At 44.7% G+C, this 57,671-nt stretch carries 47 protein-coding genes (1 of these 47 only partly in view); 9 read left to right on the plus strand and 38 right to left on the minus strand.

All coding sequences use genetic code 11. From position 1 onward, the window contains the following. The 27 genes from V7R35_RS09325 to V7R35_RS09455 all read right to left on the minus strand — a co-directional run. Positions 1-2,882, minus strand: partial view of a YhdP family protein gene (locus V7R35_RS09325; RefSeq protein ID WP_334014475.1) — the 5' portion only. The gene continues 1,087 nt to the left of window position 1, outside the view; the window shows 2,882 of its 3,969 coding nt (coding positions 1-2,882); its start codon is at positions 2,880-2,882; its stop codon lies beyond the left edge, outside the window. Positions 2,883-2,908: 26 nt separating this feature from the next. Further along, positions 2,909-4,375: a ribonuclease G gene (gene rng, locus V7R35_RS09330; protein ID WP_334014476.1), complete on the minus strand. Its 1,467-nt coding sequence runs from the start codon at positions 4,373-4,375 to the stop codon at positions 2,909-2,911. Continuing rightward, positions 4,372-4,962, minus strand: coding sequence for a Maf family protein (locus V7R35_RS09335; protein ID WP_334014477.1), 591 nt, complete (start codon positions 4,960-4,962; stop codon positions 4,372-4,374). Before V7R35_RS09335 ends, rng begins: the two co-directional genes overlap by 4 nt. Before the next feature lie 33 nt (positions 4,963-4,995). Further along, complete coding sequence (gene mreD / locus V7R35_RS09340) at positions 4,996-5,472, minus strand: rod shape-determining protein MreD (protein ID WP_334014478.1); 477 nt, start codon at positions 5,470-5,472, stop codon at positions 4,996-4,998. Further along, a complete protein-coding gene (gene mreC / locus V7R35_RS09345; RefSeq protein ID WP_334014479.1) occupies positions 5,465-6,352 on the minus strand; it encodes a rod shape-determining protein MreC in 888 nt (295 codons plus the stop codon). The genes mreD and mreC overlap by 8 nt, the downstream gene beginning before the upstream one ends. Before the next feature lie 37 nt (positions 6,353-6,389). After that, entirely contained in the window at positions 6,390-7,433 is a 1,044-nt protein-coding gene (locus V7R35_RS09350; protein WP_014947909.1) for a rod shape-determining protein, read from the minus strand. A gap of 299 nt (positions 7,434-7,732) precedes the next feature. After that, a complete protein-coding gene (locus V7R35_RS09355; protein WP_334014481.1) occupies positions 7,733-11,467 on the minus strand; it encodes an H-type lectin domain-containing protein in 3,735 nt (1,244 codons plus the stop codon). Beyond that, positions 11,467-11,982, minus strand: a complete 516-nt coding sequence (locus V7R35_RS09360) for an agglutinin biogenesis protein MshP (protein ID WP_334014482.1) — start codon at positions 11,980-11,982, stop codon at positions 11,467-11,469. Before V7R35_RS09360 ends, V7R35_RS09355 begins: the two co-directional genes overlap by 1 nt. Beyond that, on the minus strand, positions 11,972-12,754 hold the full coding sequence (locus V7R35_RS09365) for a prepilin-type N-terminal cleavage/methylation domain-containing protein (protein ID WP_334014483.1): 783 nt from the start codon (positions 12,752-12,754) through the stop codon (positions 11,972-11,974). The genes V7R35_RS09360 and V7R35_RS09365 overlap by 11 nt, the downstream gene beginning before the upstream one ends. After that, positions 12,754-13,257: a type IV pilus modification PilV family protein gene (locus tag V7R35_RS09370; protein ID WP_334014484.1), complete on the minus strand. Its 504-nt coding sequence runs from the start codon at positions 13,255-13,257 to the stop codon at positions 12,754-12,756. Before V7R35_RS09370 ends, V7R35_RS09365 begins: the two co-directional genes overlap by 1 nt. Beyond that, complete coding sequence (locus tag V7R35_RS09375) at positions 13,247-13,708, minus strand: type II secretion system protein (protein WP_334014485.1); 462 nt, start codon at positions 13,706-13,708, stop codon at positions 13,247-13,249. The genes V7R35_RS09370 and V7R35_RS09375 overlap by 11 nt, the downstream gene beginning before the upstream one ends. Before the next feature lies 1 nt (position 13,709). Next, complete coding sequence (locus tag V7R35_RS09380; protein ID WP_334014486.1) at positions 13,710-14,210, minus strand: type II secretion system protein; 501 nt, start codon at positions 14,208-14,210, stop codon at positions 13,710-13,712. A gap of 24 nt (positions 14,211-14,234) precedes the next feature. Then, on the minus strand, positions 14,235-14,819 hold the full coding sequence (locus V7R35_RS09385; RefSeq protein WP_334014487.1) for a prepilin-type N-terminal cleavage/methylation domain-containing protein: 585 nt from the start codon (positions 14,817-14,819) through the stop codon (positions 14,235-14,237). A gap of 64 nt (positions 14,820-14,883) precedes the next feature. Then, on the minus strand, positions 14,884-15,372 hold the full coding sequence (locus V7R35_RS09390; protein ID WP_334014488.1) for a hypothetical protein: 489 nt from the start codon (positions 15,370-15,372) through the stop codon (positions 14,884-14,886). A 1-nt stretch (position 15,373) separates the two neighbouring features. After that, on the minus strand, positions 15,374-16,606 hold the full coding sequence (locus tag V7R35_RS09395) for a type II secretion system F family protein (protein WP_334014489.1): 1,233 nt from the start codon (positions 16,604-16,606) through the stop codon (positions 15,374-15,376). Next, a complete protein-coding gene (locus V7R35_RS09400) occupies positions 16,606-18,318 on the minus strand; it encodes a GspE/PulE family protein (RefSeq protein ID WP_334014490.1) in 1,713 nt (570 codons plus the stop codon). The genes V7R35_RS09395 and V7R35_RS09400 overlap by 1 nt, the downstream gene beginning before the upstream one ends. Next, positions 18,318-19,613, minus strand: coding sequence for a tetratricopeptide repeat protein (locus tag V7R35_RS09405; RefSeq protein ID WP_334014491.1), 1,296 nt, complete (start codon positions 19,611-19,613; stop codon positions 18,318-18,320). The genes V7R35_RS09400 and V7R35_RS09405 overlap by 1 nt, the downstream gene beginning before the upstream one ends. Further along, complete coding sequence (locus V7R35_RS09410) at positions 19,610-20,509, minus strand: ExeA family protein (RefSeq protein WP_334014492.1); 900 nt, start codon at positions 20,507-20,509, stop codon at positions 19,610-19,612. Before V7R35_RS09410 ends, V7R35_RS09405 begins: the two co-directional genes overlap by 4 nt. Before the next feature lie 2 nt (positions 20,510-20,511). Next, positions 20,512-22,260, minus strand: a complete 1,749-nt coding sequence (gene mshL / locus V7R35_RS09415) for a pilus (MSHA type) biogenesis protein MshL (RefSeq protein ID WP_334014494.1) — start codon at positions 22,258-22,260, stop codon at positions 20,512-20,514. Further along, positions 22,244-22,585, minus strand: a complete 342-nt coding sequence (locus tag V7R35_RS09420; RefSeq protein WP_334014495.1) for an agglutinin biogenesis protein MshK — start codon at positions 22,583-22,585, stop codon at positions 22,244-22,246. The genes mshL and V7R35_RS09420 overlap by 17 nt, the downstream gene beginning before the upstream one ends. Beyond that, positions 22,563-23,210 (minus strand): agglutinin biogenesis protein MshJ, encoded by a 648-nt coding sequence (locus V7R35_RS09425; RefSeq protein WP_334014496.1) that lies wholly within the window; start codon positions 23,208-23,210, stop codon positions 22,563-22,565. The genes V7R35_RS09420 and V7R35_RS09425 overlap by 23 nt, the downstream gene beginning before the upstream one ends. Continuing rightward, positions 23,185-23,811 (minus strand): PilN domain-containing protein, encoded by a 627-nt coding sequence (locus V7R35_RS09430; protein ID WP_334014497.1) that lies wholly within the window; start codon positions 23,809-23,811, stop codon positions 23,185-23,187. The genes V7R35_RS09425 and V7R35_RS09430 overlap by 26 nt, the downstream gene beginning before the upstream one ends. After that, the gene (locus tag V7R35_RS09435; protein ID WP_334014498.1) at positions 23,811-24,719 is read right to left on the minus strand and encodes an agglutinin biogenesis protein MshI; all 909 of its coding nucleotides are present in this window, start codon (positions 24,717-24,719) and stop codon (positions 23,811-23,813) included. The genes V7R35_RS09430 and V7R35_RS09435 overlap by 1 nt, the downstream gene beginning before the upstream one ends. A gap of 181 nt (positions 24,720-24,900) precedes the next feature. Next, entirely contained in the window at positions 24,901-25,404 is a 504-nt protein-coding gene (locus tag V7R35_RS09440) for a hypothetical protein (protein ID WP_334014499.1), read from the minus strand. A 144-nt stretch (positions 25,405-25,548) separates the two neighbouring features. After that, on the minus strand, positions 25,549-26,109 hold the full coding sequence (locus V7R35_RS09445) for a histidine phosphatase family protein (protein ID WP_334014500.1): 561 nt from the start codon (positions 26,107-26,109) through the stop codon (positions 25,549-25,551). A 33-nt stretch (positions 26,110-26,142) separates the two neighbouring features. Further along, on the minus strand, positions 26,143-27,678 hold the full coding sequence (gene glpD / locus V7R35_RS09450; RefSeq protein WP_334014501.1) for a glycerol-3-phosphate dehydrogenase: 1,536 nt from the start codon (positions 27,676-27,678) through the stop codon (positions 26,143-26,145). 243 nt (positions 27,679-27,921) lie between these two features. Further along, positions 27,922-28,680, minus strand: a complete 759-nt coding sequence (locus tag V7R35_RS09455; RefSeq protein WP_334014502.1) for a DeoR/GlpR family transcriptional regulator — start codon at positions 28,678-28,680, stop codon at positions 27,922-27,924. A gap of 165 nt (positions 28,681-28,845) precedes the next feature. Here V7R35_RS09455 and glpK point away from each other — a divergent pair, with 165 nt between their 5' ends. From glpK to V7R35_RS09485, 6 genes are all read left to right on the plus strand, one after another. Next, on the plus strand, positions 28,846-30,330 hold the full coding sequence (gene glpK, locus V7R35_RS09460) for a glycerol kinase GlpK (protein ID WP_334014503.1): 1,485 nt from the start codon (positions 28,846-28,848) through the stop codon (positions 30,328-30,330). 326 nt (positions 30,331-30,656) lie between these two features. Beyond that, complete coding sequence (locus tag V7R35_RS09465) at positions 30,657-33,455, plus strand: TonB-dependent receptor (protein ID WP_438823461.1); 2,799 nt, start codon at positions 30,657-30,659, stop codon at positions 33,453-33,455. 111 nt (positions 33,456-33,566) lie between these two features. Then, a complete protein-coding gene (locus V7R35_RS09470) occupies positions 33,567-35,099 on the plus strand; it encodes a tryptophan halogenase family protein (protein WP_334014504.1) in 1,533 nt (510 codons plus the stop codon). A gap of 13 nt (positions 35,100-35,112) precedes the next feature. Next, on the plus strand, positions 35,113-35,862 hold the full coding sequence (locus V7R35_RS09475; protein WP_334014505.1) for a SapC family protein: 750 nt from the start codon (positions 35,113-35,115) through the stop codon (positions 35,860-35,862). Between the two features lie 18 nt (positions 35,863-35,880). After that, a complete protein-coding gene (locus V7R35_RS09480; RefSeq protein ID WP_334014506.1) occupies positions 35,881-37,332 on the plus strand; it encodes an SLC5 family protein in 1,452 nt (483 codons plus the stop codon). 269 nt (positions 37,333-37,601) lie between these two features. Further along, positions 37,602-39,731, plus strand: a complete 2,130-nt coding sequence (locus V7R35_RS09485; protein ID WP_334014507.1) for an alpha-galactosidase — start codon at positions 37,602-37,604, stop codon at positions 39,729-39,731. 46 nt (positions 39,732-39,777) lie between these two features. Here V7R35_RS09485 and V7R35_RS09490 read toward each other — a convergent pair whose 3' ends face one another. The 9 genes from V7R35_RS09490 to V7R35_RS09530 all read right to left on the minus strand — a co-directional run bounded on the left by V7R35_RS09490 (position 39,778) and on the right by V7R35_RS09530 (position 49,655). Continuing rightward, positions 39,778-40,419, minus strand: a complete 642-nt coding sequence (locus V7R35_RS09490) for a hypothetical protein (RefSeq protein WP_334014508.1) — start codon at positions 40,417-40,419, stop codon at positions 39,778-39,780. 22 nt (positions 40,420-40,441) lie between these two features. Further along, the gene (locus V7R35_RS09495; protein ID WP_334014509.1) at positions 40,442-40,813 is read right to left on the minus strand and encodes a hypothetical protein; all 372 of its coding nucleotides are present in this window, start codon (positions 40,811-40,813) and stop codon (positions 40,442-40,444) included. Positions 40,814-40,916: 103 nt separating this feature from the next. Continuing rightward, complete coding sequence (locus V7R35_RS09500; RefSeq protein WP_334014512.1) at positions 40,917-42,197, minus strand: alpha/beta hydrolase family protein; 1,281 nt, start codon at positions 42,195-42,197, stop codon at positions 40,917-40,919. Between the two features lie 120 nt (positions 42,198-42,317). Beyond that, the gene (locus V7R35_RS09505) at positions 42,318-43,307 is read right to left on the minus strand and encodes a hypothetical protein (protein WP_334014513.1); all 990 of its coding nucleotides are present in this window, start codon (positions 43,305-43,307) and stop codon (positions 42,318-42,320) included. A 228-nt stretch (positions 43,308-43,535) separates the two neighbouring features. After that, entirely contained in the window at positions 43,536-44,117 is a 582-nt protein-coding gene (locus tag V7R35_RS09510; protein WP_334014514.1) for a single-stranded DNA-binding protein, read from the minus strand. Positions 44,118-44,321: 204 nt separating this feature from the next. After that, positions 44,322-45,884, minus strand: a complete 1,563-nt coding sequence (locus tag V7R35_RS09515) for a sodium/sugar symporter (protein ID WP_334014515.1) — start codon at positions 45,882-45,884, stop codon at positions 44,322-44,324. A gap of 361 nt (positions 45,885-46,245) precedes the next feature. Beyond that, the gene (galK, locus tag V7R35_RS09520; RefSeq protein WP_334014517.1) at positions 46,246-47,385 is read right to left on the minus strand and encodes a galactokinase; all 1,140 of its coding nucleotides are present in this window, start codon (positions 47,383-47,385) and stop codon (positions 46,246-46,248) included. Continuing rightward, positions 47,378-48,433, minus strand: a complete 1,056-nt coding sequence (locus tag V7R35_RS09525) for a UDP-glucose--hexose-1-phosphate uridylyltransferase (RefSeq protein ID WP_334014519.1) — start codon at positions 48,431-48,433, stop codon at positions 47,378-47,380. The genes galK and V7R35_RS09525 overlap by 8 nt, the downstream gene beginning before the upstream one ends. A 184-nt stretch (positions 48,434-48,617) precedes the next feature. Next, positions 48,618-49,655 (minus strand): aldose epimerase family protein, encoded by a 1,038-nt coding sequence (locus V7R35_RS09530; RefSeq protein WP_334014521.1) that lies wholly within the window; start codon positions 49,653-49,655, stop codon positions 48,618-48,620. A 351-nt stretch (positions 49,656-50,006) separates the two neighbouring features. On the opposite strand from V7R35_RS09530, the gene V7R35_RS09535 reads away from it, so the two are divergent. After that, entirely contained in the window at positions 50,007-51,008 is a 1,002-nt protein-coding gene (locus tag V7R35_RS09535; protein WP_334014523.1) for a LacI family DNA-binding transcriptional regulator, read from the plus strand. A gap of 363 nt (positions 51,009-51,371) precedes the next feature. Here V7R35_RS09535 and V7R35_RS09540 read toward each other — a convergent pair whose 3' ends face one another. After that, a complete protein-coding gene (locus tag V7R35_RS09540; RefSeq protein ID WP_334014524.1) occupies positions 51,372-52,232 on the minus strand; it encodes an alpha/beta hydrolase in 861 nt (286 codons plus the stop codon). A 177-nt stretch (positions 52,233-52,409) separates the two neighbouring features. Here V7R35_RS09540 and V7R35_RS09545 point away from each other — a divergent pair, with 177 nt between their 5' ends. Further along, a complete protein-coding gene (locus tag V7R35_RS09545) occupies positions 52,410-53,042 on the plus strand; it encodes a hypothetical protein (RefSeq protein ID WP_334014525.1) in 633 nt (210 codons plus the stop codon). A gap of 51 nt (positions 53,043-53,093) precedes the next feature. On the opposite strand, the gene V7R35_RS09550 is transcribed toward V7R35_RS09545, so the two are convergent. Continuing rightward, a complete protein-coding gene (locus V7R35_RS09550) occupies positions 53,094-54,431 on the minus strand; it encodes an MFS transporter (RefSeq protein ID WP_334014526.1) in 1,338 nt (445 codons plus the stop codon). A gap of 301 nt (positions 54,432-54,732) precedes the next feature. Between V7R35_RS09550 and uvrA the strand changes: the two genes are divergently transcribed. Continuing rightward, a complete protein-coding gene (uvrA, locus tag V7R35_RS09555; protein ID WP_334014527.1) occupies positions 54,733-57,555 on the plus strand; it encodes an excinuclease ABC subunit UvrA in 2,823 nt (940 codons plus the stop codon). Positions 57,556-57,671: the final 116 nt, after the last annotated feature.

Here is a 57,671-nt window from a genome sequence, read left to right on the forward strand (position 1 = left end):
GCAACATCTAAAATCCAATCTTTATCGCGCTCTGCAGCACTCATCTCAACATTTTCAATGGTGTGTCCTGCAAAGCTTAAAGTATCAGCGCGGGCGAAAATACGCGAAGGCGTGCTAAAAATACTTTTATTTTGCTGGGCATCGCTCTTGTCACTACTGATGGCAAAATTATTAGATGATTGCTTATCAAGCGCTTTCCCTGTCACTAGCATATCAACCGTACTAAACCATTCCTGCACGTCAGCATAAGGCAGGTTTGCTGCAATACTAAAACCAGTTCCTATATTAGTTAAGTCGCTCTCACCAAGTGCTAAATGTGCCCGCGAAAATTGCATTTCCTCGTGAGGTAACACGCCGGAAAAGCGAATATCATCGCCCAATGTTGCAAATACCGAAGACGCCTTAGCGTCGCCTTCACTGCTAATGCGAAGCGGCAAACTTGTCCCCGCTGGTGTGTCAAATGGTGCTGGCAACACGCTTTGTGTTGCCGTTAAGTCGGCGGTCAGTTTTGCCCTGTAAGCAAAATTGTCTTTAGACAGTGTCATTGACACATCGGTACGCCACGTCGTCTCACCATCAATATATTGAATTAAGTCGGTGTTTACGTAGTTGGCCAGCGGATGCACATGCCACTTGCCACCTAGTGCTACATCTAACGAATAATCTCCGTTCTGTCTGCCTCTAAACGACAGTGTAATAGGCTGCTGTAAAAACTGCGCTTGCAAAGAAGTCGCATCAATATTGCCATTCACAAACTTGATATCGCCAACCGCATCATCAAATTGCATGCGAGTGCGAGAAATATAAATTGGATTTTCGTTCAAATGTGCTGTGCCAGACGCTACCACTTCTTTCCCTTTAAGCGGGATATCAAGCTTTATGTCCGCAGAAAGCGGGCCGCTAACCTGCACTTCATTTTGAAGAATATCACCCAGTGAATTTTTTATCGAAGAGTCCATCATCAACTGGGTAAGAGCTTCACCCGTGCCTACGCCCGTTGCATATATTAGCAATCGAGAATCTGGCTTAAAATTTGGTATGGCAGCCGACATATTGCTTATTTCCATGCCGCCTAAAGTAGCAGTGGGGCTTTCCATAACCAGCGCGTTATTTACAAAATACAGCGAGAGATCTAGCTGATTAAGCGCAGGCCAGTCGGGAGCAAATAGAAAATCCCCCTGTTTAATGTCTACGTAAGCTTGAAAAATGCCTGTGTTGTCATCAAACGGAAATTGACTTGGTTTGCCGTGCCACAAAACACGAGCTCGCTCTATTTCGCCGCTTCCATAAAAAGCGCGCGTTAAATAATTATCTGTATTCCTGCCCATTACCGCACTGGGGAATAACTCGCTCACTTGGCTAAGCGCTAGTGGGTCGACATCGACATACAACTCCATAAAAGACGTCGACGCGTTCAGCTTAAACTGAGGCTTAAGGGTGACGCTGTCAGAGTCGAAAAGAAGCCCTTCTCCTTTAACAATCCAATGCTGCGAATTGCTGTTTTCTATCTGTTTTTCTTCTGCAAAAGGGCTGTCACGATATATAAAGAAGTTGCCTTTAAGCGTGTTGATATTGACGTCTTTTTTAATGATGCCGTCGGCATAAAGCGTGCTGTTTGAACTACTTAAGTAAACCGCGCCGTTGTTTTTATACCAGTATAAATCGGCATCTAAAGAAGAAAGACCAGGGGTATTTCTGGCTTTAGACCATTGCAAATCTACCACTTTTGCCGCCAAAAGCGGCGCGCCGCTTTTAACGCTAAGCTGCAATGTGGCTAACTCACCTTTGGGGTTTAAGGCACGAATCTCATCTTCGCTGGTATCGTCCATAAAAAGAGGAAGCAGCAGTAAGAACGGATTAATTTGAACTGGTTTAACCGTGTTAATGAGTACATCGCCATTTGCACTAACACTGCCTACTAAGTCGGTGGTAAGCGACTCGTTACTTGAATTAAGCACCAGTTGGTCGACACGCACGTTCCAGCCATCATTTGTTGGTAGCGCCTGAATACTGCCACCCGTAATGCCTGTTACGGTTTTAAGTTCGTCATCACCCCACTGCAGTAAGCTATTATTCAACTTTGCCTGTACCGAAGTAATGTTATTGTTTTTGAGATTTGCCCATAATTCGAAGTTTGCTCGGCTTTGCGCAAGCGGACGTTTTGTGGCAATTAAATCACTCACCCAAGGCGATATATCTAGGTCTTCACCTTTAGCGTAAAACACACCTTCAAAGTCTTCATACGTACCGGTTACGTCAATAATAAACGATGCTGAATTGGCAGATACATCCGCCAACTTCATCCGTCCAAGACCTTGGTGACGCTCGTCAAAGTTATTCCACGACAAACTTTCAATATCAAATGAATTCGTACCGCCTGCGCGGTTAACTGACACGCTTCCTTCTTCAAGCGAGAAGCTTTGTAGCTGTTGTAAAAACAGCTGTTCTAAGGCTTTAACAACGGGGAAATTATTCTTTTGGTCACCGGCGAGCCTATCGGCATCAATATCTAAATGAAGGCCACGTAATTCAAAGCGGGGAGATGACAGTAGGCGCTGACGAATAGATTGCCAAAAGTCGACTTCCACGTAAATTTGACGAATATCGAGCGCCACTGGAGACGCATCATCTTTTGCTAAGGATACGTTATTTAAAACAATGCTCGGGCCATCCTGTTGCCACACCGCATAAACACTATCTATTGATAGATTTACACCGTATTGCTCGTTGATATAGTTTTCCAACAAGTGTTTGTTGTTCTCGATATGCGGTAGCGCGTAGCGAGCTGCACTTAATATCAGCGCGAATAAAACCAGCAATACGGCAAGAAGTAGCCAAAACTTCTTAAGCAGATAAGCGGCTACTGACGAAAAATTTGTCACACTTTGCCTTTGTATAAGTTAATGCATTACATCATAACGACGTCGTACTTATCCTGATTGTACAAAGTTTCGGTTTGTACCTTAATTTGTTTCGATACAAACACTTCCAGTTCGGCCAACATGTGTGATTCCTCGCCCATGAGTGCCTCGGCCACTTTTGGCGACGCATACACCACAAACTTATCAGCGTCATAAGCGCGATTTACCCGCACAATTTCACGCATTATTTCAAAGCAAATGGTCTCGATGGTTTTCACGGTACCACGGCCTTTACAGACGGGGCACTCTCCACACAAAATATGCTCAATGCTTTCACGGGTTCGCTTGCGGGTCATTTCAATTAGCCCTAATGCGGTAAACCCATGAATATTTATTTTGGCTCTATCCTTGTTTGTCGCTACCTCTAATGAGTGTAAGACACGTCTTTTGTGGTCTGGTTCCATCATATCGATAAAGTCGATAAGGATCATTCCCCCCAAATTACGCAGTCTTAGCTGACGGGCAATTGCCTGTGTTGCCTCAATATTGGTGTTAAAAATGGTTTCTTCTAAATTACGATGACCAACAAACGCACCTGTATTGATATCAATGGTCGTCATGGCTTCAGTCTGATCGATAATTAAATATCCACCCGACTTTAAATCAACGCGACGTTCTAGTGCGCGCTGCGCCTCATTTTCTACGTCATACAGGTCAAAAATAGGTCTGTCGCCTGTGTAGTATTCTAACTTGCCATTCATCTCTGGCACATATTCTTTAGTGAACTGATGCAGCTCTTGAAATGACAGCTTTGAGTCGATGCGAATTCGATCTAATTCGGTGCCTACAAAGTCTCGCAAAACACGCCTAGCAAGAGGCAAGTCTTCGTAAAGCACATTAGACTTGCGGCGTTTCATGCGCGACTGAATTTTATCCCACAGTCTTCGCAAAAACGCTGCATCAGACTGCAGCTCCTCTTTACCAACTCCCTCTGCGGCAGTTCTTAATATAAAACCACCGTTTTCATCACAAAACTCTTGTACCAGCGACTTCAAGCGTTCTCGTTCAGCTTCTTCTTCAATTCGCTGTGATACGCCAACGTGAGTAACCGACGGCATAAACACCAAATGACGACTTGGAATAGTGATGTCGGTAGTCAGTCTTGCGCCCTTCGTGCCGATGGGATCTTTTACCACTTGGACTACAATGTCTTGTCCATCGCGCACAAGCTCTCGAATATCTTGTTTCTGTATGTTGCTGGCAGAAAATTCTTCTGCTATTTCGTTGTGAATAACAATATCTGAGGCGTGCAGAAACGCGGCTTTTTCTAGCCCAATATCCACAAATGCCGCCTGCATTCCTGGCAGCACACGACTTACCTTTCCACGGTAGATATTACCCACTAAACCGCGTTTGGTATGACGCTCAACGTGTATCTCTTGTAAGATCCCGTTTTCAATTAGTACAACACGCGACTCAGACGGGGTAACGTTAATCAGCAGTTCAGCACTCACGACACAACTCCAAAAGCATTGAGTAATTGGCGGGTTTCATAAAGCGGAAGACCAACAACAGCACTAGCGCTGCCATTAATTGAGACAACGAATTCTCCGCCAATTCCCTGAATGGCATAGCTACCTGCTTTATCGGCAGGTTCTCCTGTTTCCCAGTATGCGTCAATTTGGGCATCCGTCAATGCCGCAAAAGTAACAAAGGTATGAATTATCTCGGTTTGCTGTTTACTGTTACTCAAAACGCTTATCGCAGTGAGCACTTCATGGGTTTGTGCCGATAGCATGGAAAGAATGCGTTTTGAGTCGGCTTTGTCCTCAGGCTTACCAACACTTTCTCCGTTGAAAGAGATCAGCGTATCACTGGCTAGAATTACCGTATCGTCAGTCATTTCACCTTGTTCAATAAGACGCTGTTTTACCGCAAGGGCCTTCTCGCTAGCTAAACGCTCTACCAGTGCTTCAGGTGTTTCACTGGGTCTCGGCGATTCATCAATATCGGCAGGTAAAATGCGATGTTCAATGCGCATTTGCTGAAGTAACGCAGTACGCCTAGGTGACGCCGATGCTAACACTACTGATTTGGTCATGGTATCGCCCTACTGGTAAACGTATTGAAAAGCTTAAGAGATAGAGAATTGACGGCGCGTGCGACGAAGCAACCAAAATACCCACGGCCACAGCACCATAGAGGTGATTACAGGCCACAAATAATCTATTTGAAAATAGATATTGGTAAGTAGATGCTGTACCCAAAATGTGAGCAGGTGATACAAAGATGAAAGTAGGCCAATAATAATCGCTTGTTGCCAAACCGAATAATTACGCAAACGCTGATAGTTTGCAGCAAGCACATACACACACATGCTTAAACCAAGGCTGTGTATTCCAAGTGTAGTGCCTACCAACACATCAACCATTATGCCTGTGATAAACGCAACGCCTACGTTAACGCGGTGCGGAAGTGCCATACTCCAGTACGCCAATACCACCAACACCCAGTCAGGTCGATACACATCAACCTGAATAGGTAACGGTACTATTTGTAAAACAAGGGCAATAAGAATGCTGGTCCAAATCACGAGGTTACGTTTACGCATCGTTTTCCTCGTCGGTATTTGTGGTGTTTTTTTCTTGCGTGTTGTCTTCGTTCTCTGCGTCTTTAGAGTTCCACAGCAAAAGTAGATGCCTTAGCCTGTCTAGATTTGCCAAAGGCGATACAATTACGCGGGCAAATGGACGACTTTCATCACGAATAACGCGAGTCACCTCAGCCACAGGGTAACCTTCGGGAAAAACATTCCCGAGCCCTGAAGAAATGAGCGTATCGCCCACTTGAATATCTACGCTGTGAGGCACATGCTCAAGATAAAGTTCGTTTAAGGTACCGCTGCCTGTAGCAATAAAGCGGATATCGTTTCTTAATGAACGGACAGGTATTGCATGTGTTACATCGGCGATAAGCAACACTCGACTGTTAGTCGACCCGACTTCCATTACCTGCCCCACAATACCTTCATTGTCGATAACAGGCTGTGATAGGTAAACGCCGTCTATTGCGCCTTTGTTAATTACCACTTGTTGGCTGTACGGATTTTTATCTACCGCCATTAGCTCAGCCACCATCTTACGAGCCTCGGTTCTCACCGGTGCCTGGAGAAGTTCTCGTAGCTGGTTATTTTCTTTTGCCAGAACATTAAACTGCTGCAGCTTTTCGCTCATTAACAGCAGTTGATTGTTTAATTTCTGATTTTCAGCCAGTAGATCTTCTTGCGAAGTAAGTCGTTGCGCACTCTCACTTAGCATTAACCCAGGCAGGTTTGCTAAATATTGCAATGGGCTCATAAGAGAATTGAGGTATACCCGCGTCGACTTAAAACCATCGAGTTTGTGATCAACAAATATCAACAGCACCGACAACACAAGTGCCAGTGTAAGTCGGTTGTTTAGCGATGGTCCGCGAGTAAATATGGTGTCCATTATACAAATAAGGCAACCTTAAGGTTGCCTTTCCTGCTTATTCGTAGCTAAACAGGTCGCCGCCGTGAAGGTCAATCATATCGAATGCTTTACCTCCACCACGTGCCACGCAGGTAAGAGGGTCATCGGCAATAACAACCGGAATACCTGTTTCTTCCATAAGTAATCTATCAAGGTCTTTAAGTAACGCACCACCGCCGGTTAGCACCATACCGCGCTCAGAAATATCTGAAGCCAGTTCAGGTGGCGATTGCTCTAGGGCTACCATTACCGCAGACACAATACCCGTTAGCGGCTCTTGAAGCGCTTCTAATATTTCGTTTGAATTCAGCGTAAAGCCGCGAGGAACACCTTCGGCCAAGTTGCGACCACGTACCTCAATTTCACGCACTTCTTCACCTGGGTATGCGGCACCAATTTCATGCTTAATACGCTCAGCGGTTGCTTCACCAATAAGTGAGCCAAAGTTACGGCGAATATAGTTGATAATAGCTTCATCAAACTTATCACCACCAATGCGAACTGATGAAGAGTACACCACGCCATTTAGTGAGATAATAGCAACTTCTGTTGTACCACCACCAATATCAACAACCATAGAGCCCGTTGCTTCTGATACAGGCAAACCCGCACCAATAGCTGCGGCCATAGGTTCGTCGATAAGGTAAACCTCACGCGCGCCGGCACCTAGAGCAGACTCTTTGATAGCACGTCTTTCCACTTGCGTTGAACCACATGGTACGCAAACCAGAACGCGAGGGCTTGGGCGAAGAAAGTTATTGTCATGCACTTGTTTAATAAAGTGCTGAAGCATTTTTTCTGTTACGTAGAAATCGGCAATAACACCATCTTTCATTGGGCGAATAGCGCGAATATTTCCAGGGGTACGACCAAGCATACGCTTAGCTTCTGCACCCACTGCCGCCACACTTTTTGGCCCCGCAGCACGCTCTTGACGAATAGCTACAACAGAAGGTTCATTAAGTACAATACCTTGGTCTTTAACGTAAATCAGCGTGTTAGCTGTTCCGAGGTCGATGGACAGATCGTTAGAGAACATGCCTCGAAGCTTTTTAAACATGAAGAGTGTATTCCTGTTCTTGTGTTAACGCGTTTTTGCAAAGGTGAGATGGCGACGCTTTAACGTGAAGTCGATATTTATTCGCACACTTTAACAATGGGGGCAAATTTGGGCAAGTAATGGTGTAACTTACCGTTAAAATATCTTCATTTAGCGCAACTCACTGCTTTGCACAACGCTTCCCTGGTCGACACAGTGAGGACTACATGTAGACCAAAAGGTTCAATATTTAACAATGCTAATTTTATGACGATAAGCTTGTCATTACCCCCATAGCGCGGTAGCGCTTAAGGTGTATGTTAGTCGTTTCCTACGCGCTCGCGTTTGTAAATAATATCGTCATTGCCACGGTATACGCCGAACGTTACCGTCGCTGAGGGCGACTCATCAGCATCACCATCTTGATCCCAATCCCAACGCAGCCACTGAGGAACCTCGTAAGTTACCGAAAAGTTTCCTTCACCGTTAGGAGATGACAAACGCATACCCTCGCGCCCTGCATAAGCACCTTGCGATAAGGTACTTCCTGTTTGACTTGAGACTAGCTGCCCTGTCGACTCATCAATGTCGTTATGGTCGAAAGTAGAGCAGCTGTCGGCCATATTAATTCGCCAATCGTTACCATCCCAATATTGGGTTGTCATGGGTAGCAACAGCGACTCATCGACACTGCCATAATTGTTGGTTAACGTGGCGCGCCCATAGGCAAAGTTAAGACTTGATTCGATAAACGCTAAACAAGGTGGCGTACAGTAACTACCGTTGAACGTAGCACCTTCAAGCTGCGCCGAATCTAATTCAAGAATTAGCGACGCCCCCATGTATGCACCATCTAAGCTAGCATCGGCAAGTCGGCTCACGGCAATATCGGTATCGGTGAAATCTATGCGCCCCGTCACGCCAGACTGTGGCCACGTAACGCTATCTACATTCACCAAGCGGTTATAAACACTACCGCTGTGTTCCATTTGCATGTTATTTGCGTTTAATTTATCAAAACCGCCGAAGTAATTGACAGTTTTGGCACCATTCTGATTAACAGCTTGAAGCGTGTAACTGACGCTATCTAATGGCTCATCAAAATAGGTGAAGGCGCTGGCTACATCACATGCAGGGGTCACGTCGCCACTTAATATGAAATTAGAAGGCGCAAAACGACCTACATTACTCATTTGCCCTTGCACTGTGGTAGACGACAAATAGTTGCTAGAAGCATTAATATTAATAACCCCTACTTCGTCGTAATCCACCGTTGTATTTACCTTACCTTCATCAGTGAACACCACGCTGGTGCCCCCGGACAACGAACCAGTAACGCCTGATGCCGGAAGCAGCGTGGTTGGAGTAAGTTCAACTGTGCCCGAGAAATGTTCTGCCGTATTGTTGTTTAAAAGCGATGTAAAATCGTCTGGCACGCCATCGCTGTCACCATCCTCACCTGCTACCCACTGTACCGTGCGTAAACCCACCACAAAATCTTGCCCTGTTAGCTTCAATAGCGAGCCATTGGCGTTAGCTGCGGTGGCATTTGGGTTTATATTGGTACCGGTGTCATCAAGCACTTCTACAGCGATACCGAAAGGGCGCACTTTAAAAATATTCGACGAACCCGCAATGCTGCTTCTTTCACTCAACTCTGCAGTTAATGAAATTTCGCCTGCGTCAGGATACTGCACTGAAAATAATGCTCTTGAATCGTCATCAAAATACACTGGCACAGTTGTGGCAGAAAGGCCTATTTCTGTATCGCTATTGTTATTTGAAAATACCAGCGAGTTTGAGCAATTGCTTGAGCTTGCGCAGTTGTAGTTAAGTTCAACGTCTACGGTTTGGTTACGCAGTAAATCGGTGTTACCGCACGCCTCTATGGCATACGTTTTTGCATTAAAGCCAGCGTCGGATGGCTTGCCAGACAGCTGCGTTACGATGGTTTCGTTTCCATCACTAATGTTTGAAAAAACTAAACCATCAGACTTAAAGTTAATTTTGCAGCTGTTAAGTGCAACCTCGCTACCTCCAATAAAGCAACGTAGCTGCGACGACGGTGTTTCACCTGATGTAGCTAGGGTTGGATCTTTACCTCTGAGGCTTTCTATCGTAAGCGACGTTTGCCCAATAAAATTCACGCTATCACCAGGAGACCACACGTAGTCGTTTCCGTTTGTGGGAACTAAGTTAACTGTTGCCTCTTGGGAGTAAAGCAAATCACAATTTACATCGGCACAGGCTTTAAGCGTCACTTCTTTTGCTGCACAGCTACTGCCTAAGTTATCAGCCATTTCAAATCGGTAATGGTTTAGCACTTCAATAACATCACGCCCGCAAATACCTGGAATATTGTTGGGAACTTCATTCGCAAGAACGCTTACGGCAGCATTAGCCGTAACGCCACCTCCGGCGGTAAAACGACCCGAAATGGTTTCTCCGGTTACGTTTACAAAACTAATATTGCCTGTAGCAATAATGATGGCATTTGGGTTAGTGCCGTCAATTATCACATCACCGTCTACGTATATCGCAAGGTAAGCGCCATTTTCCACGGTAATAGAAGCATTAACCATTGAAAAAATGGTAGAGGTGTTGACGACACCTCCAGGATCGGAAACATATATACGCGTAGGTGCTTTCACTGTGTACGCGCCTGCCGCCATGGTTACCACCTTGCGGCTGAAGAAATAGTCTCCTGCTAAATCACCAGCTTCAAGCTCAGGACCACTGTCATCTATAGATATCGTGGGAATAGCGCGAACTTGTGATGCGCTTAATGCGTCTGTGTTTGATGGAAAACAGGCTACTGCATTTTCGCCACATTTTGGAAAATTAGGGTCGCTTTTATTAACATCACTGATAACGTCGATAGTGGTTAAAACGCCGTTATTTTCATCGAAGATTCTGCTGTTAGACCCAAGATAAACTGTACTACCGTTAAATGTTGCAAGCGCCCCAGGAAATGCCACATCACAGCTTGGTAAATCGCCGCTAAATACAAACTCAGAGGTCATAGCAATAATGCTCGCCTCTTCTGCGGTATGGTTTCGTTCTGAATCTAAGCTTCGGTCTTCGTCAACTCTAAGGCCTATTCTATTATTATTAATACCACAGCTTCTTAACCAACCGCCGTCTTGTCCGTTGCGAGTAATCTTGCTCGCTGCCACAAGTGGGGTTTGATTATACTTATTTTTAAAGTCATTCCTGAAGCAGCCATCATCCCACCCCTCTATAAGGGTTTCGGCGAAGTGTGCCTCCCACTCTACTTGCAACCCATTGTCATCGAAAAACGATCTTCCTGACCCCGCTGTTGTTGCCATATAAGCTATGGTTTCATTGCGCGTTACTTCTTGATAAAAGGTTTCTGAAGCTTCCAACGCGATAAAGTACGCTTCATTCAATTGAGGTACAGGTGGCACTAAATTGCTGCCCACGTTATCGTATTTAGCGGCAACGGTTAAAAAGGGTAATAAATACGTATTAGGAGGCGTTTTGCCATTGACGTCCACCTGATTATTCACTGTTTGAAGAGAGTGGAAAAAAACGGGCTGCTCGCCAAAATCAGTAATTAAGGGCACCTGAACATAACGCGACTCATCACTACCCGACAGTTCAGGAGTGCCAAACCATGGCGAATTTGGCGACGCTTGCACTGCATTACTCCCCACATTCATTTTTCCCACTTCAACAATGTCGCCATTGGGAAATTCATGAACACCATAGGCAATAGCAAGGTAATGTCCGCCCATTGTTATATGGGGGCCATCTTCACCAGATGGCTCTAGTGGCAGTGCTTCAAAGCCCGTACGCGTTACATTTCTTATTTTTACGATGGCGGGGTTATTACCTTGGTTGGTCGATAACATAAATACTGCTGGCGGTTCATCGTACACCTGAGAAAAGCTTATGGTGGTCCACTCGGCTTTATTGTAGGTATTTTGAAGCTCTATAAAGCGCCCTTCAATTTGCGGTACAGCGAATAGCATACGAGACACAAAAACGGCGATGGCAAAAACGACTAACTGAACAGGTGAGATAAAACGCATTAATTTTCCTGCCTTACTTCAACAACAACACTGCGCGACGTAGTTAGCTGGCCACTTTCGCACACCGCAATAGATTCTAGTTGATAAATGTCGACTACGCCCGCCGGCACTTCAGGCTCGTTGACGTCGTTCTCGATGGCACATGACAAATTAAACGTACAGTATCCAAAAAGACTGACTTGGATATGGGGTACATCGGCACATTTTTTATTCAGTGTATTTCCACTACCATCCTGCATCCTTGTTTCGGTACTTATCACTATGCTTCTTACCGCTAGCTCCATTCCACTTTGTGCAGCAAGGTAAGCTTGGGCACCAAGGAACTCAATAGACTGCTGCCGCACATTCGAACTAATTTGATTTGATAAGCCAATGCCAAGCCCCAATAACACAAGACTTATGATGACAGCCACGATAATGGTTGAACCATTCTGTTTTTTTAGCGATTGCGGCGCGCGTCTGAATTTGCGTCTACGCTCGTTGCTGTTTAGTTGGTGCGATGCGTTAAGGAACATTGGGGAAGTGCACCTCATGCAATACTGCTAACTGTTCATTATCACTGCCGTCCAACGTCATTTGCAGCTCAATAAGACCATTTTGACGCAGCCCTGCCGTTACTACATTTGCATTCCATTGCGATACACCCGTTACCAATAACCCTGAAACGCCGCTTTGCGTTCTTACCAATGACTCACCTTGCGCGGTGGTTTGTCGGCAAACGGTCACTGGGGGTTCAGGAACAAAAAAACGCTTGCCAGGTGATGTTTGTGTAACCGGTGAATTCAAGGTGAAATCGTATTGCCTTGCACTGCTTGGCGCATCAGCAGCAACACTAATATTACTTATCGTTCTGCCGTTATCAGTAACGCTTTGAGGGCTTGTAGGGTATACCACCAATGTGTCGCCAACGTTTACTTGGCTATCGAAAACTACCGTATGCATCGGATTATCAAAGGCATCATTTACATAGGTGCCGCTACTTTTAATGGGATAGTAAGTTAAGCAACCAAGTGTGGCATCGAAAGACACTGAATTAGGCACGATGTTACGTAGCTCTTTTTCAAGACGCAGTATAACGAAACGCGCATCGGCAACCAGCCTGCCGCGCTCAGCACCCGAGATGTAAATTTGTGTGCTAATTGAAATAACCTGTGCAATTGAAACACTGATTATGCCTAGAATAACAATAACCAAAATGAGCTCAATTAGCGTAAAGCCACGAGCTTTCGAGCCTTTGTGCGCCGAGTTCATTTGCGCAAAGAACTTAGGTTTTACGTGCTTTGGCATCAATAGCTACCTCGATAAGCACTAAAGCGATATATTTGGCCGCCCGGTACGGTTACCGCTAAATCTACACGCTTGAAGGTATCGCCGTCAGACGCGGTGGCAGTATTAAAGTCACTGTCATACTCTACCGCAACGGTATAGCTAAAGCCGGCGTAAACACCACCCACGTCAGTAACGCTGAAACCATTGTAATCATCTACATCGTCGTAATTAGCCTCGCTGGCCTCTTCAGGCCCCAGCGTTGATGAGCACGTGCCTTTTTCATTGCAGGTTTCAAAAGGTGGGCCGCGATCGCTGCCTTCATCAAACGACCGACTTAAAATATCATTCATTAGAGATTGGCCAAGCTTAGCGGCTTTGACCTCTCGAAGCGGCTCTGCAGTTTGGGCCGCTTGTGGCGCAATTAAAGACAGCACCAGCGTTAGGCTAATAGTAAACACCACAATGCCTACTACCAGCTCTAGAAGGGTAAAACCTTTGTGCGTAGCTGCGTTAACACGCATAAACCGCACCTTCTTGTTCTAAACAAACCGCAAAGCTGCCTACCGTTATGCGACATGTACCAGCACATGCAATATTGGTAGGCTGGCCTAAATTATTGAATTGAATTTGCGAAAACGCATCGCTGTTTTGATCAGACGTTACAAAGGTGTAGTCGGTACCAGCACTGCTTATAACTTGGTCGGCATCAAAGCTCGTAGACAATGCTTGAGCGCAGTCGTGAGAAGCAGGAGGCGCAATAGTGGTAGCGGTAATTTTTACGCAGCTGGTGTCGTTAACGTTTTGCATTGCACGAAACTGCATATTGCGTGTGAACTGCAGCACACGGTCACGCAGTGCAATAGCTTCTTCCGCATCATTGCCTAGAAAGCGGGGCGTGACAGTGACTGCCAACACCCCAATAACCAAAATGGTTATAACAAGTTCTACAAGTGTAAAACCGTGTTTATTCACATTATTGAACGCAAGTGTTCACAGTGATTACCGGGCGAACGTCTGCTGATGTAGTGTTGGTATACTCAACAGAACATGCTGCGCCAGCAGCGTCCGGTGCATCCGTTGCATAATCACCAAATGCCGTTGAATAAATAAGAATTGCGTCTGGTGTACCGGTAATAACAGCAGTACCAAACTCGCCGCCGAAGTCAGCATCAAGAATAGACGTAAAGTTTGTATCCGTTGCCGCATCAGGATATCCGAATACGGTTGTAACGTTAGTTGGACCTACATCTACTGTACCTGTGCCACCAGTTTGGCCAGCAATGAGTGCTTTACCGTAAACAACAGATGACGCTGATTCTAGCGAGCCCGCAACACCTTGTAGCACTGCATCTCTTGCGTCGTCTTGAAGGTTTAGAAACCTAGGTGCAGCAGTTACTGCCAAGATACCAAGTAGTACAATAACAATGATTAGTTCGATAAGGGTGAAACCCTTTTGTGTCGATAGTTTTTGCATAGCTTTACTTCCTAATAGTTATTTTTAAAACACTGAGACCTGGCCAGTGGCAGGGTTATAAATGAATCCATCGTAAATGGTGCCGTCAGGGGTACCATTTGCAGGCGCTGAGTTATTGGGTAAGCCCATTGATTCAACAAGGTAATAAACACAAGATATGTTCACACCGGTAGCATCGGTGCGCACTAAATATCTAAATTGCACTACATCCGCGTCATTCGTTGAAATCGTGTTAGTAGGGGACGACTGTAAAATAAGGTCGAACACATTTTTGCACTCTTGCTCATTCATTGCCGCCACAAGTGTACTGCCATTTACACTACCCGTTGGGTAGCCAATGGTACCGTCTACACCTACTAGTGTTTGGTCGTAAGTAACAACGGTGCTATTGGCCCCATTGTTATTGCTTGGGCGCCCTTCCACTTCCCATTGCGCACGCACTAAACCAACGGCCGCAGCAAAGCCACCTGCAACGCCTTCAACGCTAGCTTCGCGCGCTTCGTCAGTAACATCAATAAAACGCGGTAGTGCCGTTGCAGCCAAAAGGCCTAATATAATCACTACTATAATTAATTCTATTAGCGTAAAACCTTGTTGTCTTACGTTCATATGTTCTCCTTAAGCGCCCTAAAAATGTGTTGTGTTTTTTTCATAACAATAACGCCAGTCACAATTACAATTCGCTTACTTCACCGGTTGCTGCACTGTAACTAAACCACGGCTCACCTTTTAAGTAATACGCACAATACAGCATTCCGTTTTTATAAATATCGTCAACGTACACATCAGATGGTGAACTCACCTGCTGTAGATTAGCCATATGAAGCAGTTGTTCACAGGCTTTGCTCGACGTATTGTCCATGCTTTGCGGCCACCCTTTGTTATTTAAAATAACAACGGCGCCTGCGGTTTTATCCTGCTCAATGGCTCCATTTTCACGAAGCTGGGTGTCATAAATAAACACTTCGTTTTGCTTACGCTTTATCCATTGTGCTCTAACTATCATTATAGCGCGTTTGAATTGGTCCATTGCGCTATGCCTGCTTACCTTATCGGCTTCATCGATAATGGGCGTTGCATAGAACACATAGGTTGCCCCTACTACTACCAACACCAAACTGATTATCAAAAAGTTTAGCAGGCCGCCTCTTACCCTTGCCATGCTATCCGCCTTTCACCGCAGACATCATGTTCCACATAGGCGTAAAGATACCTAGCGCCAATATCAATACCATTACAGCCACAAAACCAATTAAAATAGGTTCAATCTTCGCCGTTAAGCTCTTAAGGTCAAAATCAACCTCGCGCTCGTAATAATCTGCGCTTTCTTCAAGCAACGGCTCTAGCCGCCCGGTTTCTTCCCCAACTGCAACCATTTGCAGTACCAGGGTTGAAAACAGCTCACTGTTCTTTGACACCCTCAGCAAGCTTTCGCCTTTTTCTATTCCTTGGCGCATTTCTCTTATGCGCTGCTGCATAAATGCATTGTCTACGGCATCAGCCGTAAGAGATAAACCTGCCGTAAGTGGCACACCAGCGCGTAATATCATCGAGAAGCTGCGGCTGTATCTAGACAGCAAGGATCGTTCAATAATACTTCCTACAACAGGCAACTTTAGTTTAATTCTGTCCCACTTTAGGCGCCCAACTTCAGAATTAACGTATTGTTTTACCATAACTATTGCGCCAACAATACCAATAAGTAACAGCCACCAATAGTTAACGAAAAAGTCAGACGTGCCAATAAGCACCCGCGTCATAATTGGAAGCTCGGTATTAAACCGCTCAAACATTTGCGTAAATACAGGCACCACGAATAAATTCAAAATAAACATGGCAATGACCAGCGCAATAATCACGAACGTTGGATATCGCAACGCCGACTTTATACGCTTGCGCGTTTCCTGCTCTCGCTCAAAATATAGTGCAAGCTGCAAAAATACATCGTCAAGCTTACCGGTGTTCTCACCCACTACCACCACAGAAATTGTAAGACGAGTAAAAATTTTCTCGTATTTGGCCATTGCTGCCGACAAATTTCTGCCTTGCTCTAATTGGTCTGCAATGTCTTTCAAGATTTCTTGAAAACGCTTGTGCGATGCATTTTCACTTAAGCCTTTAATGGCCCGAATAATGGGTATACCCGCCTTTAACAACGAATACATTTGTCGAGCAAAAATAATGAGCTCATCAATACCCACTTTTTGCTCGAACAAACTAACAGCAGACAGCCCCTCGCTACTTGCAGCACTACCCCGTTTTGTTTCAGTAATGCTTGTTGGCACAACGTTTTGTGAAAGTAACGCTTGAGCCGCAGCCTGCGCAGAAGCGGCTTCAATAACACCGTTTTGAGCACCTCCTTGGGCTGTTTTTCCTGCGTACTTAAACTGTGGCATTACTGACCTACCGCCTCAGGTACAAACTCAGCCACTTTAAACACCTCATCTAACGACGTTTTTCCTTCTGCGGCATAATCTAAAGCCATGTGGGAAAGCGGCACAAAATCTTTGTTTGCTTTAGTGGCGTTTACGAAGCCTTGCGTATCGTCGTCACGCAGCGCATCCATCATTTCTTCGTTCATTTCTAAGAATTCAAAAACACCAATTCGCCCTTTATAACCAGTTTGATTACAGCTGTTGCAGCCGCGCCCTGTATAGAACGTTGTTTCGCCCATATCAGGCTTAAGGTAGCGCACCCATGCTTGCTCTTGCGCCGACGGGGCCTTTTCTGTTTTACAGTTTTCGCAAATTCGGCGCACAAGACGCTGTGCTAATACGCCGCGTAACGACGTTGCCACAAGATAAGGCGCTGCACCCATATCAATTAAGCGTATGGCGCTGGTTACCGAGTCGTTGGTGTGTAGTGTACTTAACACTAAGTGACCGGTTAGTGCGCCTCTAAGACCAATTTCAACGGTTTCTTGGTCACGCATCTCGCCCACCATGATGATGTCGGGGTCTTGACGAAGTGTGGTACGAAGAATGGCAGCGAAATCTAACCCAATTTTTGCGTTTATCTGCACTTGGTTAATACGCGGCAAACGGTATTCGATCGGATCCTCTACCGTAATAATTTTAAATTCTGGTTTATTTAGCTCGCTAAGTGCGCCGTATAAGGTAGTGGTTTTACCCGAACCTGTTGGCCCGGTTACCAAAATCATTCCGTGTGGACGATTGATGGCTGTTCTAAACTTTTCGGCCATGGCGCTGGGCATACCGGTTTGATTTAACGTTAACAACCCGGCTGATTGGTCGAGCAAACGCATAACCACCGCTTCGCCGTTTGCAACGGGCATGGTCGACACCCTCACATCAAGCGAATGCCCTTTTACTTTAATATTAAAACGACCGTCTTGAGGAATACGCTTTTCACTAATATCGAGCCCTGACATTAGTTTAAGTCGAAGCACCAGTGCTGAGGCAATCTTTACCTGATCAAGCGTATTCTCCTGCAAGACGCCATCGACACGCTGACGGATACGAAGGGTTTTCTCATCAGGCTCTATATGAATATCTGATGCGCGTACCTGCACTGCATCTTCAAAAATAGAATGCAGCAGCTTAACTACCGTGGCGTCTGAGGTCGTATCGTCAAGCGCAGACAGCTCAAACTCGGTATCGTCATCGTATTCTTCACCAAGCTTTTCAGCAAAAGATGCAATGTCTTGTGTTCTTCGATATACCGTGTCAAATGCTTCGAGCATTTGATGCTCTTGAACAATGGCAAGCTCGATATGTCGAGGCGAAACCAAGGGACCAAGCTGATCGAGTCCGCCAAGGTCGGTCGGGTCGCTCATTCCTATCAGCACTTCTTGATCGTCTGCTTCTAAAACAAGTGCGCGGTAACGTCGAGCGTAAGTTTCTGGAATTATTTTAGCTTGTTCAGGGTCGATACGACGTTGGTTAATATCTAAAAATGGAATATTAAGCTGCTGAGCCAAGAAACGAAGGAGTTGAGGTTCACTGATGTAACTTAAATCAATGAGCGTATCACCCAGTTTTCTCCCAGACGTACGCTGCGCCGCTAATGCGTTATCAAGCTGTTCGCTAGAAATAATGTTTTCATGAACCAGTAAATCACCCAGTCGCATTTTTAATCGAGGTCGCATTAACGTTGCTCCTGTAAAGCTTGCAATCGCGCAGTTGCGTATTGCGCTGATGCTGAGGAAAGGCCGCCAAGAGAAAGCGCGCGTTTATACGCGGTAGCAGCCTGTTGTGCTTGGTCTAGCGCATCTTGGTTTATACCAAGCGCCATCCACCACTTACCGTTGTTGGGCTCTAGTAATGTCATTGCGCTAAACGCTGACACGGCTTGACGAGGCTTATTAACCGCCTGAGCCGACGTACCTTTTAGTATGAGGTAATCGCTTCTACTTGCTTGAAGCGCATTTTCGTCAAGATTGTCTGGCATGATACTAAGCACTTCTTCAAAGCGATTTTCGCCAACCAGAATCTTTGCCATTAACTCGCGCCATTCAAGATTACTAGGCGCTAACAGCACGCCATCTGAAAGTACGGAAAGCGCTTGAGTGCTGCTGCCTTGACCATAATAAAGTGCAGCTAATTGCCTTCTTGCCTCGTGGTTTTCTGCGTTAGCTGTTAATGCTAGTGACAAGCTTTTTTGCGCCTCTTGGTACATACCGAATTCGTACGACTTCATACCAGCAGCAAAGTGTATTTCGCTTTGTTCTTCTGCAGATTTTGGTTTTACCGTTGTAGAGGGACCACGTGTGATAATGCTCTCTTGCGTTGCGTTCCTAACCGCCTCGTTGTTAGGTGCACGTGTATTTTCAGCTCTGGTGTTTTCAGCACTGCTTTGATTATTACTCGCTACATTCGCAGAACTAGAGTTAGCGGTATTGGTTTCATAAGTTGATGGCGCTGAGGTTGGTGCGGCTGCACTCGTTGATGCAGTGTCTATCTCTTGTGGTTCTGCAGTAGATGCTGCAAATCGAAAGGGCTCCTCGTCATCTATATCTTGCGCTGCATTAGTAATTACTTGTTCGGCAACCGACACCCCTTTAGTTCTCAACGCTAAATCTTCGCTGGATAAAGGGCTTGTTGTAATACCTTCCATACTGCCCGATGTGGGCGTTGCAGTTGGTACAGTATTGCTTGCCTGTGACTCAATGCCTTGTATTGATGTCCCTTCTGTACTTGCCTTGTTGGGTGCTACCGCTGTTTGACTAGGTTTTTCAGTAGTGCTTTTAACAGTGCCTGAGCGGTCGCCATTATCGTCAGTTAGAAGAAAATAGGCGGCCACTGTCAGTATTGCAATAACCAACACAACCGCAATACGAAGCGTCGGTCTTTGCTTGGAAAGTTGCACAGTAGGTGATAAACCAAAATCATTCGACTCGTTACGTTCATCTAACGATTTAAGCGTGTTATTTAAAATACTCATAACGCGCCCTTGTAAACATTAAACGAGAGAAAAACGGTTATAAGAAAAATTGAAAGATAGATAATACGCGTATTGGGAAGAAGCCTGGTTTTACAGTCTTCTGTGTCGGCAACGGCACTTAACATATGAAACCAACTGGCCCGCTCTTTACCCTGCCCATAGGCACGCAGTAACATTTTGTGGCATACAATATTCACTAGTCGCGGAGTACCCTTAGTGGCAAGCGCGATAACATTTCTAACTGATTGAGGAATAATACTCTCGCTTCCACCTGCCATAGTTAGCCGGTGACCAATGTAATAAGCAACCTCTTGAGAAGACATAGTACGCAAAGTATACGAGAAGCTTATGCGCTGCCTAATTTGACGTACTTTAGGATTCGACAAGTTATGATCTAGCTCTGGTTGACCGAATAACACCATTTGCAACAGCTTACTTTTTTCCGTTTCTAAATTACTAAACAGCCTAAGCATTTCAAGCGCGTCCCAACTAAGCGACTGTGCCTCATCAATAATAAGCACCGCCTGTCGGTTCTCTTTCTTAAGCATTAGCAATTGAGCTTCGATAGCATTGTGCAAATTCTGCCTTACGCCTTCCTGCTCGGTATCCACACCTAGCTCTTTTGCAAACGCCATGCGCAGTTCATCGGGCGACAAATAAGGGTTTGGTAAATAACAGGCAACAAATTTATCGTTTAAATGATTGATAAGCTTTCGGCATAACAGTGTTTTGCCTGTACCCACCTCGCCAGTTACTTTTATAAAGCCCTCTGCCATGCTAAGCGCAGACAAAATGACTTTTAACGCTTCATTATGCGGCGCTAGCGCACAGAAAAACTCTGTGTTTGGCGTTAGCGAAAACGGCATTTCGTTGAAGTGATAAAAGTCGAGGTACATGGCTAGTTTCTATACCACTGATCTAGCAACGACTGCGTCCGCTTACGCTGTTTTTCCCATGAGTCAGGCTGCACAACAGACGGTCGAATTAGAATCACTAGCTCACGTTTGGTTTGTGTTTTGGCGATATTTTTAAACAAATTACCAAACACTGGAATGTCGCCTAAAAATGGAGTTTTCGATTCGGTGTCGTTGGTTACCGTTTCCATTAAACCGCCAATAACAACAATCTCACCATCTCTTGCGCGAATAACGGTGTCTGACTCACGAATGTTACTTTGTGCTAGCGGCAGCTGAATTTGTTGTTCGCCCACTTGAATTACTTTGGTTTGCTCTGCAGTTTCAGTGACCGACGGGTGCACATGAAGAATAACCGAGCCAGAACGATCAATTTGAGGGGTTACATCAAGGGCAATACCCGAGAAAAATGGCGTAAGCTCAATGTCATTATCGTTTTGTGTATTTGCGGCATTTAGCTGCTCACTGGTGGAAACATCAGTGACAAAGTATTCGTCTTGCCCCACTTTAATTACCGCTTTCTGGTTGTTGGTAACGGTAACACGAGGGTTGCTGAGCATCTGCACATCGCCCTGCGTTTGCAGTAAATTAATCACGCCATCAAAATCACCGGCTGCAATTCGAAGCGTTGACACACCGCCAATATCAGTACTTATGGTGTTACCAATACCGTTTACGGCATTTATAGCAGGGTCGATACCGTTTACCGTGTTTGCAGCAAAATTAGACGCTAAGGCACCGCCGCTAAAACCAAAGTTGGCTCTGCCGGTAAGGCCGCTGGCAATGCGATCCCAGCGAACGCCTTGTTGGTAGCCGTCGTTAAGCGTAACTTCAATAATTCGTGCTTCTAACACGACCTGACGCTGAAGGCTTTCTTGGCTTTGCGTTAAAAAGTCTTTTACTACCGCAATTTCGCTAGGTAACGCTCTTATCGTCACCAAACCAGCTTGCGGTGACACCACTACATGACGGCCTTCTTCTGGCGGCAATAGTATGGCTAAAGCCTCTTTTAAATCTTCCCAAAAATCGTTTTCACTGGTGGTTTGAATATTAGAGCCGTTTAGCTGCTGAATGTTATTGCCACCAACACTGCCCAGGCCGCCCACGCCGCCTTGACCACCAATACCATTGCCCGCAACATTATTGTTACCGTTAATACCGCCGTTATTACCACCGTTATTTTGATTTTGCTCGCTTACACCGCCAGCAATCACGCTTACATTAGACAAACCAAAACGTTTGATCATTAGGAAATTTACGGGGATGGACTCTGTTTTCAGCTGAGAAGGCATAACCTGAATTACTTTGCCTTCCATAAAAACATCCAAAGGATACATACGAGAAACAATTTTCAGCACGTCATCTAGCGCAACTTCTTTCAGCGTTAAGCTAATCTGACCCGATACCTGTGGGTGTACGGCTACACTGTAAGGCGTACCGTCGACTAATGCGTCGAAGAAAGGACGAACATCAACATCGCTTGCCGATACATCAAAAGTTTTGGTAGCCGTTTGCGTCGGCAACGCTTTATACCGAGATACTTCAGACAAAAGCTCTTGATTAAAATCAGGAGGCGGAGGGGGCGTGTCGTTTTTAAGCTGCTGTTGCTGGTTTAGTTCATTTCGAATATGAGGCTTTACCTCTTCGCCCACGCCATACGATTTGCACCCAGCAACCGTAATAACCAGGGTTATGAACAACGCTTTTGCGATATCGCTATTTTTTAATTTCATAGGTGTACAGTTCAAGTGTTCGTTGCTCACGTCCATCGCTGATAACAACGTCTTTTGCATTTATTTTTAAGATAGTAAATTCGCCCACAGTATCTCCCTGACGATACGATTTACCCGAGATAATGGCTGTTTTTCCGTCAACGCGTTTAAAGATAGATTGTAGTGCAAGGTCGCCCTTTACAACATCTTGCGCTTTGTTTGCGCCAAGCGCCGCCACTACCGGTTTGGTAGGATCGACTTCAGCTGCAAACACGCCATTCGACAACGCTAGCATGCTAAACGCGCCGACAGTGCCTACATGATTAAAGCGAAATAAACGTTTCATTATTACTTACCGTGGCCAGTGCTAGGCTTAGTTGTGCTTTAGGGTAATCTGTCACGTTGTACGAAAAATCGGTAATAACCACCTTTTCTGGTGCTGCTTGTAAACGTGCCAAATAATCTTTCAAGTTGAAGTATTCGCCCTCAATAACCAATGTCATGTTGTGTTGGAACAAGGTTGCGCTTTTACTTTTATCCTCGCCAAAGCGCAGCGTTGTTGTTGGCAAAACATCAAACCTTTGCAAGCGTATGTCGCCCTGCTGATCTAGCAGAGTCATAAGCAAGGCCGGCATTCGGTCTGCGGCAACAAAGCTGTTATTTAGGCTTGCTAGTTTGTTGTCCACATCAAGTAATTGTTTGCGTGCACTGTCTAACTGGGCTTGTGCCTGTTTGCCATAATCAACCGCCAAAGCTTCATTCAAGGCATCTCGCTGTAAAACAAGGCCGTTATATTCTATGTCTTTGCGTTCAAGGTTTTTATTCGTTGCCGACATGTCGTCTAGCGCAGGCGCTACACCGAACCAATAAAATAAATACACTATCAACCCAAAGCTTACCCACAATACCAATTGTTTCTCGCGTGGCTGAAGCGCTGAGAATTTATCAGAGAGCTGCTGATACTGACTCATTAGTCTCTCCTTCAAAATCGGTTGAAATAACAAAGGTTCGTACGCGATCTTTATCTGCTACTTGATCGAATTTAACGTGCGAAAACGACTTACCTTTGAAAAAGGGTGATTGTTCAAGCTTCTCCAACCAAATTGGAACGGCCGCCGGTGTCACAGTTTGACCTGTTAGCCGCACCTTTGAAGGGTCAATTTCAATCTGAGTAAGCCATAGATCGTTGTGATGATAGGTAGCAAGGTCGCGCATGACTTCAACAAACTGTGTGGCATCGTTAGATAGTTCGCCGCTCTCAACAAACTCGAAAAGTGCTTCTCTGTTTTGAATTTTCTTCTGAATATCAGCAAGCTGTGCTTCTAGCGCTGTAATGTCACGTTTTTCTTCAAGCTGTGCTTGAAGCTGTTTTAACTCGTTATTCAGTGCTGATACCTCGTTAGCGCGGGCTTTTAATGCCGATTCCTTGCTACTTGCCAACACATTGAAGACAATTGTAAGGGCAAGCATTACCACAAAGGCGCCACCGTTAATCCACAGCACCTTATCAAAAGGAAGTTTTTCCTTTTGCGGCTTAAGTGACTCTTGATAAAGGTTAATCGTACGTTTCATTACACCTCTCTTGATGCAACTAACGCACTAGTCAGCGCAAAATGGCACGTAGAGTCTACAACGTCAGCCAGTTCTAATTCAGGGGTGAACACTTTCATAGCAGCGGGCTGAAAAGGTTTTAAGCGTTCTATAACCGGCTCGCAATCGAACTGAGTTTTAAACAAAATTTCTTTTAAGGGCGGCTGTTTTAGCTGCGATTCATAGAAATCCATTGAACGCTGTATTTCAAGGCCTAACGTATCACTTACCTGAGACACATCCGTAGTTTCATTAAACTTGTTTACAAAACCACGAAGGCGACGAGCTAGCCAAATGGAACCAGATCTCACAATCATCAAAAAAGGTTCGCTATTGGGCTCTTGAACAATAAGCAAACGAGCGTATTCATCGTCTGGCGCCATTTCAGCCACCAACACTTCTTTGGTATGAATATGAGTAAGGTGCTTATCTTTTTGTTTGGCAAGAGCTGCAGCTAATGTAGCAAGCGGGGCTTTTTCTGACGCAAATACATCAATTTTTTGCTCACCCGTTCTGCTTTTCACCGGGTAATCAACGTAATCTACTACCATATTGGCAGACTCGTAAGGCACCAGGTCGCCCAAGGTCCATGGCAAAGCTGCCGCGATATCCTCTTCAGGTACCTCTGGTTTTGTCACTTGTACCATGTGATACATTTCTTGAGACAATACTATTGATACATTACAGCTTTCTTCAACCGACTCTAAACTTGCACCAATCTGTTGTTCTAACGGAACATTTACATTGTAAGGCTGCGTATTCACAGTTTCGATAACAGGGCTACCGGTAGCGTTATTAACCGCGGCTAAATGAATATGGGAAGCACATACTGACACCCCAACAAACACCGAGGGAACTTTGCTTTTTGATGAAAATAAGCGAATGGGCATTTATAGAATTCTTTTCGTCTCAAGCGCATTAATTATTGTAATCACAATACCTTACCACACGTTGTACTAACACGACACTAACTAAAAAGTAGACTAATTATGTAGAAACAACAACCGGTAACTCTGCCACTTTCACAACCTTAATAGTAGAATGAAAATCGCATATAAAATGGCGTGTGCTTCAGCCTTCTAATTCAGACGTTTTACCCGTCGCAGGGAAGTAGTCGAAGTACGGTCCTCGGCTTAAACCAAATCGACACCAATAAACTTCACTATTTTCATTGTTCTGAGAATAAAAACGGGCATGTACTTTAAAGCCATCGACGTTTAAAGACTCAGCGGTTAATGATGTCCAAAGTTTTTCGCAGCCTTCATCATTCATTTCACCGCCCGGCCATCCGAAATGATTAATAGACACAGGACGTCTGCTTCGCTCTTTTCCTTGGTTATCGTAGTGACGAAGCATAATCATAGAGGTAGGTTGTTGCACCTTCCACTGCCAGTGTGACGACTCAACATGATGCTGAAACTGAGACATACGCTTTGTAAAAACTTCTAATGTGACATCGGTTTCATCAGACTTGAAGGTAGTAGCAAGAATACTTATTAAAGCGATGGTGGCAATAACCGCCCCCACTTTTAGTAATCCGTAATCTTGAGAAGGCTTATTGGATTTTCTTTTCATTTGTTATTTTCCGCCTGCGTCTATTTCTACCGTGAGGAGCCGAGCGGTTCTTGGCAAAAATAGGCTTTTTATTATAATTTTATCGGCATTATGACGGAAATTTAAAGCTACTCCACATTTTCATCTTACTCAATTAGTTTAAGTTTATGATTTTGTGAGCGTTGTGACACCCCAAAAATCACCACTCTTATTTTTAAGGTGCCAGCCATTTTTAATCAGCTGCTTACGAGTGAAATAGTTGGTCATACCATGGCCAAATAACACAATACGATTGTGCGTTTCGCTGAGTGTTTGAATATGCTGAGCAAGGTTCACAGTGCGCTTTTTAGCGTGAGCAAAGCTTTCAAAGTCGCCTTTGAAACCGGCAAACCAGAGCGTACGGCTTAGCAAAACCCAGTGCCATGCTTTTAGTTTTAACGGAATGTTATAGAAAGGAATGTCCATTTCTTTTAAGTTGTGGCACGTTTCATTGATGGTTACAGCGCCGTACTGTTTTGCTGATAATTGAGCGCGTAAAAGAGGACTCACTATTACATAACTATCCTCAAGGCTCGCTTCTTCTTCCGGAAGACTAGCAGGGTCGAGTTCAGATCTATCGTAATCCTTTACCCACTTTGCGTAATCTGCCGCGTTTACTTTGTCGTTATGTGCCGACAGTGGTTTACCATGGCGAATAAACACCACTTCCTTTTGATTTGTTTTCATCGTCACGTCCCTGTGCTGCTTTACTAATAGCTTTTAGGCTGTTTCAAGTACGGTATTATTGGCCCCTTGGCCATAAACAGCGTGACTTACATAGTCTGCCAACACATGCTTCTCATCTTCAGATAAACGTAAACCGTGCTTTGTACGACGCCAAAGCACATCGTCTACGTTCTTTGCCCATTCATACGCAATAAGATAATCAACCTCCGCTTTGTAAAGCATGGCGCCAAAATCAGCACCAAGGTCGTCCAACGACTTTGCATGCTTTAAGAATTTAAAACACAACAACCCGTACTGCTTAGCGTATCGTTGCGCTAAAGAAACTGGTAACCAAGGAAAGTCGCTGGTTAACTTATCAACAAAACGTTCTTGGCTTTCAAATGCACCACCTGGAAGCGGAACCTCTCTCGTCCACGCTTTTTTCGCCTTTGGGAAACACGTAACCAATTTATCTACGGCGTGTTCTGCAAGTTTTCTGTAGGTTGTAATTTTACCGCCAAAAATATTCAACAGAATTGGCTCGCCCGCACTGCCTTTTAGCTCTACTTTGTAGTCGCGAGTAAGCTCTTGTGCTGATGCATTTTTCTCTTCTAAAAGAGGTCGCACGCCACTGTAACTATGCACTATATCTTCACGGGTAATCTTAGTTTTAAAGTATTCATTTACCACATCAATTAAATAATGGGTTTCTGCGTCTGAAATCGCTGCATCTGACGGGTTACCGGTAAAGTCTTCATCGGTGGTGCCTACCAAAGAAAAATCACCTTCGTACGGGATAACAAAAACAATACGTCCGTCTTTGTTCTGCAGAATGTAAGCTTCTTCTGTGTCGTACAGCTTAGGAACAATAAAGTGGCTGCCTTTAACCATACGCATGGCATTTGGGTTATTCACATTCACTAAGCGATCTAGAAACGAGACAGCCCAAGGGCCTGCGGCGTTTACAATAGACTTCGCCTTAACTGTAAACGTTTTCCCGCTTTCGTCACGTAAAGTCACAAGCCATAAATTATCTTGTCTCTCTGCACTAACGCACTCAGTGCGAGTTAGAATTTCTGCACCTTGGTCTTGCGCTGCAAGTGCATTTAAAACAACTAGACGGGCATCGTCTACCCAACCATCTGAGTATTCGAAGCAAGTAGAAATACTTTCAACTAGTGGCCCTTGCGGAGTAGTTGCTAGCTTTCGTGAACGAGGAAGCACGTTGCGTTTAGCTAAAGAATCGTAAAGAAACATACCAATGCGAATCATCCACGCTGGGCGCAGATGTTTTTGATGTGGCAATCTAAAGCGCAGCGGCCACATAATATGCGGCGCTTTCTTCAATAAAACCTCGCGCTCTGCCAAAGCCTCTTTCACTAAACGAAACTCATAGTGCTCAAGGTATCGAAGACCACCGTGGATTAGCTTACTGCTTGAAGACGAAGTAGCGCCAGCAAGGTCACCCTTTTCACAAAGCATAACCGAAAGGCCTCTGCCGGCCGCATCAACAGCAACGCCAACACCATTTACGCCTCCGCCAACAACAAGCGTATCTAATACATGTTCATTTTGATTACTTTGAGTCATTGTTCGCCCTTACATGGCTTTTTCATCTTTTGGCTATTTGACAACCAATTTATTGTTAAGTCAACACAAAACGAAAACAAACGAACATTAAAGAAAAATTAAGAAGCAGAAAAGCGCTATCAGAACGGCTAAGAAAGTAATATTAGTCCAATGGAAAACGCAAAGCGCAAAAGTAGCGCAGGAGCTTGCGTGGGTCTTAACCTATGAAGTAATAAGGTAGATAAGTTTTATGACGAGAAGGTGTCAGGCTTTAACGAAGGTAATGTTATTTTCTTCAATTATTTCCATAATACTTTCAGGTGGCGTTTTATCACAAACCAGACAATCCACTTGAGAGATATGCCCCTGCTCAACCATAGCGCGGCGCTCGAACTTGCTATAATCGGCGGCAAGAATGACATGCTGTGTATGTTCTAATATGGCTTGAGACACCTTCACTTCGCGAAAGTCGAAATCTAATAGCGCGCCATCTGCACTAATACCACTAATGCCGATAATGCCGTAGTCCATTCTAAACTGGCTGATAAAGTCGCAAGTCGCCTCACCAATAATGCCTCCATCGCGATAGCGCACCTCACCAGCAGCAATTATGACTGAGAAGTCTTCTTTTGCTGACAGTATAGTAGCAACATGAATGTTGTTGGTAACCACATGCAGGTTCTTGTGGTTCAGCAACTTAGTAGCAATAAGCTCTGTTGTGGTACCGATATTGATAAACAGTGAAGCACCGTCCGGTATCATAGCGGCCACAGCATCGGCAATTTTTTCTTTTACCTCGGCATTTTGAGTTTTACGCTCCTGGTAAGGCGTGTTTTCCCAGCTTTTGTTCAGCCCAGCACCACCGTGATAGCGACTTAATACACCGTTGTCGGCGAGTTGATTCAAATCTCTTCTAATAGTTTGTGGCGTAACGTCGCATGCAGAAACAAGATCATCAATAGACATAAAGCCATGTAGCTTTATTAAGCCAACAATTTTTTCATGTCGCTGCGTTTGATTCATTATTTACCCCAAAACTACCTATTAGTTAGGCACTAGTATAATGATTAATGCGTTTACTTAACACGAAAATCGAAAACATAAATGTTCGTTTACGAAAATAGACCATTGTTAATCACGTGTAAATAATGCACACTTTAAAAAAATATATCTTTTTGGAGTGACGTCATGGGGCAGCATATTCTTGCCATCGACCAAGGTACTACAAGCTCACGAAGCATAATCTTCTCGCCAAAAGGCGCCATTGAAGCTATTTCCCAAACTGAGTTTTCACAAAAATATCCGCATGATGGATGGGTAGAACACGATCCTGAGGAAATTTGGGAAAGCGTTGTCTCTACAATAAAAAACGTTTTTGATAGATGTGCACTTAGTGCTAAAGACATTGCAACTATCGGTATTACAAACCAGCGTGAAACTACACTGGTATGGCACAAAGACACAGGAAAGCCTGTGTATCCGGCTATTGTGTGGCAAGACAGACGTACATCGCCACTTTGTAGAGAGCTAAGTGAAGATGCGGAATTGGTATCGCACATTACCGAGTCAACAGGCTTACTACTTGACCCGTACTTCTCTGCTACAAAGATTGCATGGATATTGGATAATGTAGAGGGCGCACGTGCTCAGGCAGAAAACGGCGAACTACTGTTTGGAACGGTTGATACGTTCCTAATCTGGCGTTTAACAAACGGAGCATCACACAAGACCGATGCAACCAATGCATCTCGTACCATGCTGTTTGATATAAACAAGCAATGTTGGGATGAAAAGTTGCTCAAAACTTTCAACATTCCAGCATCAATGCTGCCAGAGGTTATGGACTGTGCAGCAGATTTTGGCGTGCTTGACGAAAGTATTATTGGACGGGCTATTCCTATTCAAGGTGTTGCGGGCGACCAACAGTCAGCGCTTGTAGGGCAAGCGTGTTTTGAAAAAGGTATGGCAAAAAGCACTTATGGTACTGGATGCTTCATGATCCTTAATACAGGTGACGAGCCGCTTCAGTCGAAAAATAGACTGCTTACTACTGTTGGCTATCGAATAGATGGAAAAACAACGTATGCACTAGAAGGCAGTATATTCATGGCGGGGGCCACGGTACAGTGGCTTCGCGACGGTCTTAAATTGATTGGTGACGCCGCAGAGACAGAAGCGCTTGCGCAGCGCGCTAGACAAGATAACGGCGTATTTTTAGTGCCCGCCTTTACCGGCCTTGGCGCACCGTATTGGGACCCCGATGCGCGCGGCGCAATTTTAGGGTTAACTCGAGACACTGGAATTAGCGAAATTGTTGCTGCGGGTCTTCAGTCGGTATGCTACCAAACTAAAGATTTGCAAAAAGCCATGGAAAGTGACGGCGCGCGCCCCACTACAATACGTGTTGACGGTGGTATGTCGCGTAACGACTGGGTAATGGGCTTTTTATCAGATATTCTAGGGGCAGAAGTTGAGCGACCTGAAAACACGGAAACAACGGCGTTAGGCGCAGCTTTTCTTGCCGGCCTACAGGCGGGGATCTTCACTTCGTTAGATGATTTAACGCAGTGTTGGAAGAGTGATAGCGTTTTCACCCCAAGACTCACCAAAGACGAACGCAACCGCGCCTATGACGGATGGAAAGAGGCGGTAGATCGTATTCGTTGTAGTTAATCTTGCCCTGCAATGCTTCTCAACTTTTTAGTATTTTCTATATGTTAATAAAGTGCGGTTATAAACCGCACTTTTTTTATACAAAAAAAATTTTATAACATTGTAATTACATTGTCATTTTGTGTTAGTATTGAAATCAAGGTAAACGTTTCACCTTTTACCTTGATTAAGAAATGTTATTTTTTTCAAGAAGTTACAAATAATAAGCGAGAAAAAATAACGCTAAATGTGTAAAAGTAATGTTAATAAGCTTGTTCCGCACACACTAAAAACGTAATTTAAGTGCAAAGTACGTTAGAACGTAGCCTACTCACGGAGAAAACACAGTGACACATAAAATTAACACATCACAGCTAGGCCTTATTGCAAAGCGCTCTCTGCTTGGTGTTGCAATCGCCTCTGCCCTACACTCACCGATTGCCTTATCACAAGACGCTGACACTCAAAATGTAAACGATGCACCTGTTGAAGTTATTGAGGTTCGCGGCATCGTAAGTAGTCTTAAGCGTGCCATGTCTGACAAGAAAGAAAACCTTGCCGTGTCAGATGGTATCGCTGCTGAAGACCTTGGTAAGTTCCCAGATCTGAACGTTGCCGAATCACTTCAGCGCATCACTGGTGTTTCAATTGACCGTAGTGGCGGTGAAGGTCAACAAGTAACCGTGCGTGGTTTCGGCCCGCAGTTCAACACGGTACTTGTAAACGGTCGTCAAATTGCCTCTGACGATGCAGGCCGTGCATTTAACTTTGACGTACTAGCAGCCGACCAAATTACGGGTGCGAATATCTTCAAAAGTGGCGTAGCTAACTTACAGTCGGGCGGTATTGGCTCAACCATTAACGTAACAACGGCTCGCCCATTCGACTACGACGGCTTCCAAGCGGTCGGTAGTATTAAAGGCATGTACGAAAGCCTTTCTGAAGAGACGTCGCCACAAGCGTCGTTCCTTGTAAGTAACACTTTCGCAGACGACAAATTCGGTTTATTGCTAGCAGTATCTCACCAAGAACGTGACGTACAGATTAACCGTATTCAAACTGCTGGCTGGCGTCCAGGTTTAACACTTTCAAACCGTAATGACGGCGTATTAGCAAGCAATGTTTACCTACCTCGTAACTGGGACCAAGTTGTCGACCAGCAAGAAAGAACGCGTACCAATGCATCATTGGTTGCTCAGTTTGCGCCAAGTGACGACATTACTATTACCCTAGACGGTTTCGTGTCTAAGTTTGAGGTTGATTCTCAAGTTACTGACCTTGCATCATGGTTCGAGCCAGATCGGGTAGGCTCTGCAACTATTTCAGAAAACGGCACCGCCATTCAATTTACCCAAGAAATTGATTTACACCAAGGCAGTGGTAACCCTGCCTCTGACTTCGTAAGCTCAACCCGTGGCGTTCGTGATGTTACCAATAAAGGTTTTGGTTTAAACGTTGATTGGCAGGTTACTGATGCACTTTCTGCAACGTTTGATGTTTCGAATTCTGACGCCAAAAATGATATCGGCGGTAGAGGTCGCTTCAACGTTGTAGGTATTATTAACAATTACGAATTTGACGGTACTGGCGGCACGCCAACGGTCATTCACGACGGTTTTGGCAACGGTCAACTGCCAGACATTAATTTAAACCGTCTGCACTATAACGACCTCGGTAATGTTGTAGCATCTGAAGATGAAGTAACTGAATATAAAGCTGATTTCACTTATCTTGCTGACTCTGAAGTGTTCCGCAAAGTCGACTTCGGCGTTTTGCGTTCAGAGCGTGAAAAATTTGTGTTCCAAGAGTTCGCTTCTCAATGTGCTTTTTGTGGTTATGGCACTGCTGCACCGATTGATGCACTGAACATTCGTCCATTTACTGCAAACAACTTCTTTAGCGGTCTTATTGACACGTGGTATACCTATGACGGTGATGCTTACCTAGACTACCTTGCTTCTCAGGGTGCTCCAGTTACGCCTACGCTGCAAAATAACTATTACAACATTGAAGAAGAAGTAACAGCGTTATATGCACAGTTCGAGTTTGGTTATGACATCGGTGATATGCCATTAACCATGAACTTCGGCGCACGTTATGAAGAGACTGACGTAGCTGTTTCAGCAGTTCAAGCATTTATCTCTGACGTCGTTCCAACGTCAGATCTTACGCTTTTCGCAAACCGCTTTGCGCCAGCACAAGACATAGTGGGTACGTCGTCTTACTCGAATATCCTTCCTAGCTTGAACGTTAAGCTTGAAGTGCAAGAAGACATGATAGTTCGCTTCTCGCGCTACGACTCATTGACTCGCCCAACAATGTCGCAGATGTCTCCAGCAACAACGTTTGGTGAACCTCGTCGTCAAAACCTTCAGGCTAGTGGTGGTAACCCTAACCTTAAACCATTTAGTGCGGAGAACTGGGATCTATCGTTTGAATGGTATTACAGCGATGACTCTGTATTCTCGTTTGCAGTATTCAGCAAGGAAGTAGAAGACTTTATTATTACGTTGTCTGGTCCGGAAACTTACAACATGACTGACCGTCTTCCTGGAGATTTCCGTTGCGCTGCAGCAGATTGTGCTCCGGGTGTATCTCTTGACCCACAAGACCCATCTCGCGACGTAGTAGCTGATACTGAAGAACTCAATGGTGCAAGTGAAGTTTACACAGTAACGCGTCCGCAAAATGGTGAAACAGCAACGGTTAACGGTTATGAAATTGCACTTACCCATGTATGGGATAACGGCTTTGGTGTAACCGCAAATGCTACAGTAGTGAACAGCGACGCAGAGGTCTCTGGCGATATCACTCAATCATTTGCGTTAGAAGGTCTCGGCGATTCTCAGAACCTTATCTTGTTCTACGAGAAAGACGCGTTCCAAGCGCGTGTTGCATTTAACAACCGTGAGTCGTTCTTGTTTGCACTTGATAACGGCTTCTCAGGCGAGCCAACTACGACCGAAACATACGGTCAGTGGGACGTAAGCGCAAGTTACGACATCAACGAGCATCTAACGGTTTTCGTTGAAGGTATTAACGTAACTGAAGAAGAACTAACGCAAGTTGGTCGTTTCCCAGACCAAATTTACTCAATTGAAGATAACGGCTCTCGTTACGCAGTGGGTATACGCGGCTCTTTCTAAGAAGCGTGTGTTTTGGCAGGGACTAGTCCCTGCCATTTATTCATAAGCTTAATGGCAAATTATTTGAGTTTATGAATAAATGTAGTAAACACGTTTAAGTAGCGACAACTCATGAACCAATCTACTCAATCTTCTAAAAAGCAACGCATCGTTATTGTTGGAGGCGGCACAGCTGGGTGGCTGACAGCAGCCATAGTAGCGGCAAAGCATAATATTGCTGTCGGTGAATGCGGGCTTGATATCACGTTGGTTGAATCTAGCGATATTCCTACCGTGGGCGTGGGTGAAGGTACATGGCCTACAATGCGAAACACGCTGAAAGACATTGGTTTATCTGAAAAAGAAGTGTTTCGACGCTGCAGCGCTGCCTTTAAGCAAGGTGGTAAGTTCGTAAACTGGGTAAAAGAAGAAGGCGACTATTACTATCACCCATTTACCGTGCCACTCGGTTATGGTCGCGTTGAAATGGCGCCTTATGTAGGCAACATTGCAGAGTTTGCTAATGCAACCAATTTCCAGCAGCACGTATGTGAACGCAATATGGCGCCGCGCACGCTCAACGAAGAAGAATACAGCAGTGCTCAGTCAAACTATGCCTACCATTTAGATGCCGGCGCATTTGCTGATTTACTAAAAGAATTTAGTAAAAATCAGCTTGGCGTTAATCACAAAGTTGCCACCGTAGAACGTGTTCACGCCACATCAAGCGAGCATATTCAAAGTATTACACTGAATGACGGTAGCACGCTTGAAGCCGACCTTTTTGTAGACTGCTCAGGCTTCCGCTCTTTGTTACTAGGTGAAACCCTTGGCGAAGCAGTGGTTTCTACCGACGATGTATTGTTTAACAACTCAGCAATAGCCCTTCATGTACCCTATGAAGATGATTTTGAGATAAAGCCCTATACCCAAGCAACAGCACAAGAAGCAGGCTGGATTTGGGATATTGGTTTGTCATCAAGGCGTGGTGTTGGTCATGTGTATTCTACCGACTACACCAACGACGCCCGTGCAGAAGAGGTGTTACGCCAATATGTGGGCGACGAAAAGGGCGAGTTAAACGCAAGAATCATTCGCTTTAACTCCGGTTATAAAAAGCGTATTTGGAAAGGCAACTGTATTGGCGTTGGTTTGTCAGCAGGCTTTGTAGAGCCCCTTGAAGCCACCGCATTAATGCTTATTGAAATATCGGCCCGCTTTATTGCAGAGCAAATGCCGCTGCCGGTCAGTGCCATGCCAATAGTGAGCCAGCGTTTTAACAAACAAATGCAATATCGTTGGCAACGCATTATCGATTTTCTAAAACTTCATTACATTTTTAACCAGCGAAGCGAACCTTATTGGGTAGCGAATCGTGACCCCAAGTCTATTCCTGATTCTTTAAAAGAAGACCTAGAGATATGGAAATATCGTGGGCCCCAAATTACTGATTTCGCTGCAGCAATAGAGCTTTTCCCTGCTGCAAGTTATCAATATGTTTTGTATGGAATGGGTTTTTCACCAGACTTTTCTTTGCAATCTCATTTCTACACAGAACGCCAGTTAGCTGATAAGGTTATTCAACAAAATCAGCTTATTACACAGCAAAAACTAAGTAGCTTACCGAACCATCGCGATTACATAGAGCAGTGGTTAGCAAGCTAACGAGAATAATAATATGCCAAACTTTCAGACGTTATCATCTGACCTACACAGCGAAATACGTGTCGATGAAAGCAAACTTACCGCTACATTCGCAAAGTTCCACTTGGTGAATGTAGAGGTTAAAGAAGCTGTTCAAGCCTCTTGCGAGTATCCTCTTTTTTTTAGCAAAGCCGCAAATAATCAATATTGGACTGTATCCGCATTATGCGGTTTAGCACTGCAAGAGAATGTATTTGAAACACAAGGCGCGTGGCTTGCACACTTTACGCCATTAAGTCTAAAAACGCTTCCGTTCACATTGAGCTTTGAAAACAGCACTGACCAACCTGACACACTTTTAGATATGGATTCACCTGCGGTTTCGCAAAATACTGGTGAAACCCTTTTTCTTTCTTCAAAGCGCCCTACCGCCTATTTAGACAACAAGAAAAAGCTGCTTTCGGAGCGTGTGTCGGCTATGCAGCAAACGGCTGCACTGCTTAATCAAGTGAGTGAAATGGAGCTAATTCAACCCGTCGACTTAATTATTGAATACGCTGACAACACTCAACAGCGCGTTGGCGGCCTTGCTACCGTGAACGAGCAACGTTTACACAATTTAAGCAGTGATGAAATGGCATTGCTTCATCAAAAAGGGTTGCTGAATGTGCTGTTTAACGTGCTTGGATCGATTTTTCAAGTAAACCGCATTATTCGACTGCACAACACCAAATTTCCATCTCGCGCTGTTAAGAACGTTAAGTTCGAAACCAGCAAGTCATAAGCACCTTAGGAGTTAATTATGTTTTCTAACACACTACAGGTGTCTGTTTTCGTATTTGTGACTGCGCTAATTGGCTTACTTACTTACCTGAGTTGCCGCGGGCAAAACAGGGGCTCGCAATCACAAAGTGAGTACTTTCTTGCTGGTGGTGGTTTAGCATGGTATTTCGTTGCGGGTAGTATCACCCTTACTAACTTAAGTACCGACCAGCTAGTAGGTATGAACGGCAACCAAATGGCGCTGCTTGCTTTATGGGAGCTTGCTGCGGTTGTAGGCTTATTTGTTCTAGCAAAAGTATTTCTGCCTGTTTATTACAAGTTTAAGTGCACCACAACTACCGAACTCCTAGAACAGCGTTATCACGACAAACACATTCGCGCCGTTATCAGTGCGCTTTTTTTTGCCGGTAGCGCGTTAATCTTCTGCCCCGCGGTAATTTACTCTGGCTCGCTGTTTATGCAGTCAATGTTCAATATTGAACTACCGCTTATGTATATTGCAGTTACCTTCGTTATAGTGGGCGCACTTTATGCAATATTCGGCGGTCTTCGCGCCGTTGCGGTATCAGATACCTATTCAGGTGTTTTACTGCTTACCATGGCTGTGCTCGTCGTCATACTTGCGCTCCAAGCTATCGATTACAACTTCGATGGTATTCCTCAAGAACGCCTAACCCTTTTAGGCGATGATGAATCACCTATTCCTTGGCACACCTTACTCACGGGCATGATTTTTATTCAGATGTTCTATTGGGGCACTAACCAAGTTATTACCCAACGCGCCATGGCCGCACCTTCTTTAAAAGAAGCACAAAAAGGGGTTTTTGCTGCTGCCGGTATTCGCCTGCTAATTGTGCCAGCAATTATCGTTATCCCTGGTATTGTGTCTTTTAAACTGTTTGGTGATATTGGTGATAGCGCCTACGGGAGAATCGTAGCTACCGTGCTACCCGATTGGCTTTCTGGTGTATTTGCTGCAGCCATGGCAGCGGCAGTACTCACTACCTTCAACAGTAACCTAAACTCTGCAGCAGCGTTGTATGTGTGCGATATTCACGAAAGCTATGTGAATAAAACGCCAAACGTTCCCAAGCTTAGTGGCTATGTTACCGTATTGCTTTGTTTAGTGTCTCTTGCTCTTATTCCGGTATACCAGGAAGCAGACAGCATTATTAACCTAGTTCAAAAGCTTTACGGATTACTAAGCATGCCTATTTTGTCGGTATTCATAGTGGGCCTATTATTTAGAAATGTGCATGCATTTGCAGCCATAGGAGCGGTTGTCTTTGGCGTGTCTATTTATGCACTTATGAGCTTTGAGGCATCACCGTTATACGCGCCATTTGGCTTACACTATATCCACTTAATGTTCGCTACGCTTATCGGTTGTGTTGCATTCGCATTAATCGTTAACAGAATGGTATTTCGCCAAAAGGCTGAGTTTTCATTAGCGATTTACAAAAACGATTAACAAAAAACTCACAACGCAAAAAGGGTGTCGTTGTGCACCCTTTTTTATTTGTTAACAATTTATTTCAACTACAATTTGAATATAAATGCTTAAGCCAGGTTGCTTCCAGCTTCATATATTGCAACAAGTTAAACGTTTACCCATTTATACTAGAATCGCCGTGTTTAACGTGCTTAAATATGCAAGATCGCGTTAAGCATTAGCTTTCAAAAAGGCTTAACAAATTTTCTACACCGCCAAATTTACATTTTTTTAACGCTGAGGTTTCTATGTCGTCAATAACCCCCTTCGTTCGTTTATCGAATGAAAAAACCACCCTCATTTTCGACTGTCAGGGGCGAATGCCTAGAGTCATTTATTACGGCGCAGCGTTAAGCGAAAGTACAACACCACAAATGATGTCCGTATTAAATACGCGACAAGAGGCAAAGTGCGCCCCGGTTATTGAGCCACCTATTACATTGGTGCCAACTCATGGTGAAGGTTGGACAGCGCAACCAGGACTTGAGGTATCAGGTGATGCCGACCAATGGTCTGCGGGCTTTACTTTGGTAGAGGTTAATCAAACCAATAATGCGGTTGCGTTTGTAGCCGAAGACACTCATCGCGGCATGCGCCTAATTACCTCTGTTGCGTTAGATGAAAATACGTCGGTAGCGCAGTATTCATCACGCATAGAAAACATTGGCTCAACAGCGATTAATTTGGGTTATTTAAACGCGGCTTGTCTGCCGCTTCCCACCACAGTAACAAAACTTAAAACCTTCGAAGGAAGATGGTCTGCTGAATTTCAAACCAAAGATCACGACCTGTTTTTTGGAAGCTATGTGCGTGAAAACCGCAGAGGAAAAACCTCTCACGATACATTTCCCGGCCTTATTGCATTCAGTCCTGGTACAGGGGAATTACAAGGCGAGTGTTACGGCTATCATTTAGGCGCCTCGGCCAATCATAGGCTACGGGCAGAGTTAATGGCGGATGGACGCAGCTACGTACAGTTCGGCGAACTTCTTTTCCCCGGCGAAGTGGTACTAAGTGCTGGTGAAAGCTACACCAGCCCAGTGTTGTATACCGGCTTTGGTGATACAGGTTTCTCGTCGCTTTCGCAGCAGTTTCATCAGTTCATTCGCGCAAATATTTTAAAGCACGACGCACAGTCAAAGCCTAGACCCGTTCACTACAACACATGGGAAGGCATTTACTTCGACCACAATGAAGAAACGCTTAAAGCACTTGCAGACAAAGTGGCGCCATTAGGCATTGAGCGATTTGTATTGGATGACGGGTGGTTTAAAGGAAGAAGAAACGATAAAGCAGGACTTGGAGATTGGTTTGTAGACGAAGCTATCTATCCACATGGCCTTGACGGGTTAATTGACCACGTAACAGGTCTTGGAATGGAGTTTGGTATTTGGTTTGAGCCTGAAATGGTTAACCCTGATAGCGACTTATATCGTGCGCATCCAGACTGGGCGCTGCAAACGCAGAACAACCCGCACGTGCCTTTCAGAAATCAATATGTGCTGGATTTAACCAACCCTGAAGTGGTTGATTATTTGTTTAATGTGATAAACGACGTGCTTTCGACATACCCAAAAATCAGCTACATAAAATGGGATATGAATCGCGATGTGAATCATCCAGGAAATCATGCCGGTAAGCCTGCAATGCATGGGCAAATGGCAGCGCTGTATAGCCTTATTGACCGCGTTAAAGCTTCTCACCCCGGTATTGAAATTGAAAGCTGCTGTTCTGGTGGTGGTCGTGTTGATTTAGGCATTTTACCTCATACCGACCGTTTTTGGACATCAGACTCTAACGATGCGCTTGACCGCCTTTACATTCAGCGCGGATGCTCATACTTCTTCCCTTCTGAAGTAATGGGAGCACACGTTGGTCCGCGTGATTGCCATATTACAGGGCGCAACTTACCAATAGAAATACGTGCGGCTGTCGCTATGTTTGGCCATATGGGTATAGAGATGGACCCACGAGAGCTAACCGACCACGAACAGCGAGTACTAACAGACGCTATATCGCTGTATAAGAAATATCGACACATCACCCACAGCGGCAACTTGTATCGCATGGATGACGATGGCATGAATGTTAAGTTTGGATATGTCTCTACTGACAAGCAAGAAGGTATATTCGCCTATAACAGCGTTATTGAAACAGTGCGTACTACGCCGAATCGTTTCTATTTTGCAGGGCTAGATGCTGATAAACAGTACACCATTGAACGTGTATGGCCTGGAAAATTAAAAGAATATACGCCGTCTATTTTACAGCAAACAGAAGGGCAAATTTTCTCAGGTGAAGTGCTAATGAAATACGGTATGCAGCTGCCTGTATTATTTCCACAGACTGCATTAATTTACGCAGTGAAAGCGGTGTAATACACCGCTTTGAGCGATAAAAACGAGCAGCACAATATTTAACGTTTTATGCTGCTCGTTTTTTTATTGTCTTCTTAATTTTCTTGAGGATCTTCACAAATCGCTTGTCGCTTTCCTCACCTAACTCATTAACCACACGTTGCGCCTCGTCAATTTTATCTGCATTTAGATATAATTCGGCCAATCGCAACTGCGCCCAATTTTTTGAAGGCAAGCCTTCGGTATCAATGTCAGCCACTGCATATTCCGTCAAATAGCCTTCGAGCGCATCAATACCCGCTTTCGTGTAGTCGCCGCTTTCAACCGCTAAATGTCCAATACGGTATTGGCCGTACATCAAGGTACTTTTATTTTCTTGATAGTTTCCCCATGCTTCATCACTGCTTTTCGGCACACTTGGCAACTCAATTACCGCCAGAGGCACTAGAACGTCGTAAGAAGCGCCATATTCCTCTTCTAATAAGTACAAGCTACCTAGCTCCATACGCGCCCGAATTTGCGTATTCTCATTTTCTATTAGTGACGCATACAGCGCTTTTGCTTCTGTTTGTTTATCGTCCTGAAGATACAAACGGGCAAAAGCAAACTTCCCATCTACTTCGTTTAGGTCTGAAATCTTTTGAGCAAGCAGTGCAGCCTCTTCCATATCACCACCAGCAATAGACGGCGCCATCATATGAAACTGCATTAACGCCTGATACACCTCAACATTATCCGGCGCTATCTTTACTGCTGGATGCCTGTGCCCCCATTACACTCGCATGCATGTGATAAGCTTTATAATTGTCGCTATGCGCATCTATAAACTGCTCTGCCGCTTCCTCAGCATCGTCCAAATCGATATTCATAAGCGACGACACTAACATACTGTATTGCTGGGGCGTTTTTGACTTTATTGGCGCTAGCGTATCCACAATGCGCGAAAATTCTCCCTGCTTAAAGTAACGCTTTAGGAGCATTTCCTCCTTGTTTGATTCAACAGCATTGATAGGGTTGTCGTCATGACTTTCGGCCTCTACATAAGAAAAGGGGGTTAGTAGAGCGCAAGCAAATGCGACTACGAGCAAATTTCGGTAATTCATATCATGTCCCTATGGTTTGGATGGTATTGATTTAAGTGATTTGGGTGTTATGAGTAAACAAACATAAGCCAGTAAAAAAGGGCGCTTAGCGCCCTTTCAAAACTTACTTGCCTTGCATTTCTAAGCCAAGGGCCCAGCGGTCGTCAAAGCCTTTCCACGGCGAGGGTTTCTTACCGTCTACAGGAGTTTGCGCGCTGCTGCCTTCAATGTTTAAAAAGTCACAATATTGGGACAATAATTTCACATGGCAGTTCATTAGCGCTAACGCAAAATGTTCATTTATGGCATTTAGCTTTTGAATCTCCCACGCAGGCTCTATATAACTGCCTAAATCAAATTCACTTTCGTAAGCTTCTGCTGGCGCTGGATGCCCTGCCACATTATGACGTGCGTTTTTAACCGTAAGCAGCTTTGTACCTTTACTGCCGGTGTTATCAAAAAGCCATTTTATGCCGTCGTAGCCTGAGATATCGTCGTTGTCACCTGCAACATAAAGCACTGGAATTTGGATATCGTTCAACGACTTCACATCAAACAGCTGATGTTGCCCACCCCACGGCGCAAGTGCCAGTACCGCTTTCCACTCAGGTAGAACCTTGTCGCTTGATGCGTTGCCACCAGCACAGGTATTCAGTGCTTGCTTCACCTTTGCTACTACCTCTGGCGCGGTAGTGCCAGTAAATGTTGCCGCAGTTTGGTCGTTAAATGCATAGCACGCACCAGCAGTACTTACTGCCCCGTAGCCACCCATTGAATAGCCAATAACACCCGCTTTTGTGGCATCTACCGCATCTTGAAACAACGCGTGGTTTGCTATTGCGCCTAAGGTGAATACCTGATCTCTAGAACGGTTTAGCAGTGTGCTTGGAAATCCAGAATAAGGACTTTCGGCAAAGTTAACTTCTTCGTTGGTAGAGTCTGTGTGGTCGATAGCGGCAACCACATAACCATGAGACGCTAAATGCTCCCCCAAATAATACATAAGCGTTCTGTAGCCCGTGTAGCCATGGGAAATGACAATAACGGGGTATTTTTCTTTCGACGTCGCAATGGCTGCATCTCTATACGCGTTCGCCTGAATTGCAAAACGCTTACCGCTGCGAGTTTCATTACTATAAGACGCTAAAGCACTCCCTTTTTCTGCTGGGTACCACACCTCTAACGTTAACGAACGTTCCGCCATCCCTTTTATTAAATCTGGCACCATCTCTGTGTAGGCGACTTCAACAGTTCGAACGCCCACAGCAAATTTGCCGCTATCACTAAGTTCAGGCATAACGTCATGAGGAAAAGGTTTATAAAGCGTTTGCGCAGCACTTGCTGTAAAACTCAGCGTTTGAAGGGCAAAGAGTGCAGCGCCACAAAGTAGGGTTAACGTTTTCATAATGGTGACTTATAAGTTGTTATTTGAAGTATCAGTGTAGCTTTTTGAACCTACCAAACAACCCGCAAACCATTGTTATTAATGATTGTAAAACATAACACCAAGTAATTGATTAGGCGTTTATTCTACGTTCTCTTCAACCACGTTGAAATAAACGGAATGACGAGAGAGTTCACCGAGTGAAACAAGCTTTTGAAAAACAGACCAGCGTGATTCAAATAACGTTTTGAACATGGGCGAATAGCCTTCGGCTTCAAAGTTAATGTCTCGCAATGTATTGGCACTTTCTTCACTAGATAAAATTTTTGTTATCGCTTGGTCAAGAGCCGCCACTACCTTATTACCAAGCGGCGTTAGTGAACAAAACAGTCGCTTTGTTCCTCTTGTATTAAAAGAAAGTTCTTCTGCTTGAAACGTGGTGAACTGAGCAAGCTCACTTGGCGAAAGCGTATTCAATTCACTATGACCTACGTACCCAAAGTCAATGCGCCCGGTTTTGAGCAACGCTATGGTATGTAACCCAAGATCCTTTCCAAGCCCGTTAAGCACGATAACGTTCTCTAAGGTTTGCCACTTCTTCACCGTTTTACCATAGGCATTTGTTACGCCTTCGTACAACACAGTCTTGAAGTCTGCTTCAAGCAAATTTTGAATAGAAATTAAAGGAAAGGGGCCGTTGATATCTGTTGTGCCAGCAGCCTGCGCGCGGTTTATTACAGCTTGGTTGCCTAGCACTAGAATAGGAAGATTAATTGAAGTGGGCGTTGAAAAATATCCCCATTGCTTGCGTTCTTCATTTAACGAAGCACCAAAAAAGCAGTAAACGTTATTGTTGCTACTTCCCTTTTTTACCAGCGATAGCGCACGTTTTACGGGATAGGCTTCGAACTTATGGCGGAATTTGGGAAGATGCGAAGCTAGGTGCTTCATATTCTCAAGCATTGGCCCAGATGCGATGGTTACACCATCAATTGCCATATTAGCTTCTGGCGGACGCAACCAAACTACCGTGGTCGTTTCGAAGGTGCTTTCCTCTGCTTGATCCGCGCTAACGAAGCCCGCATAAAAAAACACAACAGCAAATAATACCTTTTGAACCAACGTCTGCACGTAAATGAAGTTCCAGTGCCAAAATATTAATCAGTATTATTGTCAATGTTAACCAATATTTACGCGATAGTCTCTTCAATTAACGCACTTGTATGCTGTTGAGGCTGAAAAATGAGGTAGGGCTGTAAAAAAGTTGAAAACCTATAGAAAGTAAGCTTTCAAAAAACTAACTGGCAAAAAAAAGCCGCGTTAAACGCGGCTTTTTGAAAACAAAGGCACCACTGTGAATTAAAACGGGATATCGTCATCAAAATCGAAGTCTGGCTCTGCCATTGGTGGTGTTTTAGGCTGAGACTGATTGCCGCCTTGTGGGGCTTGATTATAACCGCCACCTTGGTTTTGGTTGTAACCACCTTGGCCACCCTGTTGTTGGCCGCCTTGCTGCTGATAACCACCTTGATTTTGGTTATAACCGCCACCTTGGTTATTTTGCTGACGCTGATAACCACCGTTACCGCCACCGCCTTCACCACCGCGACCGCCAAGCATTTGCATTTGGTCTACGATAATTTCAGTTGTGTATTTGTCTTGACCTTGCTGATCTTGCCACTTACGCGTTTGCAATTTACCTTCAACGTAAATTTGTGAGCCCTTTTTAAGGTACTCTCCGGCAATTTCTGCTAAGCGACGATACATAGTAAGGCGGTGCCACTCAGTGCGCTCTTGAACCTGACCCTGTTGGTCTTTCCAGCTTTCGCTAGTTGCTAGGCTCAAGTTCGCAACGGCGTTACCGTTAGGCATGTATCTAACTTCTGGATCATTGCCAAGGTTTCCAACAAGAATAACCTTATTAACGCCTTTCGTTGCCATTGATGTCTCCTGTAACGTATTTAATGGCTTGTTACTGCGTACAGCAACAAGCACGAAATTGTATCGGTATTAGCCGGTTAGTATATCGTATTTTATTCACGATATTGGAAGTTTTTCTGCAAAGTCCAGCTTTCCCGTTAAAAGCTAACAGAATTTTTCCAAAGCGTCTTCTGCACTTTCGAACCGTTCGTTCTAAAACAATCCTTACCACCACGCTCCGTAGAATGCGATAAGCAAAAACACCACGGCAACTGACGCAATGTTAAACCCTTTTGATGTTGAAAAATCAACATCGCCAAGCTCCACCGCGTTCTTATGCACACCTTTCTTCTCAACTAAAGACACCACCACGGCAAGGGCAACACACAGTAAGAAAATAAGGCCTACTCGGTCAATAAAAGGTAGCTCTGGCCAAAACTGTCTAAATAAAATGCTTAATACAAACGACCCTAGCGCAGCCAACAAACCGCCGTTCGCTGTGGTTTGTTTCCAAAACATACCCAGCACAAACAGAGCACAAATACCCGGAGTAAAGAAACCGGTAAACTCTTGGATGTATTGGAACGCTTGGTCAAAGTTTCCAAGTAACGGCTTTGCCACCACCATGGCAATAACCAATGCAACAAAGCTCACTGTTCGGCCCACTTTCACATAGTGTTGCTGCGTTTCATTTGGGCGTTTGTCTTTGTATAAATCCATAGTAAAAATGGTAGACACGCTGTTGGTCATCGACGCAAGAGACGACACAATTGCTGCTACCAATGCCGCAAAGATAATACCTTTTAAGCCAATAGGCATAAGCGTCATTAAGCTTGGGTAGGCTTGGTCTGGCTTTGCGAGATCGGGAACAATAAGAATGGCAGCAATACCAGGCAGCACAACGATAAGCGGCATCAACAATTTCAAGAATGCAGCAAATGCGATACCTTTTTGCGCTTCCTGCACACTTTTAGCTGCCAAGGCACGTTGAATAATGTATTGATTAAAACCCCAGTAAGATAAGTTCATTATCCACATACCGCCTATTAACACCGAGATACCAGGCAGATCCATATAGTGCGGATTGTCTTTCGACAAAATCATGTCGAATTTTTCAGGAAGCTTGTTGGTTAAATCAATAAAACCTTGAATAGCACCATTGCCATCGCTGATAAGGTTTAGTGCGGTATATGACAAAAACAAACCACCGAACACCAATAACACCACTTGAATAATATCGGTTAGGGCAACCGCTTTTAGACCACCATAAAGTGAGTAAGCCAATGAAAAAAGCCCCAAAAACATCATGCCGTAAATCATGTCTACGCCGGCAATGGTGTTAATAGCTAGGGCGCCAAGCCATAGCACCGCGGTCAAGTTTACAAATACATAAACACCTAACCAAAATACCGCCATCACTTTACGAACTCTGTGATCGTAGCGCTGCTCAAGAAACTGCGGCATGGTGTAAATTTTGTGTTTAAGAAAAACCGGAAGGAAGAACTTACCTACAATAATTAGGGTAATGGCTGCCATCCATTCATACGATGCAATGGCTAAACCTAGCTGATAGCCAGAGCCAGACATACCAATGATTTGTTCCGCTGAAATATTGGCGGCAATGAGAGATGCACCGATGGCCCACCAAGGAAGGCTTGAGCCAGCTAGGAAGTAATCGTTGGTATCTTTTTCATGACCCTGTTTCTCGCGCGACACCCACCATGCAATTCCGATAAGCGCGACAACATATATCACGAACAAAGTGATATCTAATGATGCTAATTTCATAGTTATTCCCAAAGTGTTTATTTTTGGGTGCGGCGGCACTTACGTAGCGATATACGTAGTAGGGTACACAGGTGAAAATTGTATTTTTTATAATTTTAAGTATGCCACACCAGTGTTGCATCTAATAGAAAGATGCGGGTGCCAACCATGTGCGATATCAATGAATTTTGTTATTGTCGTCATAGTCAGCATGCGATATTTGTATCACACTTTGAACGGTCGTATTAACAAAAATTAACAAGAAATATGCAAATATGTAAAAACAGCCGCATCAGGGATACGGCTCAAGGGACACAAACAATCGTACGGGTAGGATTGTTTTGACAAGAAAGGAATATGAGTTGGTGTATCAATTCACTGTTTAAGCAAAAGCACCTTGCGTAGCTGTGCAAACATAAATGTCTGCCTGATAGCCGGTTTCGTCGAAATACTTATCAGCTACAACTTGTTTAACAGCGTCTACTTTGTCGGTAGGAGCAAGTGCCACAACGCATCCGCCGAAACCACCGCCAGTCATACGTACACCACCGGTATTGCCAAGCACCTCATCAATAATTTCTACCAAATAATCAATAGGACGAACGGTAATTTCAAAGTCGTCACGCATCGACACATGAGACTGTGCCATGGCAGTACTCACCGTTTGAATATCGCCCACTTTAAGGGCTTCACTGGCTTCAAGGGTACGCTGGTTTTCAGTAATGATATGTTTAGCGCGTCGGTACACTACGTCTGACATGCGAGACTTTGTCTCTTCAAGCATAGTCATATTGGCTTCGCGCAAAGACGAAACACCTAGAATGGCCGCGCCTTCCTCGCACTGTTCACGTCGAAGGTTATATTCACTGTCTACTAGTCCACGCTTAACATTCGAGTTAATAATGACTATCTGGTGTGAATCAGGTAATGGAGAATGCTGAATATCTAACGACTGGCAATCTAACAGCATCGCTTGGCCTTCATTACCCATAGCTGATATTAGCTGGTCCATAATGCCGCAAGAGCAACCCACAAAAGTGTTTTCCGCCTTTTGCCCCAGCAACGCTGCTTTAACGCCATCTAACGGTAATGCATAAAGCGCACTAATTGCTTTAAGAATCGCAATTTCAAACGATGCTGACGAACTAAGCCCTGCACCTTGTGGCACATTACCTGTTACCAGTAGGTTGGCACCACTAAAATCAGGCATTGCTTCTTTCAATACTTTTACAACGCCACGAACGTAATTCGCCCATCCCTGGTTTTCATCATACTGAATATCAGTTAATGCAAACTCGTTTTGCTGGTTGTCATAATCCATGGCCGTTACATTAATAACGTCGTCGCTACGCTTCGCCGCCGCCACCCAGGTACCAAAGTTAATTGCTGCGGGAAAAACAAACCCTTCGTTATAGTCGGTGTGCTCGCCAATTAAATTCACGCGGCCGGGGGCATGCGCAACCAGTGCTGGCGACTCACCATAAAACTGTTGAAACGTTGCAGAAAGTGTCTGATTATCCATTCGCGTTCTCACGTTTTTTGTAATGCACATTCGACAGTGCTTTTAATCTATCTGCTGCTTGTTCTGGCGTTAAATCGCGCTGCGCTTCGGCCATCATTTCATAACCCACCATGAATTTACGCACGCTGGCAGAGCGAAGCAACGGCGGGAAAAAGTGTGCATGAAGCGTCCACTCTGGATGAGCGTTATCATCGAACGGTGCACTGTGCCAACCCATCGAGTAAGGGAAAGACGTTTCAAATAAATTGTCGTATCGCGCCGTTATGTCGCCAATAATTTGAGCAAGGCTAAAAGACTGTTCGTCGTTTAGTTCATGCATAGACTGCACATTAAATCGTGGAAGAAGGAGTGTTTCAAAAGGCCACGCTGCCCAATAGGGCACTACCACTACCCAATGTTCGTTCAAGCACACGACACGCTCATTTTTACTAACCTCTTGCTCAGCATAGTCCAATAACATTGGCGTGTTATTGTCGTTAAAATATTGCGTTAGCTGAACGAGTTTTTTGGCTGGATCAGAAGGGATGTGCTTCTGCGCCCACACTTGTCCGTGAGGATGAGGGTTTGAGCACCCCATCATTGCACCTTTATTCTCAAATACCTGAACCCAGCAATAATCTTTACCTAATTCAGCAGTTTGCTGCTTCCAACAACTTACAACGTCTGCACGCTCTTCATCGCTTAATTCAGGCAATGTTTTACTGTGATCGGGTGAAAAGCAAATTACGCGACTGCAGCCTTGCTCCGTTTCAAATTGAAATAAGCCTTTCTTTTCGTTTGTTACTTCGGTGTCTTTCTTTAAAGCAGCAAAGTCGTTTTCAAAAACAAAAGTACCTGTGTATGCCGGATTAACTTCGCCATTCACTCTAGTATTGCCGGGGCACAAATAACAGGTTGAGTCGTAAGAAGGCTTTTGTTCGTTATCCGGTTCGTCAGACTGGCCCTGCCAAGGACGTTTAGCGCGATGCGGAGATACAAGAACCCACTCACCCAGTAAAGGATTAAATCGGCGGTGCGGATCATTTGTTGGGTCGAATGGCATGGCCATAATCACTCTCTCAGAAAGGCGTTACAAAAATTGCTCTTAACTTATATAGGTTGAAAACAGGTTAAACGTTTACCCAACAATAGTATATTAAGAATAGATGTTTATCAAACCCACGGCAAAGAAAATTAAATGTTAATTTAATAACATTTAATTTTCTTTTGGTATGTAGTAAGCAGCTATTGGGTTACTGAACAGAGAATTGATAGCGAAAGTTTGCATGTAGTGTTTCGCCAGGCTGCACTATACAGTTGGGAAACTGCGCTTTGTTAGGTGCATCGGGAAATTGCTGAGGCTCTAGACACAATGCGCCAAGTTGTTCGGGTGAAGATAATGACCCTGTATAAAACTGCAGGCCAGGGAGATTGGTTGATAGCGCCATCGAAATGCCGGTATCTTCAGCCTTTACCAAGGCTTGCATCGCATTTTCTGCCGATGTGTTTAATACGTAGTTGTGATCGTACCCGCCCACCATCTTGTAAAGTGCTGAAGCCGGTGAACTAGCCGCTTTTTCTTTAATAACAGACAGTTCACGGAAGTCGAATTCGGTGCCCTCTACTGATACTAATTCTCCTGTTGGCAACAGTGTCTCGTCAGCATCGGTTACTTGGTCAGCAGCAATATAAAGTAGCGTATTACCTATGGTCTTTTCATTACTCAATGTGAAATATGCATGCTGCGTAAAGCTCAGCGGCGTGGCTTTATCTGTGTTTGCGGTAATGTGAAGTGCCAGTTCGTTGTTATTGTTCAATGTGTAATGAGCGGCTACCGACACATTTCCAGGAAATCCCCCTTCACCATCAGGACTATTTAGCGTAAAGGTTACACTTACACTGTCTTCTGATTCACTGTTCTCTGGTTCACTGTATTGTCCATGCCATACTTTTTTATGAAACCCAGCAAGTCCGCCATGTAAGTTGTGCTCACCGCCGTTTTTATCCAGTTGGTACAGTTGCCCATCGAGCGAAAATTTACCCTGCCCTATTCTATTTGCATATCGTCCTACGATGGCGCCGCGATAACTCTTATCATTGATGTATTCTTGTAGCGTTTTAAAGGTTTGAACACAGTGTTTCTGATTACCGTGTTTATCAAGCAGCACAATCTCTTTAATAATTCCGCCGTAGTTCAAAAGCGCAACTTTCATTCCGTTGTTATTATTTAGCACGTACTGATAAACCGTAGCACCGTCAATTTCACCGAATGTAGAAACATCCACTTTCATAACAATTTTTTAACCTTTAGCTAAGCTGGCAAACGATGCGACGTAATAACTAGTACGTGTTTGATTTCAAAAAAACCGTGTTTTGTTGTACAAGTCGCATCATTTTTTCACCTAATAATGTTTTGAGGTTATACGTTTTCCATTGTTTTTAATAGTGTATTTGCCAATAAATACGTATGTAACGGCTTTGTACTAAAATTTGCACTACTTTCACTGCTGTAAACCCGTAGAACCTTATCTTTTTATGTAAATATAATGTACGCTACTGATTCATTACTTACATAATGCCTACCTGTAATGTGCCCATCACGAAGGTTGGCCTAAAAACACTAATAAGAAATAGCAGCAAGCATGGCAACAATAAAAGATATCGCTCAAGCAGCGGGTGTATCACTGGCGACGGTTTCACGAGTCATTAATAACGGACCTAAGGTAGGCGATGACACGCGCAAACGCGTTAAAAAAATAATGCAGGAAATGGGCTATCGTCCGAACGCTAACGCTCGAGCATTGGTTACAAAACGAAGTGCATCGCTTGGCGTTGTTATCGCCGAACTTCACGACCCCTTCTTTGCCATGCTGGCGCACGGCGTTGAGTCTGTTACACGCAAGAACAACGTGCAAATACTGTTAAGTGCTGGGTCTATAGAAAAAGAGACTGAGCTACAAGCCATTGAAACACTACTTGAGCATCGGGTAGAAGCAATGGTTGTGCACAGTAAAGCGCTTGACGATGATACGCTGATTGGGTTTGCGAACCAAGTACCAGGATTTGTACTGATAAACCGCTACATTCCCGAAATTGCTAATCGCTGCGTATGGTTAGATAACATAACTGGCGGCCGCCTTATGGCTGAGCATGCGATTAACCAAGGTCATCAAAACTTGGCGGTTATAAGCAGTCAATATCGAATAGACGACCCAAATCATCGTTTAGAGGGCATTAAAAATGCCGTGGACGCAGCTGGCTTGTCGTTGCCGGAAAGCATGATTGAATACGCCACACCTGATCAGGAAGGTGGCGAACTGGCTATGCAAAACTTGCTAGCAACTGGTGCTAAGTTTACTGCCGTATTGGCCTATAACGATGCTATGGCATCGGGTGCAATGACAATGCTTCAAGACCACGGAATTGCAGTGCCCGAGCACGTTTCTGTAATGGGGTACGACGATGTATTACTCGCAAAGTATTGTCGCCCTAAGCTGACAACGCTGCGTTACCCAGTTGAAATGATGGCCTCCAAGGCAGCCGAGCTTGCACTTAAATATGCATCGGGCAGTACGCCTGAAGACGGGCTTACCTTCAAATACACACCAACCATTGTGAAACGAGAGTCTATGGTGCGGGTTTAATCGACAGACGGTTCTAGTCGGTAAGTTCTTTCAATCGCTATAACCTTCTAATCGATTATTACTGGAGTTTAGTGGCAGCTCAATTCTAAAAATTTCATTACGTCAATCTATTGACAATACAAAGGTGTTGATCGTGTTGGAAAGTTTTTTATCCCCAATCGTGAAAATCGCACGATCCTTCATCTAAGTTCGATCAAATTCAATCACGATCGCCATTTATCCTGCTGTACCACTTGATTTTACTGAAAAGCCGTGATCGGACCAGATATGCCGAGTAAGATCGTGATCTATTGCTACACATAGCTATTAACAGAGTTACCAACAAGGTTTTCCACTATTTATCCACAGGTAAAAAGCGTCAATTTACTGTGTGAAACGCGTAATGAATTGTTTGTATTCTGCAATTGCATAATCTGATTTAAGCGTTGCGTTATGGGTTGCTCCTGGCACTACTGAAATATATTTTTGCGAACTTGCGGCATTTTCTAATAGCTGTTGGCTAATAGGGTAAGGCGTAATTTTATCAGCTTCGCCTACAAGTAACCAAAGCGGGCCATTGTAATGACGAAGAATAGGCGCTATCTGCATGCTGTGTACTTCGTCATGCAGCTTCATACGCGTTATGGCGTTTGATAAACCAGGCATTATGTTAGCAATTAAGTCGGAAATATCGTTAAACGCACCATCAAGTACTAGCGCATTAACATTGCGATTTGCAGCCACATGACTGGCAAAATAACTTCCAAATCCTCTGCCGTGAACAATAGTGGGCAGTGAACTATCAAACGTTGTCGCGGCATAATCATACTGCGTAAGCGCATCTTGTTTGATAGCGTTAATGCTTAAATTCATTGCTTTGTCACTGGCACCAACGCCTTGGTAGTCAAGCCATAGTATGTTGGCAGGCAACTGTCCTAAGCGATGAATAACACTGTTATTTTCGCTAATTGCCATACGGTTATCTGCAAAAAACACAACATTCACTATAGGATTAGGGTAAGAAACCGCCACGCCTCTAAGCGTTAGCCCTTGCGTGTTCTCTATTTCAACACGTGTAATACCCGCAGACGTTTTGTCATTTTGAATAGACGCGTGAAGCTTTGTTGTGTCTAGAGGTTTAGTGGCGCTGTCTTGATAAAAAAACGCTGATGGTGTGACATTAATAGCACAGCCACAAAGCGTAATAACGCCTAAGAAAAGGTAAAGCGCTCGACTAGTTTTCATTATAGGGACACTGTCCATGCTGTCTAAATGTTAGACTTTACATGCTATGCCAACTGAAACAGTTTGCAACAGTTGTTGTGTTTAACGCCCTTAAATAATTTCTTATACTTAAAAAGAAATAAGTAGGGCAAGTGCATAAAGGCGCCTCCCAGCAAAACAAACAAGAAGAATCTCCTTATGACGACTTCGCATTTTCACGCTACGCCATTCTCTCAGCTTTTTGCCAAGTTATGCCGTACGGCACTTATTTGTGCATCTGTTACGGCGATTGTAGCCTGCGAGTCGACGCCAATGCCTGTACTCGACTCTACGCTAATACCTGAAGCTCAACGAAAGGGTTACCAAGCAAGTATGTCTAAAGCAAAAGCGTGTCCGCTTCACTTAGATGAACTTACTGACATACGCGCTAGCAAAGACTTACTAGTAGGTAGTAATAGCGTCTCGGAAGACGCGCTGTACGGCTTTTTAGAGCAAAGCTTACTAGACATGAATGTTGCGCCAACTGTCGAAAGTAACAACAGCGTTAAAGTGGCCCTTGAAAAAGCGTTTGTAAAAACACTGGGCAACAACCTAATGGCGATTGTGGTAATAAATGTTCAATACAAACCGCACTATGCAGACAAGTTTTCGCCCGAAGTGTCGTACAGAGGGCAAAGCGTAAAAGTGAATACAAACAGTGACAACGACGACTATGTCTTAGTAGCGAAAGATGCTGTAAAGGAAGCGATTCACAAAGCTACACAGCGCGTTAAGTCGTCACTACTGCACCAATGTGACGACCCAGTAGACGGTATTGCGGGATTAAACTAGCCGTTAAGGACTACTTTAGTCGTTAAGGACTTTTTAATCGTTAAGGACTTTTTAATCGTTAAGGACTTTTCTAGCCGCGACGGCATCAAAGTCGCGGTCAACCTTTAAATATACCGCGCCATTTTCAGGGCTAAGCGTTGCCTCTAGTACACCGGGTACCAGCAACAGGTCGTGCGTAATTTTAGGTTGCTTGGCCTGAGGGAAGTCACCATGCATCATGACACGTTTTACGCGGCTAACTTCTTTCATACCGCTTAATATGCTTAACCATAAAATGTTGCTAATTGCGCCCACGAGGTACGCCATTTCAGGTGTCCATATATCGGTGACTACGCCAGACAATACTCCGCCAAGAAACGCCCCAAAGAATTGGAAGCTGGCATAAATGCCCATAGCCGTTCCCTTTTGACCTGCAGGTGCAATACTTGAAACAAGCGCAGGAAAATTGGCTTCAAGGTAATTAAAACCGGTAAAGAAAAGGACAACTGCAGCGGTAATCATCCACCAATTTTGTGCCTGAAATGCCAGCATAACAAATGCCGAGCCCATCAACATGACGCCGGCAAGAAGCAATGATTTAGGGGTTCTTCCTCGCGCTATTCCCATCATGATCACTAAGCCAACAATAGAAATACCTAACACAGGAACATACACCGTCCAGTGCTCTGCTAATGAGATGTCGAAATTTAAAAGCGTAACGGGAAGCTGCACAAAGAGCAGCGTAATGAGCATGTGCAACAACATAACGCTTACGTTTAAACGCCATAACTGAGGAGAAAAAAACAGTCGTTTTAGCTGGCCTTGCTGAGGAAGCGTGTCGCCGCTACTTAACTGTTCACCATTAGGTACAACCCATTTCACCAATGGCATGCATAACAGTGCTAGAAGACCTGTGATGGCAAATACGCCCGCCAAACCATAACTATTGGCAATAAGCGGCCCAACAATTACCGCTAGATAAAAGGAAAAGCCAATAGCGATACCTATAATGGCAAGTACTTTGGCCCGCTGGCTTTCCCGACTTACGTCGGTGGCCAACGCCATAATAGCTCCGGCTATGGCGCCAGCGCCTTGCAAAATACGCCCTACAATCATCATGGCCATGCTGTCAGCTTGCGCTGCAACAAAGCTGCCCACGGCAAAAACACTAAGCCCAAGCAATATGACTGGCTTGCGGCCCCATTTGTCAGACATCATGCCCATGGGAATTTGTAGCGCCGCCTGAGTTAAGCCATAGCCACCAACAGCCAGCCCAACAAGCAAAGGAGAGTAATCAGGATAGTCCATGGCAGCAACGGCAAGCACGGGCATTACCATGAACAAACCCATCATGCGCAAAACATAAACCGATGCTAGCGCCAACGCAGCGCGTAATTCCAAAGCGTTCAAAGCAGCTGTATTCCTCAATAAAATCAAAACTGAAGCTCAGCGCCCCAGAGTAAGTTACTCTGCGGCAAAAATTCGGTGCAGGAGTGTAGCATAAATTGTATTGCTTCCCACGTACCTTAACGCGGATTAATTCATACACATTTATATGTTAATTCAACGCATCGAATTCAATACGTTGTAGTTATTGCAATGTGATCTCCACACTGAACACACAGTATAACTTGATTGTCATATCACTTTAGTTGACACCTATGGCATACTGATTCTTTTTTCTCACACTTTTATTCTCACTTAGGCTTCAATGGATAAAATCGAAATTCGCGGTGCCCGCACCCACAATCTGAAAAACATCGATTTAACACTGCCACGAGACAAACTGGTGGTAATAACCGGCCTTTCTGGCTCGGGCAAATCGTCTCTTGCATTCGATACGCTGTATGCTGAAGGCCAGCGCCGTTACGTTGAATCGTTATCGGCTTATGCGCGTCAATTCCTTTCCATGATGGAAAAGCCAGATGTTGACCATATTGAGGGCCTGTCGCCGGCAATATCCATTGAGCAAAAATCAACATCGCACAACCCTCGCTCAACCGTGGGCACCATTACAGAAATTTACGACTACCTACGTTTGATGTTCGCTCGCGTAGGAACGCCGCGATGCCCAGACCATGATGTGCCTTTAGATGCACAAACGGTAAGCCAAATGGTAGACAAGGTGTTGGCAATGCCTGAAGGCAGCAAGCTAATGCTGCTGGCGCCTATTGTGAAAGATCGAAAAGGTGAACACGTGAAAACCTTGCAGAATCTTTCTGCCCAAGGTTTTATTCGCGCTCGAATAGACGGTGAAGTGTGTGATTTGTCCGATCCACCGCCACTAGATTTGCATAAAAAGCACACCATTGAAGTGGTTGTAGACCGTTTCAAAGTGCGCGACGACATGGCACTGCGTTTATCTGAATCGTTTGAAACCGCCCTTTCGCTTGCTGGCGGTAACGCTGTAGTTGCCGACATGGACGATAAAGACGCTGAAGAAATTGTATTCTCGGCTAATTTTGCATGTCCGCACTGTGGCTACAGCTTAAGTGAACTAGAACCTCGTTTGTTCTCTTTCAACAACCCTGCTGGTGCTTGCCCTACGTGTGATGGTTTAGGCACAAGACAGTTCTTCGACCCTGCCCGCGTTGTTGGCAATACTGAATTAAGTTTATCCGGCGGTGCTATTAGAGGCTGGGATAAACGCAGCTATTACTACTTCCAAATGCTGCAAGCGGTGGCTGATCATTACGATTTCAGTTTAACAGACCCTTTTGAAAGCCTGGATGAAAAGCACAAAGACATCGTGCTGTACGGCTCAAAGGGCAAGTCTCTTTCGTTTAAGTACATTAACGAGCGCGGCGATATTATGGAGCGTAAGCACCCTTTCGAGGGCATTATTCCAAATATGGAGCGTCGCTACCGTGAAACCGAGTCTAACTCGGTGCGAGAAGAGCTAGCAAAATACCTTAGCCAACAGCCCTGTAATAGTTGCGACGGCACACGTCTTCGCGTAGAGGCGCGCAACGTGTTCATCGAGGGCACTAACCTTCCCGCCATCGCCGATATGTCTATTGCCGATGCATTCGATTTTTTTGAAACACTGAGCCTTGCAGGGCAAAAAGCGCAAATTGCTGAAAAGATTTTAAAAGAGATAATGGACCGCCTTCGTTTCTTGGTAAACGTAGGGCTTAATTATCTGTCTATGTCGCGTAGTGCCGACACACTATCGGGTGGTGAAGCGCAGCGTATTCGTTTAGCAAGCCAAATAGGTGCGGGTTTGGTAGGCGTGATGTACGTGCTTGACGAACCATCAATAGGTTTACACCAGCGTGATAATGAACGCCTTTTATCAACGCTTACTCATTTGCGCGATTTAGGTAATACCGTGCTTGTGGTAGAGCACGATGAAGATGCTATTCGCGAAGCAGACTACATTGTTGATATTGGTCCCGGTGCCGGTGTGCACGGTGGGCAAATAATTGCTGAAGGTTCGCTAGAAGACATCAAGAACAGTGAAGACTCACTTACTGGGAAATACCTTTCTGGCAGGGAAAAAATTGATATACCTGTTTCTCGCACACCAGTAAAAGACAATCATTGGTTAGAGTTAAAAGGCGCGACAGGTAACAACTTACAATCGGTCGACCTACGCATTCCTACCGGTGTAATGACCTGTGTAACCGGTGTATCGGGCTCAGGTAAATCTACGCTTATTAACGATACCTTTTATAAGATAGCTCAGCGAGAGCTCAACAAGGCCACCACGTCTGAACCTGCCCCGCATAAATCTATGACGGGTTTGGAGCATCTAGACAAAGTAGTGGACATCGACCAGAGCCCAATTGGAAGAACACCACGCTCAAACCCTGCAACCTATGCAGGCATTTTCACGCCCATTCGCGAAATGTTTGCTGGTACCCAAGAGTCACGCTCTCGCGGTTATAAGCCAGGACGTTTCAGTTTCAACGTTAAAGGCGGCCGCTGTGAAGCGTGTCAGGGTGACGGTGTCATTAAGGTTGAAATGCACTTCTTACCTGACGTATATGTTCCTTGTGATGTATGTCAGGGCAAACGCTATAACCGTGAAACCTTAGAGATTAAATACAAAGATAAGAACATTCATGAAGTGTTAGAAATGACCGTTGAAGACGCTCGCACGTTCTTCGATGCCATTCCTTCGATTGCCCGAAAACTGCAAACGCTGATGGATGTTGGCTTGTCTTATATCCGCCTAGGTCAAGCCGCAACCACGTTATCAGGTGGTGAAGCGCAACGTGTAAAATTGGCAAAAGAGTTGTCAAAAAGAGACACTGGCCAAACACTTTATATTTTGGATGAACCGACAACAGGTCTTCATTTCCACGATATTAAACAGCTACTTGCAGTGCTTCACAGGCTGCGCGACCACGGTAATACTGTGGTGGTTATTGAGCATAACCTAGATGTGATTAAAACGGCTGACTGGATTGTGGACTTAGGTCCAGAGGGAGGATCCGGAGGTGGCCAGATTATTGCAGAGGGAACACCGGAGCATGTGGCTAAACAAGACGTTTCACATACAGGTCGTTTCTTAAAGCCCATGCTGTAACAAGCTTAAATAGCGTGCTTTTATCAATCAAAGCGGCAATACGCAGTAAAAACGTGTGTTTTGTCGCAAAAATTCATAAAAGTAGCGCTGGTCAGAGCTTGTTTTGGGATTTCCTA

The sequence above is a fragment of the Alteromonas sp. S167 genome (assembly GCF_036864375.1).
In the GTDB taxonomy this organism is placed as follows: Bacteria; Pseudomonadota; Gammaproteobacteria; order Enterobacterales; family Alteromonadaceae; genus Alteromonas.

What these genes read in the sequence shown, in the direction of transcription:
- V7R35_RS09335 (WP_334014477.1), bottom strand. Translation starts at nt 4,962, where the DNA reads ATGACCAAATCAGTAGTGTTAGCATCGGCGTCACCTAGGCGTACTGCG.
- mreD (WP_334014478.1), bottom strand. Translation starts at nt 5,472, where the DNA reads ATGCGTAAACGTAACCTCGTGATTTGGACCAGCATTCTTATTGCCCTT.
- mreC (WP_334014479.1), bottom strand. Translation starts at nt 6,352, where the DNA reads ATGGACACCATATTTACTCGCGGACCATCGCTAAACAACCGACTTACA.
- V7R35_RS09350 (WP_014947909.1), bottom strand. Translation starts at nt 7,433, where the DNA reads ATGTTTAAAAAGCTTCGAGGCATGTTCTCTAACGATCTGTCCATCGAC.
- V7R35_RS09355 (WP_334014481.1), bottom strand. Translation starts at nt 11,467, where the DNA reads ATGCGTTTTATCTCACCTGTTCAGTTAGTCGTTTTTGCCATCGCCGTT.
- V7R35_RS09360 (WP_334014482.1), bottom strand. Translation starts at nt 11,982, where the DNA reads ATGTTCCTTAACGCATCGCACCAACTAAACAGCAACGAGCGTAGACGC.
- V7R35_RS09365 (WP_334014483.1), bottom strand. Translation starts at nt 12,754, where the DNA reads ATGCCAAAGCACGTAAAACCTAAGTTCTTTGCGCAAATGAACTCGGCG.
- V7R35_RS09370 (WP_334014484.1), bottom strand. Translation starts at nt 13,257, where the DNA reads ATGCGTGTTAACGCAGCTACGCACAAAGGTTTTACCCTTCTAGAGCTG.
- V7R35_RS09380 (WP_334014486.1), bottom strand. Translation starts at nt 14,210, where the DNA reads ATGCAAAAACTATCGACACAAAAGGGTTTCACCCTTATCGAACTAATC.
- V7R35_RS09385 (WP_334014487.1), bottom strand. Translation starts at nt 14,819, where the DNA reads ATGAACGTAAGACAACAAGGTTTTACGCTAATAGAATTAATTATAGTA.
- V7R35_RS09390 (WP_334014488.1), bottom strand. Translation starts at nt 15,372, where the DNA reads ATGGCAAGGGTAAGAGGCGGCCTGCTAAACTTTTTGATAATCAGTTTG.
- V7R35_RS09395 (WP_334014489.1), bottom strand. Translation starts at nt 16,606, where the DNA reads ATGCCACAGTTTAAGTACGCAGGAAAAACAGCCCAAGGAGGTGCTCAA.
- V7R35_RS09400 (WP_334014490.1), bottom strand. Translation starts at nt 18,318, where the DNA reads ATGCGACCTCGATTAAAAATGCGACTGGGTGATTTACTGGTTCATGAA.
- V7R35_RS09405 (WP_334014491.1), bottom strand. Translation starts at nt 19,613, where the DNA reads ATGAGTATTTTAAATAACACGCTTAAATCGTTAGATGAACGTAACGAG.
- V7R35_RS09410 (WP_334014492.1), bottom strand. Translation starts at nt 20,509, where the DNA reads ATGTACCTCGACTTTTATCACTTCAACGAAATGCCGTTTTCGCTAACG.
- mshL (WP_334014494.1), bottom strand. Translation starts at nt 22,260, where the DNA reads ATGAAATTAAAAAATAGCGATATCGCAAAAGCGTTGTTCATAACCCTG.
- V7R35_RS09420 (WP_334014495.1), bottom strand. Translation starts at nt 22,585, where the DNA reads ATGAAACGTTTATTTCGCTTTAATCATGTAGGCACTGTCGGCGCGTTT.
- V7R35_RS09425 (WP_334014496.1), bottom strand. Translation starts at nt 23,210, where the DNA reads ATGAGTCAGTATCAGCAGCTCTCTGATAAATTCTCAGCGCTTCAGCCA.
- V7R35_RS09430 (WP_334014497.1), bottom strand. Translation starts at nt 23,811, where the DNA reads ATGAAACGTACGATTAACCTTTATCAAGAGTCACTTAAGCCGCAAAAG.
- V7R35_RS09435 (WP_334014498.1), bottom strand. Translation starts at nt 24,719, where the DNA reads ATGCCCATTCGCTTATTTTCATCAAAAAGCAAAGTTCCCTCGGTGTTT.
- V7R35_RS09440 (WP_334014499.1), bottom strand. Translation starts at nt 25,404, where the DNA reads ATGAAAAGAAAATCCAATAAGCCTTCTCAAGATTACGGATTACTAAAA.
- V7R35_RS09445 (WP_334014500.1), bottom strand. Translation starts at nt 26,109, where the DNA reads ATGAAAACAAATCAAAAGGAAGTGGTGTTTATTCGCCATGGTAAACCA.
- glpD (WP_334014501.1), bottom strand. Translation starts at nt 27,678, where the DNA reads ATGACTCAAAGTAATCAAAATGAACATGTATTAGATACGCTTGTTGTT.
- V7R35_RS09455 (WP_334014502.1), bottom strand. Translation starts at nt 28,680, where the DNA reads ATGAATCAAACGCAGCGACATGAAAAAATTGTTGGCTTAATAAAGCTA.
- glpK (WP_334014503.1), top strand. Translation starts at nt 28,846, where the DNA reads ATGGGGCAGCATATTCTTGCCATCGACCAAGGTACTACAAGCTCACGA.
- V7R35_RS09470 (WP_334014504.1), top strand. Translation starts at nt 33,567, where the DNA reads ATGAACCAATCTACTCAATCTTCTAAAAAGCAACGCATCGTTATTGTT.
- V7R35_RS09475 (WP_334014505.1), top strand. Translation starts at nt 35,113, where the DNA reads ATGCCAAACTTTCAGACGTTATCATCTGACCTACACAGCGAAATACGT.
- V7R35_RS09480 (WP_334014506.1), top strand. Translation starts at nt 35,881, where the DNA reads ATGTTTTCTAACACACTACAGGTGTCTGTTTTCGTATTTGTGACTGCG.
- V7R35_RS09485 (WP_334014507.1), top strand. Translation starts at nt 37,602, where the DNA reads ATGTCGTCAATAACCCCCTTCGTTCGTTTATCGAATGAAAAAACCACC.
- V7R35_RS09490 (WP_334014508.1), bottom strand. Translation starts at nt 40,419, where the DNA reads ATGCAGTTTCATATGATGGCGCCGTCTATTGCTGGTGGTGATATGGAA.
- V7R35_RS09495 (WP_334014509.1), bottom strand. Translation starts at nt 40,813, where the DNA reads ATGAATTACCGAAATTTGCTCGTAGTCGCATTTGCTTGCGCTCTACTA.
- V7R35_RS09500 (WP_334014512.1), bottom strand. Translation starts at nt 42,197, where the DNA reads ATGAAAACGTTAACCCTACTTTGTGGCGCTGCACTCTTTGCCCTTCAA.
- V7R35_RS09510 (WP_334014514.1), bottom strand. Translation starts at nt 44,117, where the DNA reads ATGGCAACGAAAGGCGTTAATAAGGTTATTCTTGTTGGAAACCTTGGC.
- V7R35_RS09515 (WP_334014515.1), bottom strand. Translation starts at nt 45,884, where the DNA reads ATGAAATTAGCATCATTAGATATCACTTTGTTCGTGATATATGTTGTC.
- galK (WP_334014517.1), bottom strand. Translation starts at nt 47,385, where the DNA reads ATGGATAATCAGACACTTTCTGCAACGTTTCAACAGTTTTATGGTGAG.
- V7R35_RS09525 (WP_334014519.1), bottom strand. Translation starts at nt 48,433, where the DNA reads ATGGCCATGCCATTCGACCCAACAAATGATCCGCACCGCCGATTTAAT.
- V7R35_RS09530 (WP_334014521.1), bottom strand. Translation starts at nt 49,655, where the DNA reads ATGAAAGTGGATGTTTCTACATTCGGTGAAATTGACGGTGCTACGGTT.
- V7R35_RS09535 (WP_334014523.1), top strand. Translation starts at nt 50,007, where the DNA reads ATGGCAACAATAAAAGATATCGCTCAAGCAGCGGGTGTATCACTGGCG.
- V7R35_RS09540 (WP_334014524.1), bottom strand. Translation starts at nt 52,232, where the DNA reads ATGAAAACTAGTCGAGCGCTTTACCTTTTCTTAGGCGTTATTACGCTT.
- V7R35_RS09545 (WP_334014525.1), top strand. Translation starts at nt 52,410, where the DNA reads ATGACGACTTCGCATTTTCACGCTACGCCATTCTCTCAGCTTTTTGCC.
- uvrA (WP_334014527.1), top strand. Translation starts at nt 54,733, where the DNA reads ATGGATAAAATCGAAATTCGCGGTGCCCGCACCCACAATCTGAAAAAC.